General features: G+C 42.6%; 64 protein-coding genes (1 of these 64 cut by a window edge). 45 read left to right on the top strand and 19 right to left on the bottom strand.

Annotation, left to right across the window (positions count from 1 at the left end):
• Nucleotides 1-267 carry the end of an AAA family ATPase gene (locus K5R16_RS16755; protein ID WP_220738778.1) on the top strand. Its footprint begins 1,674 nt before the window's first position, so only the last 267 of its 1,941 coding nucleotides appear in the window; its start codon lies beyond the left edge, outside the window; its stop codon occupies nt 265-267.
• Nucleotides 268-523: 256 nt separating this feature from the next.
• Here K5R16_RS16755 and K5R16_RS16750 read toward each other — a convergent pair whose 3' ends face one another.
• The 6 genes from K5R16_RS16750 to K5R16_RS16725 form a co-directional block, all read right to left on the bottom strand.
• Nucleotides 524-772, bottom strand: a complete 249-nt coding sequence (locus K5R16_RS16750) for a hypothetical protein (RefSeq protein ID WP_202285111.1) — start codon at nt 770-772, stop codon at nt 524-526.
• A 214-nt stretch (nt 773-986) separates the two neighbouring features.
• Nucleotides 987-1,913, bottom strand: coding sequence for a phage N-6-adenine-methyltransferase (locus K5R16_RS16745; RefSeq protein WP_220738776.1), 927 nt, complete (start codon nt 1,911-1,913; stop codon nt 987-989).
• Nucleotides 1,914-1,924: 11 nt separating this feature from the next.
• Nucleotides 1,925-2,227, bottom strand: a complete 303-nt coding sequence (locus K5R16_RS16740) for a hypothetical protein (RefSeq protein WP_220738774.1) — start codon at nt 2,225-2,227, stop codon at nt 1,925-1,927.
• Nucleotides 2,224-3,225 carry a hypothetical protein gene (locus K5R16_RS16735; RefSeq protein WP_220738772.1) on the bottom strand — a complete coding sequence of 334 codons (1,002 nt, stop codon included), beginning with the start codon at nt 3,223-3,225 and terminating at the stop codon, nt 2,224-2,226. Before K5R16_RS16735 ends, K5R16_RS16740 begins: the two co-directional genes overlap by 4 nt.
• Before the next feature lie 46 nt (nt 3,226-3,271).
• Nucleotides 3,272-3,520: a hypothetical protein gene (locus K5R16_RS16730; protein WP_220738771.1), complete on the bottom strand. Its 249-nt coding sequence runs from the start codon at nt 3,518-3,520 to the stop codon at nt 3,272-3,274.
• 13 nt (nt 3,521-3,533) lie between these two features.
• The gene (locus K5R16_RS16725; RefSeq protein ID WP_220738769.1) at nt 3,534-3,872 is read right to left on the bottom strand and encodes a hypothetical protein; all 339 of its coding nucleotides are present in this window, start codon (nt 3,870-3,872) and stop codon (nt 3,534-3,536) included.
• Nucleotides 3,873-4,028: 156 nt separating this feature from the next.
• Here K5R16_RS16725 and K5R16_RS16720 point away from each other — a divergent pair, with 156 nt between their 5' ends.
• The gene (locus K5R16_RS16720; protein ID WP_220738767.1) at nt 4,029-4,604 is read left to right on the top strand and encodes a hypothetical protein; all 576 of its coding nucleotides are present in this window, start codon (nt 4,029-4,031) and stop codon (nt 4,602-4,604) included.
• An 88-nt stretch (nt 4,605-4,692) separates the two neighbouring features.
• On the opposite strand, the gene K5R16_RS16715 is transcribed toward K5R16_RS16720, so the two are convergent.
• Nucleotides 4,693-5,382, bottom strand: coding sequence for a S24 family peptidase (locus K5R16_RS16715; protein WP_220738765.1), 690 nt, complete (start codon nt 5,380-5,382; stop codon nt 4,693-4,695).
• 104 nt (nt 5,383-5,486) lie between these two features.
• On the opposite strand from K5R16_RS16715, the gene K5R16_RS16710 reads away from it, so the two are divergent.
• The 8 genes from K5R16_RS16710 (at nt 5,487) to K5R16_RS16675 (ending at nt 9,999) form a co-directional block, all read left to right on the top strand.
• Entirely contained in the window at nt 5,487-5,678 is a 192-nt protein-coding gene (locus K5R16_RS16710) for a Cro/CI family transcriptional regulator (RefSeq protein WP_220738763.1), read from the top strand.
• A 39-nt stretch (nt 5,679-5,717) separates the two neighbouring features.
• Nucleotides 5,718-6,302: a hypothetical protein gene (locus K5R16_RS16705; protein WP_220738761.1), complete on the top strand. Its 585-nt coding sequence runs from the start codon at nt 5,718-5,720 to the stop codon at nt 6,300-6,302.
• A gap of 189 nt (nt 6,303-6,491) precedes the next feature.
• Nucleotides 6,492-7,235, top strand: coding sequence for a helix-turn-helix domain-containing protein (locus K5R16_RS16700; RefSeq protein WP_220738759.1), 744 nt, complete (start codon nt 6,492-6,494; stop codon nt 7,233-7,235).
• Nucleotides 7,232-7,903: a replication protein P gene (locus tag K5R16_RS16695; protein WP_220738757.1), complete on the top strand. Its 672-nt coding sequence runs from the start codon at nt 7,232-7,234 to the stop codon at nt 7,901-7,903. Before K5R16_RS16700 ends, K5R16_RS16695 begins: the two co-directional genes overlap by 4 nt.
• Complete coding sequence (locus tag K5R16_RS16690) at nt 7,893-8,132, top strand: hypothetical protein (RefSeq protein WP_220738746.1); 240 nt, start codon at nt 7,893-7,895, stop codon at nt 8,130-8,132. Before K5R16_RS16695 ends, K5R16_RS16690 begins: the two co-directional genes overlap by 11 nt.
• Before the next feature lie 2 nt (nt 8,133-8,134).
• Nucleotides 8,135-9,385 (top strand): tyrosine-type recombinase/integrase, encoded by a 1,251-nt coding sequence (locus K5R16_RS16685; RefSeq protein ID WP_220738744.1) that lies wholly within the window; start codon nt 8,135-8,137, stop codon nt 9,383-9,385.
• Between the two features lie 55 nt (nt 9,386-9,440).
• Entirely contained in the window at nt 9,441-9,659 is a 219-nt protein-coding gene (locus K5R16_RS16680; protein ID WP_220738742.1) for a helix-turn-helix domain-containing protein, read from the top strand.
• Nucleotides 9,649-9,999, top strand: a complete 351-nt coding sequence (locus tag K5R16_RS16675; RefSeq protein WP_259649912.1) for a hypothetical protein — start codon at nt 9,649-9,651, stop codon at nt 9,997-9,999. The genes K5R16_RS16680 and K5R16_RS16675 overlap by 11 nt, the downstream gene beginning before the upstream one ends.
• Nucleotides 10,000-10,011: 12 nt before the next feature.
• Here the strand turns inward: K5R16_RS16675 and K5R16_RS16670 are convergent, their stop codons facing one another.
• Genes K5R16_RS16670 through K5R16_RS16660 form a run of 3 tightly spaced genes read right to left on the bottom strand, consistent with a single transcriptional unit; the run spans nt 10,012 to nt 11,991 of the window.
• A complete protein-coding gene (locus tag K5R16_RS16670; protein WP_220738740.1) occupies nt 10,012-10,545 on the bottom strand; it encodes a hypothetical protein in 534 nt (177 codons plus the stop codon).
• A gap of 1 nt (nt 10,546) precedes the next feature.
• Entirely contained in the window at nt 10,547-10,903 is a 357-nt protein-coding gene (locus K5R16_RS16665) for an STAS-like domain-containing protein (protein ID WP_220738738.1), read from the bottom strand.
• Entirely contained in the window at nt 10,900-11,991 is a 1,092-nt protein-coding gene (locus K5R16_RS16660) for a hypothetical protein (protein ID WP_220738737.1), read from the bottom strand. Before K5R16_RS16660 ends, K5R16_RS16665 begins: the two co-directional genes overlap by 4 nt.
• Before the next feature lie 397 nt (nt 11,992-12,388).
• Between K5R16_RS16660 and K5R16_RS16655 the strand changes: the two genes are divergently transcribed.
• From K5R16_RS16655 to K5R16_RS16535, 25 genes are all read left to right on the top strand, one after another.
• Nucleotides 12,389-12,802, top strand: a complete 414-nt coding sequence (locus K5R16_RS16655; protein ID WP_220738735.1) for a hypothetical protein — start codon at nt 12,389-12,391, stop codon at nt 12,800-12,802.
• 194 nt (nt 12,803-12,996) lie between these two features.
• The gene (locus K5R16_RS16650) at nt 12,997-13,497 is read left to right on the top strand and encodes a lysozyme (protein WP_220738733.1); all 501 of its coding nucleotides are present in this window, start codon (nt 12,997-12,999) and stop codon (nt 13,495-13,497) included.
• Nucleotides 13,475-14,002: a hypothetical protein gene (locus K5R16_RS16645; RefSeq protein WP_220738731.1), complete on the top strand. Its 528-nt coding sequence runs from the start codon at nt 13,475-13,477 to the stop codon at nt 14,000-14,002. The genes K5R16_RS16650 and K5R16_RS16645 overlap by 23 nt, the downstream gene beginning before the upstream one ends.
• A 78-nt stretch (nt 14,003-14,080) precedes the next feature.
• Nucleotides 14,081-14,344: an HP1 family phage holin gene (locus tag K5R16_RS16640; protein ID WP_220738729.1), complete on the top strand. Its 264-nt coding sequence runs from the start codon at nt 14,081-14,083 to the stop codon at nt 14,342-14,344.
• Nucleotides 14,345-14,351: 7 nt separating this feature from the next.
• The gene (locus K5R16_RS16635) at nt 14,352-14,879 is read left to right on the top strand and encodes a terminase small subunit (RefSeq protein WP_220738727.1); all 528 of its coding nucleotides are present in this window, start codon (nt 14,352-14,354) and stop codon (nt 14,877-14,879) included.
• Complete coding sequence (locus tag K5R16_RS16630; protein WP_220738725.1) at nt 14,854-16,863, top strand: phage terminase large subunit family protein; 2,010 nt, start codon at nt 14,854-14,856, stop codon at nt 16,861-16,863. The genes K5R16_RS16635 and K5R16_RS16630 overlap by 26 nt, the downstream gene beginning before the upstream one ends.
• Nucleotides 16,860-17,063, top strand: coding sequence for a hypothetical protein (locus tag K5R16_RS16625; RefSeq protein ID WP_220738723.1), 204 nt, complete (start codon nt 16,860-16,862; stop codon nt 17,061-17,063). Before K5R16_RS16630 ends, K5R16_RS16625 begins: the two co-directional genes overlap by 4 nt.
• 24 nt (nt 17,064-17,087) lie before the next feature.
• Complete coding sequence (locus tag K5R16_RS16620; RefSeq protein ID WP_220738721.1) at nt 17,088-18,623, top strand: phage portal protein; 1,536 nt, start codon at nt 17,088-17,090, stop codon at nt 18,621-18,623.
• Nucleotides 18,550-20,622, top strand: coding sequence for a ClpP-like prohead protease/major capsid protein fusion protein (locus K5R16_RS16615; protein WP_259649911.1), 2,073 nt, complete (start codon nt 18,550-18,552; stop codon nt 20,620-20,622). The genes K5R16_RS16620 and K5R16_RS16615 overlap by 74 nt, the downstream gene beginning before the upstream one ends.
• A 91-nt stretch (nt 20,623-20,713) precedes the next feature.
• Entirely contained in the window at nt 20,714-21,034 is a 321-nt protein-coding gene (locus K5R16_RS16610) for a DUF2190 family protein (RefSeq protein WP_220738719.1), read from the top strand.
• Nucleotides 21,027-21,347, top strand: coding sequence for a hypothetical protein (locus tag K5R16_RS16605; protein ID WP_220738717.1), 321 nt, complete (start codon nt 21,027-21,029; stop codon nt 21,345-21,347). The genes K5R16_RS16610 and K5R16_RS16605 overlap by 8 nt, the downstream gene beginning before the upstream one ends.
• 36 nt (nt 21,348-21,383) lie before the next feature.
• The gene (locus tag K5R16_RS16600) at nt 21,384-21,950 is read left to right on the top strand and encodes a phage tail protein (protein ID WP_220738715.1); all 567 of its coding nucleotides are present in this window, start codon (nt 21,384-21,386) and stop codon (nt 21,948-21,950) included.
• A gap of 32 nt (nt 21,951-21,982) precedes the next feature.
• The gene (locus K5R16_RS16595; RefSeq protein ID WP_220738713.1) at nt 21,983-22,414 is read left to right on the top strand and encodes a hypothetical protein; all 432 of its coding nucleotides are present in this window, start codon (nt 21,983-21,985) and stop codon (nt 22,412-22,414) included.
• On the top strand, nt 22,411-23,130 hold the full coding sequence (locus K5R16_RS16590; RefSeq protein ID WP_220738711.1) for a hypothetical protein: 720 nt from the start codon (nt 22,411-22,413) through the stop codon (nt 23,128-23,130). Before K5R16_RS16595 ends, K5R16_RS16590 begins: the two co-directional genes overlap by 4 nt.
• Before the next feature lie 97 nt (nt 23,131-23,227).
• Nucleotides 23,228-26,710, top strand: coding sequence for a tape measure protein (locus K5R16_RS16585; RefSeq protein ID WP_220738709.1), 3,483 nt, complete (start codon nt 23,228-23,230; stop codon nt 26,708-26,710).
• A 9-nt stretch (nt 26,711-26,719) separates the two neighbouring features.
• Nucleotides 26,720-27,097 (top strand): hypothetical protein, encoded by a 378-nt coding sequence (locus tag K5R16_RS16580; protein ID WP_220738707.1) that lies wholly within the window; start codon nt 26,720-26,722, stop codon nt 27,095-27,097.
• A gap of 7 nt (nt 27,098-27,104) precedes the next feature.
• Nucleotides 27,105-29,582, top strand: coding sequence for a hypothetical protein (locus K5R16_RS16575; protein ID WP_220738706.1), 2,478 nt, complete (start codon nt 27,105-27,107; stop codon nt 29,580-29,582).
• A 26-nt stretch (nt 29,583-29,608) separates the two neighbouring features.
• Nucleotides 29,609-30,586: a hypothetical protein gene (locus K5R16_RS16570; protein WP_220738704.1), complete on the top strand. Its 978-nt coding sequence runs from the start codon at nt 29,609-29,611 to the stop codon at nt 30,584-30,586.
• Nucleotides 30,583-30,882, top strand: a complete 300-nt coding sequence (locus tag K5R16_RS16565) for a hypothetical protein (protein WP_220738702.1) — start codon at nt 30,583-30,585, stop codon at nt 30,880-30,882. The genes K5R16_RS16570 and K5R16_RS16565 overlap by 4 nt, the downstream gene beginning before the upstream one ends.
• A gap of 8 nt (nt 30,883-30,890) precedes the next feature.
• Nucleotides 30,891-31,232, top strand: a complete 342-nt coding sequence (locus tag K5R16_RS16560; RefSeq protein ID WP_220738700.1) for a hypothetical protein — start codon at nt 30,891-30,893, stop codon at nt 31,230-31,232.
• Nucleotides 31,232-32,134, top strand: a complete 903-nt coding sequence (locus K5R16_RS16555) for a hypothetical protein (RefSeq protein WP_220738698.1) — start codon at nt 31,232-31,234, stop codon at nt 32,132-32,134. Before K5R16_RS16560 ends, K5R16_RS16555 begins: the two co-directional genes overlap by 1 nt.
• A complete protein-coding gene (locus tag K5R16_RS16550; protein ID WP_220738696.1) occupies nt 32,121-32,987 on the top strand; it encodes a hypothetical protein in 867 nt (288 codons plus the stop codon). The genes K5R16_RS16555 and K5R16_RS16550 overlap by 14 nt, the downstream gene beginning before the upstream one ends.
• Complete coding sequence (locus K5R16_RS16545) at nt 32,980-34,296, top strand: hypothetical protein (RefSeq protein ID WP_220738694.1); 1,317 nt, start codon at nt 32,980-32,982, stop codon at nt 34,294-34,296. The genes K5R16_RS16550 and K5R16_RS16545 overlap by 8 nt, the downstream gene beginning before the upstream one ends.
• Before the next feature lie 7 nt (nt 34,297-34,303).
• Entirely contained in the window at nt 34,304-34,516 is a 213-nt protein-coding gene (locus K5R16_RS16540) for a hypothetical protein (protein ID WP_220738692.1), read from the top strand.
• Between the two features lie 27 nt (nt 34,517-34,543).
• A complete protein-coding gene (locus K5R16_RS16535; protein ID WP_308440836.1) occupies nt 34,544-35,017 on the top strand; it encodes a hypothetical protein in 474 nt (157 codons plus the stop codon).
• A 117-nt stretch (nt 35,018-35,134) separates the two neighbouring features.
• Here K5R16_RS16535 and K5R16_RS16530 read toward each other — a convergent pair whose 3' ends face one another.
• The 3 genes from K5R16_RS16530 to K5R16_RS16520 form a co-directional block, all read right to left on the bottom strand.
• Nucleotides 35,135-35,644, bottom strand: coding sequence for a hypothetical protein (locus K5R16_RS16530; RefSeq protein ID WP_220738688.1), 510 nt, complete (start codon nt 35,642-35,644; stop codon nt 35,135-35,137).
• A gap of 119 nt (nt 35,645-35,763) precedes the next feature.
• Complete coding sequence (locus tag K5R16_RS16525) at nt 35,764-36,210, bottom strand: DUF1198 family protein (protein ID WP_220738686.1); 447 nt, start codon at nt 36,208-36,210, stop codon at nt 35,764-35,766.
• 217 nt (nt 36,211-36,427) lie between these two features.
• Nucleotides 36,428-37,201, bottom strand: a complete 774-nt coding sequence (locus K5R16_RS16520; RefSeq protein ID WP_259649910.1) for a nuclease-related domain-containing protein — start codon at nt 37,199-37,201, stop codon at nt 36,428-36,430.
• 424 nt (nt 37,202-37,625) lie between these two features.
• On the opposite strand from K5R16_RS16520, the gene K5R16_RS16515 reads away from it, so the two are divergent.
• The 3 genes from K5R16_RS16515 to K5R16_RS16505 all read left to right on the top strand — a co-directional run bounded on the left by K5R16_RS16515 (nt 37,626) and on the right by K5R16_RS16505 (nt 39,754).
• A complete protein-coding gene (locus K5R16_RS16515; RefSeq protein WP_220738684.1) occupies nt 37,626-38,441 on the top strand; it encodes a hypothetical protein in 816 nt (271 codons plus the stop codon).
• Nucleotides 38,438-39,244 carry a 23S rRNA (guanine(745)-N(1))-methyltransferase gene (gene rlmA / locus K5R16_RS16510; RefSeq protein WP_220738682.1) on the top strand — a complete coding sequence of 269 codons (807 nt, stop codon included), beginning with the start codon at nt 38,438-38,440 and terminating at the stop codon, nt 39,242-39,244. Before K5R16_RS16515 ends, rlmA begins: the two co-directional genes overlap by 4 nt.
• Nucleotides 39,245-39,547: 303 nt before the next feature.
• Nucleotides 39,548-39,754 carry a cold-shock protein gene (locus K5R16_RS16505; RefSeq protein WP_012155714.1) on the top strand — a complete coding sequence of 69 codons (207 nt, stop codon included), beginning with the start codon at nt 39,548-39,550 and terminating at the stop codon, nt 39,752-39,754.
• A 781-nt stretch (nt 39,755-40,535) separates the two neighbouring features.
• Here K5R16_RS16505 and K5R16_RS16500 read toward each other — a convergent pair.
• The 4 genes from K5R16_RS16500 to K5R16_RS16485 all read right to left on the bottom strand — a co-directional run bounded on the left by K5R16_RS16500 (nt 40,536) and on the right by K5R16_RS16485 (nt 43,981).
• Nucleotides 40,536-41,435, bottom strand: coding sequence for an ABC transporter ATP-binding protein (locus K5R16_RS16500; protein WP_220738681.1), 900 nt, complete (start codon nt 41,433-41,435; stop codon nt 40,536-40,538).
• Entirely contained in the window at nt 41,432-42,229 is a 798-nt protein-coding gene (locus K5R16_RS16495) for an ABC transporter permease (protein WP_220738782.1), read from the bottom strand. The genes K5R16_RS16500 and K5R16_RS16495 overlap by 4 nt, the downstream gene beginning before the upstream one ends.
• Before the next feature lie 149 nt (nt 42,230-42,378).
• Nucleotides 42,379-43,026, bottom strand: a complete 648-nt coding sequence (locus tag K5R16_RS16490; RefSeq protein ID WP_220738679.1) for a YceH family protein — start codon at nt 43,024-43,026, stop codon at nt 42,379-42,381.
• A 121-nt stretch (nt 43,027-43,147) separates the two neighbouring features.
• Nucleotides 43,148-43,981, bottom strand: a complete 834-nt coding sequence (locus K5R16_RS16485; RefSeq protein WP_220738677.1) for a S1 RNA-binding domain-containing protein — start codon at nt 43,979-43,981, stop codon at nt 43,148-43,150.
• A gap of 527 nt (nt 43,982-44,508) precedes the next feature.
• On the opposite strand from K5R16_RS16485, the gene speA reads away from it, so the two are divergent.
• From speA to K5R16_RS16450, 7 genes are all read left to right on the top strand, one after another.
• Nucleotides 44,509-46,422, top strand: a complete 1,914-nt coding sequence (gene speA / locus K5R16_RS16480; protein ID WP_220738675.1) for a biosynthetic arginine decarboxylase — start codon at nt 44,509-44,511, stop codon at nt 46,420-46,422.
• A gap of 84 nt (nt 46,423-46,506) precedes the next feature.
• On the top strand, nt 46,507-47,427 hold the full coding sequence (locus K5R16_RS16475; protein ID WP_220738673.1) for an adenosylmethionine decarboxylase: 921 nt from the start codon (nt 46,507-46,509) through the stop codon (nt 47,425-47,427).
• 23 nt (nt 47,428-47,450) lie between these two features.
• Nucleotides 47,451-48,380 (top strand): agmatinase, encoded by a 930-nt coding sequence (speB, locus tag K5R16_RS16470; RefSeq protein ID WP_220738672.1) that lies wholly within the window; start codon nt 47,451-47,453, stop codon nt 48,378-48,380.
• 97 nt (nt 48,381-48,477) lie between these two features.
• A complete protein-coding gene (gene pdxH / locus K5R16_RS16465; RefSeq protein WP_220738669.1) occupies nt 48,478-49,119 on the top strand; it encodes a pyridoxamine 5'-phosphate oxidase in 642 nt (213 codons plus the stop codon).
• 204 nt (nt 49,120-49,323) lie between these two features.
• Nucleotides 49,324-49,899, top strand: coding sequence for a YceI family protein (locus tag K5R16_RS16460; protein ID WP_220738667.1), 576 nt, complete (start codon nt 49,324-49,326; stop codon nt 49,897-49,899).
• A 112-nt stretch (nt 49,900-50,011) separates the two neighbouring features.
• On the top strand, nt 50,012-50,365 hold the full coding sequence (locus K5R16_RS16455; protein WP_044555923.1) for a DUF3802 family protein: 354 nt from the start codon (nt 50,012-50,014) through the stop codon (nt 50,363-50,365).
• A gap of 630 nt (nt 50,366-50,995) precedes the next feature.
• Nucleotides 50,996-51,871 carry a RimK/LysX family protein gene (locus K5R16_RS16450; RefSeq protein WP_220738665.1) on the top strand — a complete coding sequence of 292 codons (876 nt, stop codon included), beginning with the start codon at nt 50,996-50,998 and terminating at the stop codon, nt 51,869-51,871.
• 137 nt (nt 51,872-52,008) lie between these two features.
• Here K5R16_RS16450 and K5R16_RS16445 read toward each other — a convergent pair whose 3' ends face one another.
• Both K5R16_RS16445 and K5R16_RS16440 read right to left on the bottom strand, forming a co-directional pair.
• A complete protein-coding gene (locus K5R16_RS16445) occupies nt 52,009-54,609 on the bottom strand; it encodes a cache domain-containing protein (RefSeq protein WP_220738663.1) in 2,601 nt (866 codons plus the stop codon).
• A gap of 204 nt (nt 54,610-54,813) precedes the next feature.
• Nucleotides 54,814-56,307 carry a methyl-accepting chemotaxis protein gene (locus tag K5R16_RS16440; protein ID WP_220738661.1) on the bottom strand — a complete coding sequence of 498 codons (1,494 nt, stop codon included), beginning with the start codon at nt 56,305-56,307 and terminating at the stop codon, nt 54,814-54,816.
• Nucleotides 56,308-56,446 lie beyond the last annotated feature (139 nt).

The following is a 56,446-nucleotide window of genomic DNA, read 5'->3' as shown; positions in this document are numbered from 1 at the left end:
GGTCAAAATATTGGTCGTTATGCCCGTGCGCATGAGCAAGAACTGGAGCAAGAACAGGAGCAGGAAAACCTTTCTGATCCTTCTATATATGAAGAGATATATAATCAACTTATAAATATTGCAAGTTTAGCGAAGGGTAGGAAGTACCAAATAATTGTTGTTGATAATGATCTCCCTATGTGCCTAGGAACAGATGATTATCACCTAGTCAAACGATTTGATAAATCAGATGTGAATTATGAAAAAGGACTAATAAACGACGCTTAAATTCTAGTTCTGTTGTTAAGGTCTGTATAGCATCTAATTGTTATGGATATTGGGCTTAACCTTTGTATGCTAAATTATTTTCTTTAAAATATGAAAAGTGATTTTAGTTACTGATGTATACATCAAAACAGAAGGATAGCAGTGTCCTCGTGTCCAAATGTTATGCGATTTGGAGATAATAATGACATAGAGAACTGTCAGTTTTACTACATGGTGGCTTAAAACTGACAGATTGACCCAAGTGAGCTTTTGCCGATCAATGTACTTCTTGCTTTCTCTCAATGAATGCAATTATTTCGGTTTGCCTGTATTGCTTTAAGCCATTTTGGATTAAACACAGCGGTCTAACGATTTGGGTAAAGTCGGGGTCCTTAACCACTTTTGTGTAAAACTTTGCCCTACTAACGCTAAGTATTTTCATGGTTTGTGTGGCTGATAGTAATTTTTCATCTATCAAATAGTTTTTTATAGGTGCATCTTCAGATTGATGTTTAGTTGAATCCATTGCTTTGTCCTTAGGCTGCAGTTGCAGCGGCTGTTTTAATACTATTAATGTGAGTGATAAATTTTGTGTGACAGGCTCTACACGCCGTAGCTCCAAATTCCCCAACCGTTATAATTATTCGGTGTGTACTTAATCTCGATCTGCTTTTTGTCGTGGTCGATGGATGCAAACGGGGCCGACAGAACGACAGTGCCTTGTTGTGTTCTAAATTTGCTCATGCTGCGGCCTCATCAGTCATCTTTATATTGGCCGCTAATTCGATAATTCTCTGAGTGAGACTCAGCTTAACTTCCTGTTCAGTATCACCATTGAGTAAGCAGTGATTGGCAAAGGCTTCAAATTCACTCTCTACATCAAATGCAGTGTTTGCAGTGATGAAGTCTTTGCTCAAGCTATTTTCACTATCAAGGTAGTCATTCCAAGCTCTAGTCACGCAGAAAGTAATTGAAAATGCTGATGCGATAAGCTGCGTTCCGCTTTGGTGATCACCAGATGCTTTTACCTGTGCTGCAGCTTCGACCATACCAAGCATGGTTTGACCATCACGCAGTAGATCATCGCGGTTGATGTAACCCATGCGTTCGCCTTGCCATTCTTTATCGAATACGGCTATTGCACAGGCAAAGCCAGCGCTTGATGCTTCCTGTTTTTTATTCGCCGGTTTAAACCACTCTGGGAGGTCAAAGCTAATTCGGCCACGAATAAAGCAGACGTGATCGGCATCTTCTGGCCACCAAACCTCAGATGTAGCAGATTTAATGACGTAAACCATTTTGGCGCCTTGCTCACGTTCTAATAGTGTTTTTTTGATGATACTGCGCATGCCTGTTACTGCGTTGCCGTCTTCAATGCTGGCGCGAGAGTAGGGCGGATTTGCATAGGCTTTGCCGCCTTTAAGTTCGGCAGTCCAATCTTGGGTTAGGGCATTATCTTCTACTGTGTAGAAGTTAGGGCATTTGTTGTTACTGCCATCGGTGAATAAGTCAAGTACAAACGGACCGAACTTGGCGAATACGCCCCAAAACAATGCAGGCGGTGTTTGCCATTGATCGCCGACTTCTTTCAAATAGTGTTGTGTCTGCTGCTTTAGCTTGGCTAGTCTTTGGGCGTAGGTAGTTGGCGCTGTTGTTGTATTTGTCATAATGCTGTTCCTTAGCTTGCACTTGATGCTTTGTTGTCACTTAACTGATTAGGGTTACTAGTGTATCCAAACCGTGCCCAATCAAGTTCTTTGACTTGCTCGATATTGCTGGCGATCTCTTCAAGCCGTTCTTGGGCTCTGACTAGATTTGAAACTTCAATACCAAACCGAGCAGCGGCGCGTTCGACTGGTAGCGCGTTGACATAATGCTCAATGAGGGCTTTCTTTTGCGGCTCAGAGTTCATCTTGGTGAACTTTTGGATCAGCAGCTGCATTCGCTCAATAGGCTCATGGCCTGCTAATAGGTAGTTCATGCGGTCTCCTGCATTGTCAACTCGTTATCTTTTCTGCAAAGCCGTTCAGCTTCACCTATTTTGAACAAGCCAGCACAATTGATATTGGTGGTATAACCGGGTCCATTAATACACCACCAACCACCACCATGTTTAGCTGACCAAATACGGAACATTTTCTCTTTCATAATGATTTGTTTTAGCTGGTGCGCTCGCAGGTAGTCTGTATGTTTTAGCGCTCGCGATAATGCTGATTGCAATCGCCCATTGGCCGTTCGTTCGCTAAAAAAGCGTCCTTTCTTGACTTCTGGGTTAACAATAATTTCGCCAGGCTGTACATTGAAGTAAGCACCGTATTCACCGTATACAAAAATCCAGTTACCATTATCGTAATAAATAGTGCCTCTAATTAATCGGCCGTTATATCGCATATAAGCAGTTTTTTTGTGTTCCAGTAACTCACCATCTTGTGAGGACCTTTTGGTCCAAGGGCTGTATTCAGCACGATCCATACCTGGTTTGATGTGGGCTCTAGCTGAATTATTCCTTGCCTTTATTACATCGGTTGCGAGTTTCTTCTTAGGGAATCCAACATATGAATACTCGTCAGGAAATTCAAAGCCACAGTCAATCAGGCATTGTTTTATTAACTTAACGGTTTTAATTGAAAGCAATTTTAGCAAGTAAGGCATTTCGTTAAAGCGGTGGCTTTTATAAACACCGCCATTAGAGTTGTCGCAGGGCGACACATCTTCAAATAAATCAAAATCAAACCCATAATTCCAGCTGAAGTTATGTTTTTTATCGCAGTCTTTAGTAATGCGGATTTTCAAATGGCCATTATATGCAAAGGCCCAGTGGCCACTGATGTAACCTCTATCAGATTTTTTGTACTTACGTACTTTCCAGCCATTAGCGCGAAGGTTATTGATAATCAGTCGATACGCACCAGAAACAGCCTCAAAACCATCAGTGTGACTAATACCTATACGGTCACTATTACTTGTGAAAGCTCTCATATTGCCTCCTTATCTAGGTATTGCTTCTTGCCTGTTAGTAGATAGTTCATTGATTACCCTCTAGTTGCCTCATTGCTGCATGTTCGATTATTGTCTGGTGCTCACTAATCATTTTTTTCTTGGCTTGCTCACAGTCCTTAATCAATCGCTCAAATATGGCTTGCTCTTGAGGCCAGCATTTTATTGCTTGGTAGTAGCTTTCTACTTTCATATCAAACCAATCAATGAAGGGGGCAATGTCACTACTAGCCTTCAATTGGTCGTAATACTGCTTTCGCTGTGAGTCTAAAGTCATGGTCTACACCTGTTTACGCGATACTATTTTCTAGTTGATAAACATTGCTGGTTTGGTTGTTGCTAAAAATGCCTACTGTTCCAGCCTTGTCACCTTTGGATTCGATATAGCGCAGACTAAATTGATGCCCAAGCTCACCAGCATGATTAATGTGCTGTTGTCGAAATGCTTGGCTAGGGCTGTAGTAGTCCAAGTGCTTTATGAGTTTATGAACTCGTGATTGAACTCTCTGGCATTGCAATGGTTGCGTTATGCCTTGAGCTCTTGCCATTAAGCAAGCAAAACGAATAGCGACTAAAAGACGAAACTCAGTCCTTTGTTTTGGTGTTTTTTGAACTTTAGTTAGTATCATTTTAGTTTCTCGGATTAGTTAACTTGATTAAAGGTTAAGTTATCTTGACTGATGAGTCAAGGCGGTGTGTTTAGAAAACTTAACTTATTTGTGTTTGATGTATCAGAGGGGGTTTGATAATGTACCGCGTGAAGACTAAATCAAAGGAGTGAACCAATGTCTGTAGCTAAGAGCATACGCGCATCATTACGAACGGGGGAGGTGTTGACGATAATTTATAATGGAGGTAGTCAACCCGGTATTGTTAGAGAAATTGTCCCTATACAGCTGCTACACGGTGATGAAAAAGTAAGGGCTAGGTGTATGCTTTCGGGTGTAACAAAAGTTTTTATTGTGGATAAAATCGCTTTAATGGATAGTGATGGTGTAATAACTGAAGGGCATGATTTTGTTCCTGTAAAAAAATATGGCTGTATGGAAGAGTTATATGATGCCACCGTTTTATTATTAGGTGAGAAGCCATTTCATATTAATAAGTCCTCTGATGCCATTTCAGTGCATAAAATCTGGAAGAATGGCAATCCACACAAGGGAAGTCTGTTATCTATGTCTTTCTTCGAGTTTACTTCTGGAGAATGTTTTTTTGACGAGCTTGGGAATATGACTGAGTCGGAGCCGAAACTTAGTACTAGACCCTGGAGTATATCAGGTGGTAGTTATAGCAACTCATATAAGTATTTTGATAAAGCTGCTCACTATTTTCTAGAGGTTTTAGTCAAAATAGTTAAGTAAGAACTTGATTCTGTATAATCACTAGGTCTTTAATTTTCGACGTTAAAAGCTAGTGATTATCCAGTATTAGATTTGCAAGTCGCTGCGCCTATAGTAAAACAGAGTACCAAAATACTTTACCGATCACTTTGATGTGTTTTATTGAATCTGCTTCATACCGTTCATCAGGGTATTCGTCAATATTGTAACTACGCAAGCGAAGGCCATTGCCTGGAAGTTTGTAAAGCATTTTTACTCGCAACATACCGTCGTGGTTAATGGCATACATCTTACCGTCTATAATATCTATAGCTGCAGTATCAATACCTACGGTTGAGCCGTGAGGCAAAACTGGCTCCATGCTATTGCCGCTGACTTTAACGCAGGCTGCGTTGTCTGTATCTACGTTTTGTCGCTTTAGAGTCGATTTCGCAAATCGAAGTTTCGGCCCTTTATATTCGATCGCCTCTGAAATGCCTTGTCCCGCTGCAAGTTCAACTTCCATGTAAAAGGGAACCTCTACTTCATCAGCCCCTAAAAGACTGCCATTATCCCATGGTTCAAATTCACCGGCCCAATCAGCATTTTTTTCAACTCTAGGTGCTTTAACCCCATACAACAAATATTCAGGAGTGCATCCTAGTGCTTTGGCTAGCGCATGAAGATTCTCGCCTTTCGGGGATGTAGAACCTGATTCCCAAAGCGAAATGGTGGCTTTTGTAACGCCGATTATTTTGGCAATTGCTGGCTGAGTGAGCTTTCCAGCTTTGCGATATTCTTTAATTCGTTCATTCATCATAGTAAAGCAATCTTAACTTAATGCTTGTCAAGTTTCCTATTCTCTTGTTGACTTGGTGGTCAAGTTTTCTTAACCTTGGATTTGGTCATATATTGGAGTCTTAGATGAAGACAAAAGATGCAATTTCATTCTTTGGGAATAAGTGCTCGCTTGCTAGAGCGCTGAAGTTATCTAAATCAGCAATAAGCCAGTGGCCAGATACTGTACCTGAACTTCGTGCCTATCAAATTGAGCGCTTAACTAACGGCCAGTTAGCAGCTGTTCCACCAATCATTCATTCTGACGATGTTGCTTAGCCATTGATATTAACTTTAATAGATAAAAGGGAAGTTTGCATGAAAACACAATCACGGTTGGATTTTATGATGAAAGCCGTACATCGAGTATTGGAGTTACCAAGAATGACGCGTTTCGCCTTTGCGATGGATGTGATTGTTGCAGTTGAGCGTTTGGATATGGTCGATATGTTGGCTGCAGAGGGGATCTCTTTTGCTAGTACAGGCGATGTTCACAACGATGCGCGGGTAAATGCGCAGAAGTTGTTCAGATGGCTGGGGCAGTATGAAGGGCAGCATCCTATCGTGGACAGGTTGTTTTATGTTGAGCAAGCGATTGTATCTGCGATGCCAACTCATTTACGGGTTAATTACCTCAATGATGTATACAGCGCTGTAGGCGTGACAGTAGTTGCCGATCAACGGTCAGATAATATTGCGTTAAAGCCTGTTGATATGGCTGTAGCGTTGACTAAAGAAAATGCTGAGGCTCAGGTCGCGGTTATCCATCTAGGCGAAGCGCCATCAAATGAATTAGTTGCGAATGCTTATCGAGAACTAAAGGAGTCGGCAGCGACGACACAAGCTTCAATGGTGCTTTTAGAGCTGGAGTATCCATTTTTAACTAATAAGCGTGTGAAGTGAGTGTTGCAATGAACGCGTTAGGTGATATGCACTTTATCGAAAAAAGCTCTGGCGCACGTTTATTAGAGTTATAAGAAAGCCCGCAAAAGTTTGGCGACGAGTGCGGGCTTAATACCTATGAGAGGCAACAACTATGTTACGCATACAAGCATGTTTCGTCAATTTGGCGAGAGTGTGGGGGAGCCCCGCATGAGTATGGAACTGATGGTAAAGGCCATGAAGGCAAAAGTGGGTAATCCTTTACGTAAGTTAGTGCTCATTAAGCTGGCTGATAACGCCAGTGATACAGGCGAGTGTTGGCCCAGTTACCAACATATTGCTGAGCAATGTGAGATTAGCCGCAGAAGCGTGATGAGTCACGTAAAAAAGTTGGAAGATGAAGGCTTTTTAAAACGTGAATATCGTAAGGGAGAAAAAGGGAACTCAACGAATATTTTTCACCTGAACTTGGCTATGAATTGTAAAACCTTAGGTGGTGAAGCAGATTCACCCCCTAGTGAAAGAGATTCACTACCTAGTGCAGGAGATTCACCACCCCCTAGTGAATCTCCTGCACCCAGAACCAGTCACTCTTTTGAACCAGTCAATGAACCTTTAAAAGATCTACCCAAACCTCAAAAGTCGAAGTTTGATTTTTCTTGTTGGCCAGCGTTGCCTAGTGAACAAACTTTGGCTGACTGGATTGCTGTACGCAAACAGAAAAAAGCGCCGTTAAATCAGACCGCGATAAATCGACTTGGCAAACATTTGGATGATGCGATTGCTGCAGGTTTTTCGGTAGAGGATTGCATTGCCACATGTGCTACCCGTGGTTGGGTGGGCTTTGAGGTGAGTTGGTTGGTTAACGCTGGAGTAGGGCGTTCGCTCGGTTTGCAGGGGGAGCAAGTCAATTGGTCTGAACAGGTGTTTGACGCTGAGGATCCGCTGATATGACTACAAAAAGTATGCAAGCCATTTTGAATAGCTCGAAGATGATCGGTTGTGGTGAGTCAGTTCGTGAAGAACGCCGCCCGTCAGATATGGATATTGCAATCGTTGATAGCGTATTTGAAAAGCTACGAATTTTATTTCCTATTGGTGCACCCAAAGACACGGCAGTTGCTATTCACAAGGCTGAATGGTTGAAAACGCTTGCAGCACAAGGTATTCGGAGTCGTGAACAGGTGCAATACGGTTTGAACCGTGCGCGTCGAGAGGTGGGTGACCGTCAATTTTGGCCTACTCCTCGTCAGTTTAGTGCTTGGTGTGTACCCACTGCGAACGAGTCTGGTTTGCCTGCTACTGAATCTGCATTTCGCGAGGCGCTAAAGCATTATCGTGACGCGGCTCGGCATCAGTGGAGCCATGAGGTTGTGTGGCTAGCATATCGCGAAACGGGTTACTGGTTGTTTAACCGTGGTAGCCACAAGGAAGTGCTGGAAGTGTTCACTCGAAACTACGTTGCGTTAACGCGCCGATTTGTATCGGGTGAAATCTTTGATGTTGATTTGCCGAAAGCGTTACCGCAAGGCGGGAGTATTCCTACACCACCAGAACGCGCTAGGGCAAAAATTAGTGATTTACGTCGTTCATTTGGATTGAGAGGTTGCAATGAAAGCTAATACTAACAAGCAAGAAACGTTAACCCAGAAGCAAAGGCTAAAGCAGATCATTACCGGTTCTCGTTTTTGGTCGTTGTTCGAGATCCAGCAAGAGTGTTTAGCTCGGTTTAAGTGTCACGATAGTGAAACTGCATTGTCTGCTCGTTGGCGCGAGATGCCACTCGATAAGCGTGTTAAGCGGATCCGTTCTGGAACCTGTCATACCTATGAATACCGGTTAGTGGGGTAGGCATGGCTAGCGGTGTTGATATCGGTAAATTGAATGATGCGTCTATTAGGCGTTGGCTAAAGGGCGGGGTGACGCGTGATTATAGAGATCCGCGCTATCCAGAGCTCCGTTTACGTGCTGCAACTGGACGCGCTAAAGCGACGGTATTTTTAGTGTTGAATAGCAATGGCAAAACCTCTTGGGAGAAAATAGCATCATGGCCGAGTGTGTGTATTAGAACTTTGTCTAATGATCTGCCGGTGATGTTGGCCAAAAGGAGTGTGGGTAATATGGTTACAGGCCAGTTTGTAACTATTGGGTGTTTGCTTACCTGGTACCAATCACATATTAAAAATAACTCCACTTATAGCGCCAGCTGGCGCAGTAATGTGAGTTCGTTGATCAAGTGTCACTTATTACCAAGGCTGGGCTCACTTTCTTTGATCTCTGTATCCTTTGCTGAGATTGATGCCCGTTTGGTTAAAACCATGCTTAACGATGAGTTTGCACCTAACTACATTCGCGAAGCGGTCAACAAGTTAAAGGTGGTGTTTTCTGCAGCCGCTAAGCTGCGCTTAATTTCGATTAACCCGATAGCCGGTTATCAAGTGACGGATTCTATAAAACTCAATTCAGCTAAAGATACTCGCTTGTTTGAGAGTGATTTAGCTGAGCTTTTTAATCGCTTAAGTGGTGCAGCTATGCCAGTGACTATGTTGTTTGTGTTGATGATGATGTTCGGTACTCGAATTAACGAAACTCGACAAGCAAGATGGGAGTATTTTACTGATGAGACTTGGGTTATTCCTGCCAGCCATGCCAAGAACAAGCAAGAGCATCGCATGCCATTGACTGATTCTGCCAAGGCGTTGATTAAGCACTACCATGAATGGCAGCTTAAACAAGTTGGTAAGCGCTCTAATTTGTTTCCTGGTCTGAAAGGACCAATCTCTATCCGCACTGCGCATGATTGGAATACTCAAATCAGGTTCAAGCATTTTACTAGCCATGATCTGCGCATTCTATTTAGAACCATGTTGGCTGACCTTGGTATCGATACCATGATTGGTGAGCGTTTGGTTAATCATGCCTTGCCTGTGCTTTTACGTACCTATGTGAAATCAACGTTAGATAAGGGCATGAGCCAAGCATTAGAGCAATATCATGCTTATTTGATTGAGCGTGGTTTTTCTTCTGTTGCGCCTGAGATATTACCTAGATCGTCTTTAAATTCTGGGAAGGTGCAAACCCTTATGGCCAGTGGGTGGGTGTAACTATGACTGCATCATTACTAATAGAGTATGCAATTAGAGAGTTTTGGGGGATTTAATGGCTAAACGTGGTGCTGATTTACTCAAAATGGCTCGCATGCTGAGAGGGTTTACTCAAGATGAGGTCGCTCAGACATATGGTGTAAGTGCTAAGACTTATCGTAATTGGGAACGAGGCAATACATCGGTTTCATACGATGATCTGTCAGCGATATGTGAGCAGGTATTCCACATGCCATTAGCCCAAGTAACGGAGGTTGCCAGCCATGCAGTATGATTTATCTATTGAGCCCGTGATGAACATCAAACGGCTGCGGTCAGAGCTTAAGGCTTGGGGGCGTTACTGGGCTAGTCAGGAAAAAGGGCTGGGTTATGCAAGTCGCAATGCTTGTGACAGGTTGGGAGAACCTATCACTACTGGATATTTCAACGCTAGAGAATCAATAACGCCTAATCACATCATTCTTTATGATGTAAAAATAAATGGGTTGGCAGTCAAATGCCGCCAAGCGATAAGGGCTCAATACGTATGTAGAGGTAAGTGGGAGCTGATGGGATTCGAAAGTAAGAAAAATTTTTTATTTTGGTTAAATAGAGGAGAGATCAATTTGTTCTAGACAACTTACTATCTAAGTGAATAGAATCTTGACTAGGCTATATGACATATTCAATATAAGTAGCATACATATAATTCCTTTTAATTCAGGATTATACTCATTAAAAAGCATCTTGATGGAATTGTCTTTATGCATTCTTTTTGCATATGATATTTCAGTATTTTCAATTAAGTCACTTGTTATGTCGAATGCAATTCGTTCTATTCTAGATTTGTCTGACACAGATGTTAGGTGCTGTTTATTAATTTCTATACTTGCCAATTCAGCTAAGTCTGCTGTTGGAAATATTTGACATTTGCCATAACTATTAAGATTTTCAGATTGAAAATCTAGACGAGTTATTGCTGATGCAACATAATTTTCAACATCAGAGATACTAATTTTCTCTTTATTTAAAATTAGTATTAACCATGCAGGGTAGCTTGAAAGTGAGTCAACGATTTGTTCTTTTAACCTTGATATTTCAGCTCGTCTTAGAGTTCGAGAGTGAAGAATATATAAAAATATCCATGTAGCTACTTGTACACAAAACTGCAACGAATCCATCTTATTTTGGTGCTCCTTGTATCGCAGCTTCAATTCTATCTCTTATGATGTTGATTACAGATTTTAAGTGAAGATGCTTATATATCACTCTATTTTTTACTTGTTCGCCGGTAAATCCTGATTCTCTAATCAATCCTCCAAAAGCTTCATCAAGAAATGAGCGGCCGTATCTGTTGTAACCTGTTAAGTCAACAATCACCTGAGAATTATTTGAAATAGCCTCTTTTAAAGCAGGTGCTAGTTTCTCCTCGCGAAACTTTTTACCACACGTTAGCTCACAACCCGGGCTATCTTCAGGATCTCGCCCATAGGGACGAGGGTGGAAATCTTCAACAACATTTATTTCTATATTCGTCATGATAATTTGATATTCCATTGAATTAATGTGCCAGGAATAGTCTTTGGCAAAGCAACCAGATTAACAGGTTTGGAGTTTGATTCGTAGATTAGTAACCCTTTACTACTAAAAATCCAAAGTTTACCTTCTTCTGTTTCATTTACTAAAGCTTTGATGCTTTTACTGCCTTGTCCATGCTTATCTAATCTAGTTGCACTGACATCCCCAAGCATAGATAAATTGATCAAATCGTGATCGGGTAGTCGTAATAAAGGGATGAATTTGCTCTCGTTGACCGGAGTATTGAGCGCCTCATTATACTGTTTTGGATACATCTTTTGTACAGTTCTTGGATACCATTTGTGTTTAACGACTGTGTTAGGTATTCCTATGCCGATATCATATATGGCCAAGTATAATTGATTGAGAATCACTTCACACAGAATCCACCACTTCCTCTCAGTTGATGTATTATTTGGATATGCATGTCGTCCTACATTATTAACCGTTTCAGTGACAGCGTCTCCATATAAATGCTCTGTTTCAAAATCTAATTCACCACGGTACTTGCTTGCAATGTGGTCAATTATGTCGTCTACATATTCGTTTCCAATACCACTCATGACTGGTAGATGCTGCAAACTAGTAAAATTATTCACTTCAGCAACTTTCTTTTTTCTGACTAGTGAATAAAAACCAGATCTTTTTAACATTTTATTCACACCATAAGAGACTCTGGACCATCTAATTCTAATATCATACGCTTTCTGATCCATTTGGGAATCGACTGAAGCGTATAGAGTGACCATTGCTGCAGCTGTGATATGTTTTGTTTCAGAAAAGTCTATTAAAATTGGTGCTTTAGCTAAGTTTTTTGTTATCTCGTTGATAAAATCTATTGTCTGGGAAAACCTTTCTGTGTTTTGTTTATTTGTAGCGTATATAGAGACTGACTGGGGCGCTCTGATTGGTGTGTAATCACCTAAAAATTTGTTTTGCCCAGATTTATAACATCCGTATTTTTTTGTGGCTCGTCTTATTGCATTCCGGTGTTTTTTGTTCTCTAGATTGGCATTTCTTTTGAAGTGAATTTGTTGAGCCTTTCTCATTAAAACAGTTCCTTTGTTCGCCGGCTGTGCAAGATGATCTAAAAAACGATAGAGATTATACCCTTGTTTAGGAATGTTTTCAGTATATTAGTATTAAATATGGAAATGGGTCCTTCTGACTCGGGGAACTGCGGGGGCGGGGACTCGCAGAGCTTTACTACATATGAGAAATTTGGAGGGTTGGTTGTTGTTTTATTCGTTGCGATCTAAGCCTCACTAAACCCAGTTATTCAATTTATTTACTAGTAACTGATTTTGTTGCTTTTTTAACATCATTAACTATTAGTTTCTCATCTGCTGTTATTTTGATCCAACATGCCAACTTAACGATCATTTTCAGGTAGAACAGCTAAAAGCTACTAAAATGTAATTTATTGTTTTGTAAATGGCTAAATCTATGGACTGTTGGAATGAACGAGAGAAGAGATTGTTCAAGACTGTTAGCGAGTTGGTTTCAACCTCTATGCTAATGGCAAGTTCAATCGATGATATTCAATTCAGGTCATTGAGTATTGATTCTAAGATGAAGTACTTGTCATATGAATTAGGGGTGATTGAGTTCTTTTCACAGCTTTTTGACAAGACAAGCGGTTCTTGTGATTTTTCAAATTTTTTGATCTATTACTCAAGCTACAAGTATGGGCTGGATGATTTTCCGCTAAATTTTTTGCAACTTGAGCGGCGTCATCAAAAATTCTTACCTGTTCGAGAGCTGGGTTTTATGTCTGAGAGTAATAGTGGCTTGGCGGATGGCTCACCAACTCCAGGCCATAGTAGATTGGCTTACTTTAATGCGGCCAAAATCAGTTAACCGATAACTAGATGCAAAATCACCTAAATCGGTCGATTGTTACCGCTTTTCGGTCGAATAGTGCCTTTTTAACTCCCTTTAAAACGGTTAGATTTATATACGCTTAGTAACACCTTGTTTGTAGGGGCTACCTTCTATCGCCTTTTATGGCTCCTTAATCGGAGCCATTTTTTTGCCTGTTAATTGGTGGTTTGATGAATCTATCTCAAAAGTTAGCTGGCTTTGGTTTGGCTGCTGCAGTTGCCTTTGGTGGTGCAACTCTGGTCATTCCTCATGAGGGACGCGTTCTTGAAACCTATATTGATCCCGTTGGTGTGCTTACTGCTTGTTATGGCCACACGGGAACAGAATTAAAACCAAGACAGTTTTTTACTGAACAACAATGCTTAGAAATGCTGGCCTCCGATTTATCGAGGTTTGATCGGCAGCTGCTGCGCTTAACGCACCCTGTCGTATTGACCAAGAGCGAACACGCCGCATATTTGAGTTTTATCTATAACGTCGGTGCACAGGCTTTTAAAACATCAACCTTGCGTAAAAAGCTATTAGCGGCTGATCGGCATGGGGCTTGTAATGAGTTGAGCCGCTGGGTATATGCCAAGGGCAAAAAGTTACCAGGATTAATCAAGCGCCGAGAGGCTGAACGTAGAGTGTGCTTAAAGGAGTTAATTGATGTGGCAAAGACTCATTTCTAGTGGTGGTTCGTTCCACTTGTATTTGATTGGTTTTCTTATTCTGGCATTGGTTGGGTTAGGCGCTGCGCTTAAATTCAGTCGAGCAGAAGTTGCGATAAAAACACATGAGATTGAAACGCTGGCATTAGCCAAGGCGGTATTGCGTAGCGATCTTGATGCTGTATCTGCTGAAGTTGCAAAGGTAGAAGCTGAAAAGCTGAGTTTGATAATTGAAGCTCAACAAGTTTCAAAACTAAATCAGCAAAATGCTAAAGCAAAGGCGGTAATTGAGAGCGCCTTTCGCCATCAGAGCAAGTTGCTAAATGAAATTAGGGGATCACCAGATGAAACCGTTCAAGCATGGGCTAATAGTGTTATGCCTGCTGATGCTGTGCGCTTGCTCAAGCAAGCCGCCACTTGTGCGCACCCTGATCACTACTCAGACCCAATATGTATTAGCGCCAAGCGAAATGATCAGCCAGTGCTTACCGCCCCCATTGAGCGAAACCTCAAACCCACTTTCTAACCAATTGCATCTTGAATACAGCTTGTTACTGCTAAACGTCATAGCCAAGTGCGAGGCGGATTGGGTAAGGCTGCGCCAATGGCGGGAGTCGAAACAATGATTAGTGATCCAACTACACAAAAAGCGGTTTCAACAGCGGCCTATAGTGCCTCGTTCACTACCGCTGCAGGAGGAGCCGTTTCAGTGAATGAACTAGCCCTATGGATAGGCATACTGTTTGCGGCATTAACCTTTGTGATCAACTGGGTTTATCAAGCAAAGAAAAATCGTCGGGATACTGAGTTGAAAGATCTGCAAAAAGAATTGGTTCAAGCCAAGTTAGACAAAATAACCGATATATAGGTGTTGTATGGCTCAAATTAAAGCGCAAAAGACTGAGCCGCTATTACTCAATAAAACAGACCTTTGTCGCAGCCTTGGCATTAGTACCCAAGCATTCGATAAGTGGGCAGTGCCTATACACAGTAAAAAGGGCCGCGAATGTCTTTATACCATGAGCGATGTGGTGGCAAACCGTGTCGGTAATGAGCGTGGAAAGCATCAGCTAGAAGATAATGAACCCGACAAGCCCAATATTGATTATGAGCGTTGGCGACTGACTAAAGGGCAGGCCGATGGCCAAGAGCTAAAAAACGAAAAAGACCGTAAAGAAGTGGTTGATGTTGGTTTTAATATCTTTGTGCTGAATCGTATTGCTGCGCAAGTTGCCCCTGTTTTAGATCAGATCCATATCCGCATGAAACGTAAGTTTCCTGATATTTCAGACAAGCTTATCGAGGCGATGAAAACCGAGGTGATCAAAAGTCAAAATACTGTCTCAGAGTTAGCAGAAACCATTGAGGATTTACTAGATGAATATATCGGCAGCGCAGATTAAAAATCTGAAAGCCGCCGTAGCAATGGGTTTGCGTTCTTTCTATCGTCCTCCTATTTTAACTTGCGCTGAATACGCAGACACAAATTTTTATATGTCGTCAGAGTCCTCTTATACCGAGGGCAAGTGGGAAAGCCTACCGTTTCAAATTGGTATCTTAAATGCCATGGGTAATGACCAAATCAGTACGCTGAATTTAATGAAATCAGCGCGTGTCGGTTATACCAAAATGCTGATGGCCAACGGTGCTTACAAGGTTGAGCATAAAAAGCGAAATGTGTTGGTTTACCAACCTCGTGATAGTCAGGCTAAAACCTTTATGAAAAAGCACGTTGAAACGGCGATCCGCGATGTTCCCGTTTGGCGTAAGCTCGCCCCTTGGCTCGGGCGTAAACATAAAGACAGCACACTAGAAGATAAAATTTTTACTAACGGTAAAACCTTTATGGTGCGCGGTGGTACCGCTGCTGCTAATTACCGTGAAATATCAACCGATGATGTTATTTATGATGAATTAGCGGGTTTTGATGAATCCATTGAGCATGAGGGTAACGCGACCTCATTAGGTGACACTCGTGTTGAATTGTCGATGTTCCCTAAATCAATTAGGGGCTCAACGCCTAAAGTGCTTGGCACTTGCCAAATGGAAAAGGCATGCAGTGAAAGCCCACACCTTTTTAAATTCAATTTGCCTTGTCCACACTGCGGTGAGCTGCAAGAGCTACGCTGGGGCGGCGTTGACGATAGTTTTGGTATTAAGTGGTTGCGCGATAGCAACGGCAATCCAGACCCAAGCACAGCTTACTACTTGTGTGAGCATTGCGGTTGCTGCATCGAGAATAATCAACTCGATGATATGGAGCTTGATCCCCGCGCTATTTGGATTTGTGAAAATACCTGCATACGTACCACCGATTACTTAGATTTTTATGATGCTGACGGCAACGATGTTAGCACTCCCGCCAATGTGTCGATTCATATTTGGTCGGGCTACAACTCGCTTAATAGCTGGGCAAAGCTGGTCACTGAGTTTTATAAGGCCAAAGGCGATCGCGAGAAGATGCAAACCTTTGTTAATACCAAGCTGGGTTTACCTTGGGATAACGACAATGGCGAGCGTTTAGAGTGGGAAGATTTAGCCCGCCGCCGCGAAATGTACCCCGACAACAAACTGCCCGATTGGGTGGTTTACTTAACAGCCGGTATTGATACCCAAGATGATCGTTATGAAGGGCGTGTTTGGGGCTGGGGCGCAGGTAAAGAGTGTTGCTTAGTCTATAGGTTTATTCTCAATGGTGACCCCGCCAATCAAGTGCTGCTTGATAAAGTCGCGGAGCGATTACAGAAATCTTATATTCGCGCTGATGGCGTTCGTTTGGACTTAGGCATAGTCGCTTGGGATTCCGGCGGTCACTATGCTGATACTGTTTATTCAATGAGTAAAAAACTTGGGGTGATGAAAGTTATCCCCGTTAAAGGCGCCAATGTTTACGGCAAGCCTATTGCCAATTTCCCCAGAAAGAAAACTCGTAAAGGGGTGTACCTCACCGAGGTGGGTACCGATAACGCCAAAGAACTGATTATGTCGATGCTGCGCATTGCGCCCGATCAACACGTTCGTAAACCTGGTGCCATTCATCTGCCGCTTAACGAGTCTATTTGTGACGATGCCGAGCTGCAGCAGCTTACCTCTGAGCGCAAAATCCCAAAGCGTTTAAATGGTCGCCTTGTTTATCGCTGGGATGAACAAGGTCGCCGTAACGAGGCGCTTGATTGCTTAGTGTACGCCATGGCTGCGCTCTATATCGCTCAAGAACGGTTTGGTATCGATTTAGAAAAGCTAGCTAAAATCCCCGTTGCCGCCAATGACAACGATGAAAGTGAGCAAGACATGGCTCAAACCGAGCCCAATAAACCCCATTCAGAATCACGCAGCAACTCAACAAATAGTTGGCTTGGCAACACAGGCACAGGAGGTTGGTTATGAGCAAAGCTCAAGCACAGAAAATGGTAGAGGCTTATCTTGCCGCAGAACTGGACGTATTAGACGGCAAAATCGTCACCCTTAACGGTAAGACCATGGGCAGTGAAGATTTAGAGGCTATTCGTGCAGGCCGTTTGGAGTGGGAGCGCCGAGTGCGTGGATACTCTGCGCCAAATGCAGGTTTTGGCCAAGCGCAATTTTAATCACATTTGAGCTAAGGAATATTCATGGGTTGGTTAAATGACGCTATCGTCTCAGTTGCTCCCATCTGGGCGCTAAAGCGGGAAGCCGCAAGGCAGAGCTACGAGAACATCAAAGGATATGAGGCTGCAAGCCAAAGCCGAACTCATAAAGCGAAAAAAGAGACACGAGGCGCAAACCAAGCTGTATTTGCCGCGGGTAAAAGCCTACGCGAGCAAGCGCGTTGGCTCGATGAAAACCACGATTTAAGTATTGGCATACTCGATAGAATGGAGGAGCGAGTTGTTGGCTCGCAAGGGATCGTGGTTGAACCGCAGCCACGTGATCTAGATGGGAACATTCTTGACGACTTAGCCAATGAGTTACAACGCCGTTTTGGTAACTGGTCATTAAAGCCCGATGTTACTGGCCGCTATTCACGCCCCGAATTGGAGCGTTTAGCGCTGCGCACTGCATTACGTGATGGTGAAGTGTTTGGCCAACATATTTTAGGCCGAGTGCCTAAGCTTATTCATCCAAACGAGCAAGGTACCCCGTATTCAATTGAGGCATTAGAGCCGGATTTTGTGCCGTTTGAACTTAACGATGTGGCTAAGCGTATTCGCCAAGGTTTAGAGGTTAATGCTTGGGGGCAGGTGATTAACGTACATGTATTGCTTGATCACCCCGCCGACAAACTAGGCTTTCGTCATAAAACCAAACCGATAGCCAAAAGTAAAATGCTGCATTTGGGCTTGTTTAAACGTTTGCATCAACTGCGCGGTGTGAGCTTGTTTCACGGCATCATGACCCGTCTTGGCGACATTAAAGATTATGAAGAGTCAGAGCGAGTCGCAGCCAGAATATCAGCCGCGTTAGCTTTTGTGATCAAGCGTGGTTCTCCTGATGCATATAACCCAGATACCAAAACCCAAGATATTAAATTCAGCCCAGGCATGACAACTACGTTAGCGCCCGGTGAGGATATCGACACATTAGAATCTAATCGTCCTAATGTGCATTTAGTTGATTTTCGTAACGGCCAATTAAAAGCCGCTGCTGCGGGTACCCGTGGTAGCTACTCATCAATCTCACGCGACTATGATGGCAGCTACTCAAGTCAGCGCCAAGAGTTAGTCGAGCAAGATGAGTCAAACCGCATTATGCAGCAATGGTTTTGTGCGGGATGGTCGCGGCCTGTTTATCGCAATTGGCTCAAGATGGAGCAGCTCAACAAAGTTGATCCGCTAGTACTGCCTGCAAACCTTGACATAAACACCCTATTTGACGGCGTTTACTATGGTCCAACTATGCCATGGATTGACCCGCACAAAGAGGCCAAAGGTTGGCAAGCGATGATCGCCGGTAATGCAGCAACCGAGGCTGAGTGGGCTCGCGCTCGTGGCCGAAATCCTGCGGAAGTTAAACGCCAGCGTAAACGCGAGGTGGAATACAACCGCGAAAATCAAATGGTCACAGACAACGACCCCACGAATGGAGAATCCAACAGTGAAGAAAACAACGCTAGCACTAACAGCGCGAGCAGTCAGCGCCGCGCTAATCGCGCCGCAAGGAATGGCTAGTCCGAGTGACGAACGCCGTGGCACCTATAGCATGAAAGCCGCTGCTAATGGTGTGGCTGAGCTTATTTTATATGGTGATGTTGGCTGGGATTTTACCGCTAAACAAATTGCCGCTGATTTAAAAGCTATGGGTAAGGTGACTCACCTAAAAGCCTACATTCAATCGGGTGGTGGTGACGTGATGGATGGCATGGCTATCTATAACATTTTAGCCCGATGGCCGTGTCAAAAAACGATTTACATCGAATCTGTTGCTGCTTCAATGGCGAGTGTCATTTGCATGGCTTTTGACCAGGTAATTATGCCATCTAATGCGTTTTTGATGATCCACAGTAATTGGGGCGGCGCGGTCGGTACCGCAGAAGATTTACGTGAGTACGCAGATCTTCTAGATAAGTGGCGCTCGAGTATGGGTAAGGCTTATCAAGACAAGTCCAATGGCAAGCTTAGTGATGAGCAATTAACTGAGTTCTTTGCACAAGATACTTGGTTAATAGCTGATGAAGCGTTGGCGCTTGGTCTTGCTGATGAAGTAGTTGAACCGATGCAGATGGCTGCATCATCCGATTTAAAAAGGTTAAAGGAATTTACTGATATGCCTAAAGCACTCCAAGCACTATTTGCACCGCAAGGCAACATGCCAGCGGAAGCTAATCAACCTGCTGCGCCTGCGCCAGCCTCGGCACCTGCAGCGCTTAACGTGCCGTCACAGGCTGATATTGTCGCAGCAGCTGCAACCCTGAATAAAGAACGTATTGATGGCATTAATGCTGCTTTTAATGCATTCCCCCAACTGGGGGATCTGAAAAATAGCTGTATCGCTGATCCAAACGTTAACGCTGAATCGGCTAAAGATAAAATACTAGCATCATTAGGCCAAAGCACTGAGCCCGCTGGAGCGCAGCCGCAAAGCGCCATCATTCATGTGAGCAACGGTAATATTGTTGGTGACTCAATGAGTGCACACTTGATGGCAAAAGCAGGGCATGCTGAGCGCCAAGCGGATAACGGTTATTCCAGTTATAACCTTAAAGAGTTGGCTCGCGCTTCACTTATCGATCGCGGCATTGGCATTGCGGGGCTGAACCAGATGCAAATGGTGGGCTTAGCCTTTACTCATGATTCATCTGATTTCGGTAACATCTTACTTGATGTGGCTAATAAGTCTGTGCTTGCCGGCTGGGAAACGGCGACAGAAACTTTTGAACGCTGGACTAAGAAAGGTCAGCTCAGTGACTTTAAAGTGTCTAAGCGAGTTGGGCTTGATGAATTTGGCAGCTTGCGAGAAGTGCGTCCTGGTGCCGAGTATAAGTACGTCAGCTTAGGTGATCATGGAACCGATATTGCGCTAGCAACTTATGGTGAAATTTTCTCTATTACTCGCCAATGCATCATTAACGATGACATGGATATGCTGACCTCTATTCCGATGAAAATGGGCGCTGCAGCTAAAGCGACTATTGCGGATTTGGTGTATGCGATTCTGACTAAGAATCCAAATATGAATGATGGTAAGGCGCTGTTCCATGCAAGCCACGGCAACTTAGGAGCAGGTTTACCAAGTGTTGAATCGTTGGGGGCATTGGCCGAATTGATTGAGAGCCAAACAACAGGCGGTAAGAACCCACGAGCACTCAATATTATGCCTGAGTTCGCGCTTGTGCCGCCAAACCTTAAGCGTTCTATTACCCAGATCATAAAATCTAGCTCGGTTAAAGGTGCTGATGTGAACTCTGGGATTGCTAATCCAATTCAAGATTTTGCCGAAGTGATTTCTGAGGCGCGTCTCGGCCAAGCGAGCAAAGAAGAGTTTTACCTTGCAGCCGGTCAAGGCCGAGACACGATTGAAGTGGCTTATCTTGACGGTATAGACACGCCTTATATTGAACAGCAAGATGGTTTCAGTATCGATGGTGTCGCGACTAAGGTACGCATTGATGCTGGTGTTGCACCGCTTGATCACCGTGGTTTGGCTAAATCCACGGGTAAGCCTGCGTAACTACGTTTTTACTAAAGCCGCTCTGGTTGTGTCATGCAGCTTGAGCGGCTTTTTATTATCTAATTTTCAATATTGATTTAGGGATCTTGCAATGAAAAATCAAATTTGTGATGGCAACACCATTGACCATACCCCCACGACAGATGTTGCTAGTGGTGCAACAGCACTCATTGGCAAGCTGGTTGCTGTAGCGCTGGGTGATGTAGCGGCTAACACTGAGGGAACCTTTGTGGCGACCGGTGTGTTTGAACTGCCTAAAGTTGAGGCAGATGATATCGGCCAAGGCTCGCAAGTGTATTTAAAGCCTGATGGCAATATCACCTCTACGGCATCGGGTAACACCTTAGCGGGTAAAGCATGGGCTGCAGCGGGTAATCCATCGACTACCATTTGGATAAAAGTGAATGCCTAAGGTGGCAACTCACGACACTAAAGAAAGGTTCGCTCGTAAGCTCGGGCGCGCCTTTAATAAGCTGGCAGAACCTTGCCAGTTTATTAGCGCCTCGGGAGTCGATCCGTTTGAACGTGGGGTCAACCTGCATAAAGCAACCCTTGATATCAGTGTTGAATATATTCCTGAACCATCACACATGGCTGAGTTTCTGAAAGCCGATGGCTTAGTTAATTGTGATGACCGATTTGAATTAAATGGCAAGCAGTACCGTTTAACGCAGTTGCATGATGTAGATGAAATGACTGTGAGCTTTATTTACGTCGAGTTTTAGCACTCATCATATTTAATGCTGGGAAAGAGGGAAGGCATGCAGCTAAGTACGACAGGATTTGACGCTGTAACTCGGGAGCTGACACGTATTCGTAAGGCACAAGCCCCTGCTATTGCCAAGGCGGTTAATGATACGGCTAAATTTGCCAAGCAGCTCGCGATTGATGAAATTTACGCTAAATATGGCTTTAAGTCTAAGTCCTATGTGGAGCAACATTTTAGCTTAAGTATTAACCCGAGAACGCTTACGGCGAATATAAGTGCGCGTTACCGGCCAAGTTCATTAACCCGTTTTTCAACTCCAAAATTTAGAGTCGGCAAACGCTCACAGCGAGTAGCTAGCGGTCATGTTGTAAGTACCATTCGCAATCAACCTACTTGGTTTAAAGGGGCATTTACCTTTATTGGTAAAAACGGTAACCAGGTAATGTATTCGCGTCGCCAAGGTGATACCAGTTGGCGCACTTTCAAAGAAGCCAAAGCTCAAGGGGTTAAAGCTTTGTATGGTCCATCAGTGGGTCATAGCTTCGCTTATATGCGTGAAGATCTGGAAGCACCGATTATTACGCATTTGCGCAAAGCGTATGGCAAGCAAGCCAGATAGCTGCAGCAACTCACTCAAATCGAGAACATTGCATGATCAACAAAATTCTAGACCGTTTAAAAATGGTTGACGGCGCGACTGTACGTGAGGGGTTTTACGCCCAAGGCAGTGCAAAGGAGGCCTGTTTTATCTTCTTGCAGCCATACACTGATGCTTTTAGCTCAACTAACGGTCGTGACAAGTACCGTGACGATTTAGCCTTGCAAATCGTTGCTGGGGTTACGCTTACTCGCACCGAAACCCCTACCTCAGATTTAATTAACCTGGTACGACAAATCAGAAGCACTTTTTATAAAGAGCAGCGCGATACCACTAAACCTGATTGGCTTAAAGAGGTAGCGCTTGTCAGCTTTCAAGAGAGCGAACCCTGTAAATATATTATGCCCGAAGCCCATGAAAAACACGGCTTGGCGGTAATCACACTTTCAATAACGCAAACCGTGGAATTTGGAGAACAACTATGAGTGAAACAGTCACTGAGAGCTATATCGGCTCTGGTATCGTGTATGCCGGTGGGCGCGATGTCGGTAATGCCTCTGGCGTTAAAATTGATATTGAACAAGAAACTAAGTCTTTACCTAATAACCGTGGCGGTGGTGGTAATGCAGCCGAAATTACCAAAGTTAAGTCGGTTAAATTGTCGATGACATTGAACGATTTTAACAATGACAATATGGCACTGGCGCTGCGCGGTAAAGTTGATGTGATTACTGCCGAGGCGATTACCGATGAGTCGATTGTTGCTGTGCTTGATGGCTTGTGTGATACCAGCAAAATGATTGATTTAACCGTAGCGCCAGTGGTTAAAAGTGATGACGGTACAACAACTTTTGATGTGGATGTTGATTATGTGGTTAGCGCCGGCGGTATTCGTCCATTAAGTTCCGGCAGCATTACAGCAGCTCAAGCGTTAAAAGTGAGCTACACCTCAAAGGCAGGTAATGCCCTGCAAGCGCTGGTTGAATCAGGCAAAGAGCTTAAGGTGGTGATTGATGGTGTTAACGATGCTACTGGTAAGCCTTGGGTGCTTAAGTTTTACAAGTGGAAGCCAAGCCCAACATCGGGGCTTGATCTGATTGGTGATGATTTTGGTTCGTTCGACATCGAGGGCGGTGTGCTTGCGGATCCGTCTGTTGTTGCTACGGGTAAGTCCAAGTTCTTTGTTCGTACCGCTGCTTAATCGCTAATTAATAGCATTAGGTTGCCAAACTAGCCGTTACTGCTTTTGTAGTAACGGTTTTTTTTAAGTCTTTTTCCGATGTGTTGGAGTGTGTTAGATGAGTTTTAAAGATCAAGTCATTAACCTGATCATTAAGGGTAAAGACCTTTTTTCATCTGAGGCAAAAAAGTCAGAAAAGGCGCTAGCAGGATTAGCTGCGCAAAGTGAAACCCTCAATGAACGTCTGCAAGACATTAAAGATCTGCAGGGCTCAATTAACGCTATTGATGATTTAACTCGCTCAATCAGTAAAGGCGAGTCAGCTTATAGTGATAATAGCGTAGCGCTCGACAAGTTAGTCAAAGAACAAAAGCAGGCCATTGCAGCGGTTAAGCAGCTCGATGCTGCGCATAAGTCGGCATCAATACAAACAGATAAAACCGAGCAAGAATACAAGCAAGCGAAAGCTCAGCTTGCAGAGTATGAGCAACAATTACTTTCAGCTAAAGAGAATGTTGATAAATTATCTAACGAGCAGAAGAAAAGTAGCCAGGCCAGTAAAGAGCAAGCTGCAGCATTAAGTAAAGCCAGTGCAGACTTAAAACAACTAGAACTCGCACAATCACACACTGAACAAAGTGCTAAAGAGTTATCGACTGCCCTCGACAAACAACGGCGTGAATTGCTTGAGATGGGCGTAGCCTCTGATGATGCCGCCCGTAAGAAAGCTGATTACACCTTAAAGGTAAAAAATGCCCGTAGTGAGTTAAACAGGCTTGCCTCTACGCTTGGCAAGAGCAAAACGGAACTTGAGCAGCAAACCAGCAAGCTCACTAGGGCTGGCTATTCTATGAATAAGCTGGCCGATGCCAGCAAAGAATTAAAGCAGCAACAAACGGCAGCTGAAACGGCGCTATCTGGTGTCAATAAACAACTTGCTCGCCATGACAAGTTATTAGCAGAATCGAAAAAATCAGCCAAAGACTTTAGCGGATCAATAAGCGGAGTAACTCAAAGCCTACTTGCTATGGCTGGGGCGTATATTGGCGTTGATAGGCTATGGGAAAGCTTAAAAGATATTTTGAGTGCGGGTGATGATGCACAGTCATTTTCTGTGCAAATGACAGCGGTGATGGGCTCAATTGCTGCAGGTGAGCAAGCAACGGCTTGGATCAAGGATTTTGCTAACAATACCGGAACCAAGCTTGAAAGTGTGCAAAGTGCTTTTTCAGCGTTAAAGACTTTTGGCATTGATCCAATGAACGGCTCATTGCAGTCGATGGTAGATTACAATTCGCGACTAGGCGGTAGCCAAGAAAAGCTTGAGGGCATTATTCTTGCCGTTGGCCAAGCATGGGCTAAGCAAAAGCTGCAGGGGGAGGAGATCCTACAGTTGGTTGAGCGTGGGGTTCCAGTATGGGACTTGCTTGAAAAGGTCACCGGTAAAAATGTTACACAGCTGCAAAAGTTAAGTGCTAGTGGTGAGTTAGGGCGAGAGACAATAAAAGCACTGTTTGATGAAATGGGTAAACAGGCAAACGGCCAAGCGTCGAAAAGCCTCGATAGACTTAGCGGTCAAATTAACCTTATCTCGAATAAATTTGAAGAGTTTAAGCGCATTATTGCCGATTCTGGTGTTTACCAGGTAGCCGTCGATTTTCTAAAGGACCTAAACGCTACATTCGACCAGCTTAATCAAGATGGCAAGATAAAAGCCGCTGCTCAGGATATTAGTAACTTCTTTACCACTATAGTGCGCGATGGGGGGGAGAGCCTAAAAACAACGCTGGAAAATATCACTGCATTTACTAGCGGGCTAAATGTAATCTCAGGCGGTATTCGCCTATTTTGGAATGGCTTAAGTGCTGGCGTATCAGCACTCGCAGCTTCTGTTACCTTGCAACTCGCTAAGATGATGGAGGGGTTTACTAAGCTCTATGAGTTCGTTGGTGCAGATCAGCTTGCCTCTAGCGCACGTGATGCCGCTGCAGCCCTAAATGCTATTGGTGATGCGTATGTGTCGCAAGTTGAGCAAGATGGCAAAGATGTTCGTGCTGCTTGGTTGCAGATCACTGGTGAAGTTGAGCAAGCCGCGACCAAGGCTTATAGCAAGATAAGTTCAGAGGCAAAAAAATCAGCAAGTAAGCAGGTTGAATCTTCTGCAACTGTCGCTAGCGCACAAGATAAGCAAGCTGCAAGCGCTAAAGAACTGCAATTGGCAATGACAAAAGCTGGCATTGAAACTATTGCAACCTTGAAGCAACAAGAAGCCGCAGCGCTCAAAACATTTAAGCAGGTAGAGCAGGGGGCAAAAGACGGTATAGCCTCTACTTATGAGCTAAATCAAGCTTTCTTAAAATATGCAGAGGCCGCAGTTGAGGCTGCAGCTGCCAGTGATACTCAAGTTGATGCGAGTATTCGTCAGCAGGCTGCCGCTCTTGGTTTGACCGATGATCTTGCTAAAGTCATTGAACAGTATCAAAGGTTGAAAGAAAGCCAAGCTGATTTTGATTCTCAAACGCAGCAAAACCTCGATCAAACTCAGCAGGGGATTCAGAAATCAGCGGGTGTTGCAGTTGAATATGGCACAACAATCGAGAATACCGTTGGTCTTGTAAAAAAGAGCGCTCAACAAGCTGGTTATTCATTGGCAGGAGTTGCAGAGTTTTTCACTGCATACCTGAAAGGTGTTACCGATAGTGTTGCCAAGCTGAGTGAGGGCGCAACGGTCTACTTTAAAAACATGCTTTATCACCAAAACAATTTGGTTGATAGCTCAAGTGAATTAGATAAGGCGATTCAACAATATGGCAGGCTTACCAATGAAGTTCGAGATCTTGAAAATGTACTCGCTAAATCAATCGATTTCACCGGTATAAGCACGTTTGCTCGGGAAGCTGAAATAGCAGGAAAAAAAACTGAAGCAGCGTATCACGGCCAACGTATTGAGCTGTTAAAGCTTGTTGAGGCTTTAGAAGCCACAGGCGGTGCAAATCTCGACTTGGTTCGCAAAGCTGAAAGAGCAGCTAAATCGTTAGAGCTTGTGAATGACCAAGACATGGGGCGCCTTACCTCTGCTATCGATAGCGCCATCAATAAAATGGATGAGTTACGAAGCAGTGCACAAGATACGCTTTCCTCGCTGAAAGATGAGCTTGATGGTTTGCAGGGTAATGATAAAGCCATAGAGCAACGCGAATACCAGCGTCAGCTTTTAGAGCTTCAAGAACAGTTGAAAAAGGCTCAGCAAAGTGGCGATGATAGTGTGATTGCGGACTTGTTAGAGTCAGAGAAGATCTTAAACAGAGTACATCAATTGAAGATGGACGAGTTTAAAGCTCAAGAAAACGCTAATAAATCCAGTGAGCAAAAGATAGCTGCAGAGCAGAATGTTCAACAGCCCAAGCGCAGTCAATCGGACAATAAATCCTCATCAAATAATTCCCCAACTCTTGCTTTCGACTCGTCAGTTCAAGCTGCAAGTCATTCAGCACTGCTTGTGCTGCAGGTCGGTAGTAAGAAGTTTGATACGCAGTTAAAGAATCATGTTTTAAATGAATTGCTAGCTGAAATAGATCGACAAGATAGGCTCGGCGCCTAAGAGGTTTTCATGCAAATTATCGATACCATAAAACCAAAGCTGCAGCAGCTTCTTTGGCTCAATCGAAATAGCCAAAAGAAAGTGTTAGCGAATTCAAAGCGAGCGAGTAACGGTGCTCTGTTTGTGAACCAAATCGTTATTCCATCAGGCTTACCGATATTGATTGGCACTAAAAACAGTGATCTTGACCGTGATGATTTCACTGCACTTCAAATACACAATTACAGAACGTTAACTGAATTTACTCTTCAGCTTAGTGATACAGAGTCTTTGCAAGTTATTTGGGATAACACCAATGGTTCAGCGATAAGCGGTGATGATTTATTTGATCGAGTCGATGGCGATGATCTGATTACAAATGTGGTTTTAAAGTTTTTAACAGTGTGAGCAAACTATGACAATTACCCGCAATGATTTGAAAATATTTAAGCCTGAGCTACTCGGTTCAAGTGATGAAGCTGGCGGTTTGCGTACTAAAAATGCGATTGAATCAGGCAAGCTTAATGAGCTGTTTAGCGCGATTTCTGATATTGACCACGCGCAATCGTCTATCGACATTGCTAAGTGCTACCCAGCGCTAGATACCAGCAATACTAGCACCTTGCTAGATGGTCATATTTTCATTAGTGAGCCACCGAGTGATCCGTTAGTGTCGCTTATGCTGGTTGAATCTGATTCACTCACCGATGCCGACCGCATGAGCGATATGAAAGAGATCATCGAATCAGGTGTGACAAAGGGACAATTGATCCGCAGTGGCGCACCGGGCTTTTTACTCAATCAAAATTCATTTTCAGCCGATTACCTGCAATCAAGCAGCATGTATAACGGGCGTGAATATTGGAAAACAGTGAACTTAAGTCCTGGTGCTGTGATTGCGATAAGTGTTGAGTATGATGGCAATGAAGTCAGCGAGTGGCCGCGAAAAACACATTTTTGTAAGGTGGTATCTGCAACATCAAGCAGTGTCGGTTTCTCCGGAACGGTTAAGTTTGAGCCGGCTATTCCTTTTGCTACACCCGAGCCAAATCACAGCATTAACGGTGAAAGTAATTGTACTAAGTTACGTCACGTTAACTCTGTTAGCCCGTTAATTTTTCATGGTGTGGCTAAACTCACCGCTGCAGCCTCAGCTAAAAATGTGCCTGTTAGTCAAACTACAGCCTCTTTGCTACCCGCAATAATAACCGAAGTACCAAAGCCCGGTAATACCATTACTGCAGGCAGCGAAGATGGCGATCAAGCGGTTAGTCAAGTGTTTGACAAAACACTGACTCAGCCAAATGTAGAGGGAACTTATAGTTACACCTTTACTACGCCGGATATATTGCAAGATTCTGATGGTCTCATCGCCATTTCAATGCAACCAACGGCGTTGTTTTTAACCGAAAGCGCGGTGCAATCAATCTCTATCGGCACAGGCAATACCACGGTTACACTTGCGTCATGGGCGCGAACAGATCAATCCGCTAATGTCACGCTACGCTATAAGTCCTCTTATCGTTACGCCATATACCAAAGTAGTGAATCATTCCCAAGTGACAAGCAGTTAACAGTGGGGACCATTAAGGGCGCGGTGGTGTTTGATGATAATAACTACCCAAGCCAAGAGGTTTATGAGCGACCAGGTGAAACCACGGGCAAGCTCTATGATGGTGTTGAGCTGTTGGCCACCATTGATTATCTAACGGGTGATATCACTAAGCACAATGTTAGCCGTGGCACGTTCACGCTTAATTATACTGGGCTTGTTGAATCAAGCTCCGTGGTCGCAGCCGGTGACTCAAGTGTTTCATTTTTACTTGTGGCTACACAGCCAAAACTCAGTAGTTTTTACCTGCAAGTAGAACGGGTATCTGATAACGCCATTGTCAGTGCTAGCGCCGATAGCAGTGGTGTGGTGACGGGATCAGGCGTGAGCGGCACCATTACTAATGGCTTAGTTGAGTTGACCTTTACCAATGCCGTTAACCTTACCTCGCTGCGCTATGACATTACCGAGCAATTTAGGCAGTTACCACCTGCCGAAATCTATGGCCTAAACCCGCTGCGCATTCCGAATGAGGGGCTTGTTGATATTTTTAGGCAATGGGGAACGGTGGCACTGCAGCACACTCAATATCAACCTGTTCCAACACCTGCAGCGGGGCAAATTAAGAACATTCGCGCAGGGGCGCGTTTTGCTGACTTTACCGATGCTAATGGCGCAAGTTTGTGGACGGCAACGGATGAGCATTTCACGCTAGACAAAGCTGCAGGCACCGTGACTTTAAACAGTGACTTTAGCGGCTTTACTGCGCCATTTGTGCTCAGCGATACCATTGGCGAGTTAGCGCTAGTGTCGGTGGTTAATGACACTGAGTTAGTGTTATCAAGCGAGCTAACTCAAGAGTACCCAATCAATTCAACCGTAGCCAGTGTGCAGATTTTAGGTGACTTGCATGCGCGAGTTGGCAAGGTGCGTGATATGACAGCGTGGATTAATAATTGGGCGGTAGATGGCACCGCCGCAACTGGCAACTTAAACACCGTTGATAACCCCATAGAGCTAACCAATGACACCGCAGTGAATGAAGATTGGGTATTGATATTTACTTCCGCCACGGCTTTTCGCTGTGTGGGAAAACGCCTTGGCCAAATCGGTACAGGCGACACTTTAAACGACTTTGCCCCCATTAACCCGCTCACAAACAGCCCGTTCTTTATCATTCGAGCGGCAGCATTTGGCGGCGGTTGGAATGCAGGCGAAGCGATACGTTTTGAAACTATCGCCTCAGCAAAGCCTGTTATGGCACTGCGAACGGTGCAAGCAGGCCATAGCCAAATCACCACCGATAAAGCGGTACTGTCGTTCCGTGGTAATGAATCGTAACAACTAACAAATTAAGGATATTAATTATGGGATTACCCGTAACCGTTTATCGTTGGGATGATGAGGGCGCACCGCAAATAACTACCGGCTCAGTCAGTCAATGCCTCGATGTGCTGCAAAAATGCTTAGTTGATGGTTACGGCAACAAATCATCGCTTGGTTGGACGCTTGAATATTCAGATGACGACATTTTTGCCAAGGTATTTAAAAACTCGCCTGTTGAGGGGAACGGCATTTATGCCAAGTTTTGGTCTAAAGACCAACTTGACGGTAGTGAGCGCATTGTGAGAATGCAAACCTGCAAATCTATGACGGATATCGACACCATGATAATGCCTGGTATCTATCATGCTTTTAAAACTTTACGTAATAACTCGGTGACTAAGTGGGTGATAATTGGCACGAGCCGAGGTTTTTACCTTTTTTTGATGCCGCAGGAAGTTTCATGGGTTAACCATTATCAGATACAAAATAGCTGTGCATTTATTGGTGAAATACAGGGCAGTATTGCAGGTGATACAGCCCTTTATTGTGTGGTGAGTGAGTCTAACAATAGCAGCAACGACAGTTATGCTTGGCAGGACAATCTATCTGCGCTGAACATTAACATGACACTGAATATTGGAAAAATGTACGCCTCAAACGGCGATACAGGCGCATTGAATTACAGGCTAGAGACATATTTTGATGTGCCATCAAATGCGCAAGGCTTTGAGGGGGAATTGCCAGCCAGCGCAAATTTCAGTGAAGTGGTTGTCAGAGCTCAGTTTACAGTCACAAGTACGCAATATTTAGATTCTGAGGGTACGCCTTATTCAAGAAGTGATATCCAACCTTTCATTAAAGGCACCATGCCTGGGCTTATTCAATCGAGTACACCGGCATTTGAAAAATCACCATGGCCATGTATTAAGAATATCGGGAACGATGACTATTTTGTTGTTGGCAACCCTTATGGCACAGGTGGTAGTTCGTTATTTATCAACCTTAGAGAGTGGTCATGAAGCTGACTAATAGACGAGCGGTTAACAAGCCTGTACTCGCAGGTTTATTAACCGTTGAAATGGACGCCCAAGCAGAGATGTTATTTGCGCTTGATAGGCAGAGTGGCGAACGGTTAGCCCATGTTGTTAGGCCATCACAAGGCTTGATTAAGTTGATACTTCCTTTTCGTTACACACAATCTAATGAACTCATTATAGGGATTGTTGACGGTGATAGAGAGTTTAATGCCTCTGTACTCGATGGTGTAAAGCTTGAGTTAGTTGACCAAAATACCGCTGATACCGCGCAGCCATAGGAGAAACCATGACGCCAATTATTAATATCAATGCTAAAAACCTCATGCTTGATGCGCTCACTATTACCCGCGTGAGCTTGCACGTAGCATCACCAGGTGAAACGGGTCGAGATAATGAACTGTTGAGTGCTGATTATGCTCGACAAAGCTGTGATATTAGCGGTGCAGATAACGGCGAGAGAGTATTAGTGAGCGATGTTAATTTTCAAATGAAAAGCGGTGACGCAGTTAGTTTTGTTGGGTACTGGAGTGGCGATACCTTTTTGTTGGCACAAGCGTTTACTTCGGTTGAATTTAGCACTGATGGTCTTTTCATCTTAAAAGCGGGTTCAACGAGGGTGGTGATCTAATGGCTATTATGGACGTTAAGAAAAACAGAATAATGTGGCCTAATTTAAATCAAATTACCAATGATTATGACAGCCCCGAAGCGGCGTATTTGCAATGGCGTGATGAATTAAATTTACCAAATACTGATTTACCTGGAATGATTCAAGGGGACGATGGCGTCACCGAAATTGATTTAGGTTTTCCTGTGGCTTTAGATGGCGATTGTACTTTCATCAGTCAGTCAACAGAGGGTTCCATTGGTTTTTTCTTGGAAACACCAACAGGCTCAATGACAAAAGTCACAAGAGCGCTTAGTGCTGCTGTAGAGGGGCAAGCGACTGTTTCAAGGGACTTTGGTTCTAGAGGGGTAAGTCCATCCGTAGTGATTAGCTGCAAAGCGCCAAGCATCGATGCAAAAGCTTTTGAGTGTAAGTGGCAGAAAAATGATAATACTGCAATATTGCGGGTAAGTTGGACAAACTATAACAGCAGCTCCAACAAAACTGAATTAGCACTAAAAATTAGTCAAGGGCAAATAGAGGCCGTTGCAAGGGCAACGAATACAGCTGCCGCTAAATTTCAACTCTTTCTCTGTGACTCCCAAGCTAACTCAGCATCAACACTGGATGCTGAGGGCGCGATGGGACTATCTCTAGAGCAAGGGACGACTTACAAATTCACTTCATCGGCACTTCGTTACATACGAGGGAAAATAGTAGGAGCAGATGGCCAACCTGCGAGCACTGCAGTTAGAGCATATTTGAGGGATACGGGAAGAATGGTTGGCAGTGCGATCTCTGATGCGATAACGGGTGTCTATGAAATTATTGTTACCGATGAAGCTCACTATGTCGTGTGTTTGGATGATAGTGTCAGTCAATTAAACGCATTAGTTTTTGATCGGGTTTTTGGCGTTGATTAATTTCTCGTTTGATAATGCTGATTATCTCGTCCCCAGTGGTGGTAAAGTTGACTTTTCATTCAATACTGACCGCAGCTTATCACTCAATCTTAACGTCCCTTTTCAGTGTTTAGTTGAGATTGGCCAAGAGCAAACTGCAGCCGTTACAGCCCAAGTATTAATATCGGCAGATGTGCAGCACTATCGGCCGCATGTTGCTCGCTTTAGTCAGGTCTACCCCACAGCGCGTTCGCCAATCAAACTTGAATTTAACGGTGAGATAATTCGATTGCCGCCTATTCGTGATGGGGGCATTGGTATCGATATCGGTTTGCATGTCGCACCAGCGCAATCGGTAGAGGCGAGTATTGCGCTAATGGATTCATCTACAAGCCTTGATGTTATCGCGAGTGTTACAGGGGTTAGAAACCTAACATTGATATTAGCGTTAAATGCTCGATGGGCGACTGGTGAGTTGTTAGAGCAGCAGGTAAGCAGTTTAACTGAGAGTCATACTGGTACAGAAAGCGCGTGTGACGTTGGCTGGCAAGCAGTCAGTGAGTTTGAAGTACAAGTGAGCCAAACAACATTTAACTTAGCGGCTACTGATACGCTTTTAGTTATATCACTGTCAACTGCAGCGAGTATCGATGCCGAGCAGCACCTATCGTTGCTTGGTGGTTTTTATTTGCATCAAAATACTATTGTGGGATTTGATAGCTATAACTTGGTCAGTAATGCGAACGATGCTAAGTGGGGCGAGCATCTACCAAGTTGGATCTGTTCTACTCGTTATGTGCCGCCTGTAGTTGGTGCGATTTCGTTAACCTTTACAGAACCGTTTATGCGATTAGGGGGGTATCAACTTGATTGATTTTAGTTTTGTCGATACCGGCTACATGGCCCCAAATGGTGCAAATGTTGATTTTAGCTTTAACTCTAATCGCACAGGGTTTGCTTTATCTACAATCGCCCTAGTCGCCGATATCGATATTTATCAGGTGCAAGGCACTGAAAGCCATAGCTTGATAAAAGTGAGTAGCCAAGCTGAATACTATCAGCCATATAAAATACGCTTTAAAGCCTCGCCTAAGCATTGTTACTTTGATGATGGCGGTGGTTTAATTGATGCCAGCCCACCGTTACCAAACCTTGACTTTAAAGTCCCTATTGAACCTCAGATTAGACGAGCGTACTTAATGCAGCCAACCCTTACCTGTACCCGAGTTAGCGACTCCATAGCAATTGTACTCGATAGCGTGAGTATTAGTGATAGTCGCAGCCAGTTTACCCAATCAGTTAGCCTGCAGTTTAGTAGCGCGATTGACGCTAGCCGCGCTGAGAATGAATTGCTACTGATTGATATTAACGGTTATCAGTTTTTTGCTTTAGCAGAGCAGCCAGCAAGTAGCGCCAGTTTTGGTGTTTCCAGTTGTAGCAGTGCTGGCCGCAGTCGCTCAGCTTTACTCGCTACGCCGTGGCGGTCATTGATTAGTTACACTAACGATAATGCCCGTTCATTTGCTGGCATATTGGGTGATCTGTTGACTAACTCAGGTTGGACGATTGAGCTAGATGGAGTCACCGACTTTACTATACCGGCTGGCGCATTCTCGACTATGGGTAAATCGCCAATTGATGTCGTTAATGATGCTGCTGCCCAAATCGGCTGCATGGTGATCCCTGATGAGTTTGCCAGTAAGTTAACCATTGTTCCGCACTGGCCAACATCGCCGTGGTTGATGGATAGCGCTATTGCTGATGTGAATATTCATGACTCAGTGATTTTAAGCTTTAACCGCAAAAAACAAATTAACCCATTATGTAATGTGGCGTGGGTTCGCGGTGAGCAGCAAGGCGTGAGTGCTAAAGTCAAACGAGCAGGTACCGCTGGGGATATTCCTACCGCCGATATAAGTGGTCAGCTGATTGTAGATAACCAAGCTGCGCGGCTGGCGGGTACCAATGCTATTGCGGCCAGTGGTAACAAAGAGTTGATCAGCGTGTCATTGCCAATCATGGCCGACTTACCGCCACTCAAAAAGGGTATGTTGATTGGTGTTACGTATGAGGGCGAAGTATTCAAAGCGACTTGTGATAGCGTGAGTATTAGCGCCAGTATGGATCAAAGCAGTGGTTTAGATATTAGCCAAAGCGTGAATTTAATTAGGCATTTGGAGTAAAGCATTTATGTTTAAGCAATTAAAACAAGCGCTGTCATTACCCCGTATGATTATGACGGTGGAAGCTGATAACGGTAATGGAACGACTAAGCTACGCAGTGACTCAGGTTTATCGTTCACTGCTATTGGCAGCGGCTCGCCTGGTACTAAGGTTTACGTGCAAGATGGCCGAGTTTTGGGTATCGCAGCTGACTTGCCTCACTCTGAAATAGAGGTGTAAACTATAATTAAAGTCATGGAGGATTTTATGAGAGCATTAATTATTATTTCAGTATTTTTATTTACAGCACCAGTAATGAGTGAGGTATATCGTTGTGGGGATGGTGTTTATCAAGCAGATCCTTGTGATGAATCGAGTAAACCCATAGATTTAAGCAATGTCGGAAGCGTTGTAGCTAATGAGAATACGCTGCCTACTTTAAGTACCACCTCAGAATCTGCGACAGCAGCTAAAAAATCAGAGATCAGTAGCTACATTCGTAATCGGCAAATTGAACGTGAAATCAATAAGCTCGAGAGTAGACGAGAGAAGGTGTTAGTAAACCGAGACCAGCGAATGCGAGAGTTACGAGATCGCGGACGTTATGCTAATAACAATCTCGCTGGAGCAACCTGGCAGCAGAGTTTAGCGCAAGAAATGAGTGCGATTTCACAGCAGGCTGATAGTGAAGTATCAACTCTAGACCGTCAAATAGCGCAGCTTAGAACCAGGCTAAATTGACTCTTTGTTAATACAAAAAATTACATATGAGTTTGATAACTTCAAACTCATTTTTGGATAGAGGCTATTCTGGGTGGTTAGGGCAATTACACTTGAAATTGAAGCACTATAGCCTTGTTATGCTTTATACCCATGTGACTTCATTAAATTGGAACAAATTACTGCTAATTTAGCATCAGCGTTAACTATATGCTGCCTTGCATCTTCCCACATACAATAAAGTTCGCTTTCTTCTGTATGTTTTCCTTTTTCAAGATATTCGAGTACCTGCATGTTCCATAAGCGATAATCATTCGTATCATAACCTGAATCAGGGAAATATAAGCCGCATAACATTTCCATTTTACGAAGGATATTTTGTATTTCTCGTTGATGCTCTTTGTTCACTGTTGGATAATCAACTTTTTGATGCTGAACATCATCGAGAATTTGGGTACAAGTATGTGTATATGCGATAGAAGTCTTATATAACTCTTCAATTTTTGTTAGCAGCAAATCTCGTTTGTTTCTCTTCGTATTTATATATTGGTTTATCAGAAGAACTGCGATCGCAAGTAAAGCGGATAGCAAGAAGGAAATCAGCCTAACTTGGTCTTCTTTTTCTGAAAACAGCTCAATGATATACATCAAAACTTCCTTGTAATTTTGGGTCCTACTTAGCAGGAGCTGGTTGTTTACCTATATGCTGATATGATCGAGATTAACTAGGCTCTTATACATGGTACTCATTTGCTAAAGTTAGCTTTTTATATGAGCATTTCATTATACTTAGCTGCAAACTCTTTGAAACCAGAGTGCTCCACTTCAAAAAATATTTCAAAAGTTTGTCGTTCTGTAGCAGAGATTTCTACGTCAAACCCAGAATCTTTCATGCGACTAGCCCACCATTGGACATTTTGAACGTGTGGATTCTTCAATAATTGATAGATATAGAATACTTTAACTAAGCTGCTAAGCTCTTCTATATTACCGTGAGCTCGGATTACGGAAGAACAGTAATAGCGCTGCCTTGTGGCTTTTCCTAGCGCTGGACTTGAATCTTTCCTTATTGCGCCAATAAACTCAATAACAATCGGAAGCTTAATGTTTAGACTGTAGGCAATAATTTTGGACGCCTTTCTAATATCTCCCGATAAGAAGTAGTAAACCAAATAAGCAAAAATAATTGTAATTAAAATCCATATCCACATCATCTAAGTCACCATTTTCAGTGAGCTGTTACAGTTGATAGCTCATATAATACTGCGTAGGAAAAACATGTTTCCTAACTAGAAAAATCGACCTCACGCGAAGTCGCACCTCAGTTTATTTTTTAATTTAGTAACATTAATTACTCTGATGGTTTAATTGAATATTATCAATAGTAAACGTTCATACTTTGTATGGAAATGAGATATATAGTGTCGATTACTACGTGAATTTTTCTACTGTTCGACATTTTGGGTAACTTGAACAGCCCCAAAATTTAGAACCTGTGTGTTGTCCCTTTTTAGCTTCTCGTAACATCATTACAGAGCCACACTTAATGCAACGCTTTCCATCAGTTTTTTGCTTAATGATTTCTTTCACATGAGAGCGGTGAGCTTGGTTTGTACTAAAGCCACGTTCTAAACGACCAGATTCTATTTTCGAGATGATTTCTTTAACTTGCTTTAGACTTAATCGTTCAATAGAACAAGAACGTATATATGGTAAGCAGCCACTAGCATAGGTTACGTTCGCAGGCATACTTGTTTTAAATGTACTATCACCGATGAATACAACAACAGAGAAAAGAGAGGTGATGTTAATGTTGAGCAGTTCTTCTAGTGTTTTTAGGTGCTTATAGTTTTGATGGATTGGATTTTGGAATCTGGTTGAGTATTTATAGATTTTCTGCGTCCATTGCTTCTGATTTGAAGAACCAAAAATCCATCCTTTCATGTTTTTTGTTTCAACAACGAAAACTCCATACTTAGATACTATTATGTGATCAATTTGAGTTGTTCCATCATCCGTTGGCAAAGTAACATTTTTGATTAAATGATATTCGTTTTGCGGTAATTTCTTTAATATCAAATTTACGCTGAATTCACCTAACACGCCTTTAAACCACGGCGTGCGAACTACAAAGGTTAATAGAATTACGGGAAATATATACCAAATCTGTAAAGCTGCGTTAGCCAGCATCCCTATTAGAACCACTGAAACATCCTTATAGCTAAGATTTTTTGAGTTTTACATCAATCGTACTTAATAGCTTGAACTACTCAATTATGTTTTGAAAGCTAAAATTGTGAGCCCTCTAACTGCTGCTTTTTGATGAGGATAATTACAACTGTGCATCGCAGCGTGCATTACGTGGTTTTTTTTGGGGTTTAATTTGTTTTTATTTAGTGACTTAGGTTTACTGTCTCATAATCGTGCCAGAAGAGGGTGTTTTGTTTTTTCGAAGGCATAAAATAGTGGCTATCAACTTCTATTAAGTGGATTCATCATAGCACCGTGTTAGCGTGATTGTCTTAACTTCAGCATTAGAGTGCTTTACTTGCTTGAATTAACGTCAGTTTGATAACTAGCACCGAAAAGTTAAAGCAAGTACAATATGCGTTGGTCTATGAGGTGCTGTATGTTTGAACCGCTGTTAATCCAACCGCAAATTATCGAAATTAGTCATCACTCTAAATTAGTCTTTTCTCTTTCCAAACAATTTGGCGATTTTAGTGCGCTGCAATTGCAGTCGGGTCCGATAGTCGAAGTTGTGGTTGTGGCGGTTTCTGCTGCAAAAGCATCGTTGATGGTTAGGATTCATCCTTACTTGTCATTATCGGTTTGTGAGCTGGATGCTGCGGTTGAAGCTACAAATTGCCTTACTCGTTCTGTTGGCCAGGGCTGGAGACTGTTTTCAGCCCTAGGGACATCGCCAAAACTTTGCGCTGCGCAACTTGGAGCAGGGTTAACGGTAGCAGTTAGTTTTAGCGATATGTGCCAATTTAATATTGTTGAGGCAGTGAAATGGAACCTTGTGGCTTTGGAAGCGGACTTTAGAATTGGCCATATCGCTAAAGAGATTTTGTTAGCCAAGCATATCATTGCTCGCACTGTAGATGTTGAGCATAGCGCTGAGAGTTTGTTGGTTGAAATCAGCGAATTAGAAAGTGTTCGATTTGAGCTCACTCGGGCAAGTAAAGAGGGGCATCAACAAGAGTTCTGTAAGCTTGATGCCGAACTCGTTAGAAAAAGACAATTATTGACCCGTCAATATTCTCAGTTATCAGAACGACCAAGTTTAAGCCAGCCTGCTAATCAATCTATAGAGCAGGAACAATTAATTAGGCAGCTGGCGTATTATCAATTACTCGCCCCAATTGAACTGAATGAAATAGTAGAACAACTTATGGCAGACGGAACAAACGGTTCCTTTGCATTGGAGAATGAACAATGATTTACCGTTGCCCTATATGTGAACAAGCATTAACACTACAAGACAAAACGTGGTTTTGTGCATCGAATCATCGATTCGATAGAGCAAAAGAGGGTTATGTAAACTTATTGCCAGTGCAGAAGAAAAAATCCAACGATCCTGGTGATAATAAAGAGATGATGTTCGCTCGAAGAGAGTTTCTCAATAAAGGTTACTATCAGGCGCTTAGTGACAATGTTAATCAACTGGCTAAAACCTATCTAAAAGAAGCACTGTATGGACTCGATATTGGATGTGGAGAGGGCTATTACTCAAGTCGTTTAGCAAAAGAGTTGGGTGATGATTTTTCTTTGTTTGGGTTAGACATTAGTAAGTCTGCACTTAAATATGCTGCAAAACGCTATCCTGATATTGCGTTCAGTGTCGCGAGTTCTTTTGATATGCCGTACGCTGATGATAGCTTCGACTTTATGTTAAGGATCTACGCGCCGTCGTTAGAGACTGAGCTGAAGCGAGTGATAAAGCCTGGTGGAATACTCATTACCGTGTGTGCAGGCCCAAGACACCATTTCGCTTTAAAAGAGCTGATTTATGAAACACCAAAAGAACATACGCAAGACGCTTCCAGTATTGAAGGCTTTGAGCTCATTGACCAAAAGCGACTGGAAAGTACACTACATTTGTCAGACGAAAATGATATTCGCCATTTTTTGCAGATGACACCCTATAACTGGAAGCTAACCGATGAACAAAAACTAACGTTATCGACGACTGGCTTTGAGTGTGAACTCGATTTCAAAATAGAGGTCTTTAGGGCGAAATAGCCGAAGTGGTCATGCATGTGATGGTTTTTAAAGCCTTTGTTAAGTCGGTTTATTTGGGTTGTATAAATTATTTTATCACTAAATCTACAACCGACAGATATATAAGCAAAAATACTAAAAATAATGTCTAGAATGTGTGTTGACATCTCCTGAGAATGGTTTATAGTGTTTGCAGCTTGAAGGTTAGGGCTTATTTTTATGTGTTCAATACGACAATGTTCGTCCTGTTAACATTAAGTAAACCGGCATTTTCCAGCTTTACCGCCGTTAAGGCTTTAATTTATATTTACAGGATTCAATATTATGTCTCAAGTTACTGGCGTTGTTAAGTGGTTCAACTCTGATAAAGGTTTCGGATTTATCGAGCAAGAGTCTGGCCCAGATGTATTCGTACACTTCCGCGCTATCAACTCTGACGGTTTCAAAACTCTTGACGAAGGTCAAAAAGTTCAGTTTACTGTTACTCAAGGTCAAAAAGGCCCACAAGCTGAGAACGTAACTGTAGTTTAAGTTACCAGCTTGATTAGCATCTAGCTAATCGCAAAAAGATTTCGAAGAGCCGTAGTTTACTACGGCTCTTTTTTCTTTGTGTCTTTTTTATAGTTTGTAACTCTTCAAGTTTGCTCTACGCGGTTTATTTAACAACCTCTGCTAATGCTCTTCCACAGTCGTTTCTAACCTCTTTATTCGTCCTAGTTTCAGTTTCTTCCTTGCAGGGCTTATAACACCTTTAGCCAATAGGGCTACATAGCTGTTAAAACACCACTTATACCAATCAGCATAAGAACTTGATCTACTCAGAGTGTTTTTTGGCTAACTCGTTCAAGGCGAGTGATTGACATAATGGCTGCTCCCTTATGAATGCATACAACGCCCAAGTAAGAAGCCAAATCACTCCTTACCGGTGAGTTTTAGCGACCTTGATGCAGCGTTAACCAGCGTTAACCGGCTTGAACATAGAATAACTATGATCTTAAATCAGTTGGTTTACCGCTGAACTGCTAACCTCTTGCTGAGCGATAAAAGCTTTATATTGATTGGTATTCTTACACCGCGATAAACATCATCGCAGCCTCTATGAGGATGTAATACCAATCAATATAAGAAGTCGAACTACTTGGAGTGGCTAGATGATTACCGTGCTGCGCTAAGTGAAATAGGCGTTAAGGGTCTATTTGACTGCACTAGATTGAACAGCGTTTTGCAGGGGCTTCAAATGGATTAAAGCAAGAGGATTACCCGGGGAGAATACATCACTAGCTCAAAGAGCCAGTGATGTAATAGTGCCAATTTAAGAAAATAGCTTATCTTCTAAAGTACGACCTTTAAGTATGGCTTTGTATTGCCAGCTATTTTGTTTGAACAAGTCAAATAATGCACTTTCTATAGCATAATCTTCTTCACTATTGTGCTTGATTAAAAATTCGTTGTGCTGCTTTTTATCTATTGAGCTTATATCAGCAAGACCCATAACCGCATCAAGTAATTTTTCGGAATCGCACTGCTGCATCGTTAACGTTAGGTATTGGCTTTGTAGGCTGTCATCCATGGATACAGATTGTGTCAGTTGGCCGAGTTCTAAATAAAGCACCTGACCACAAAGCTTTTCAAGCTCATCTAAGTTATGAGAACTGATGATGAACGTCGTTTTGTCTGAAAGCTCTCTGACTAATTCGCGGATTTTTTTCGCATTTGCAGGGTCCAGCCCCGCAGTCGGTTCGTCGAGCAATACTATCTCTGGTGAACCGATAAGTGATTGAGCGATAGCGACGCGCTTTGCCATGCCATGGCTTAGCGACTTTGGTTTTTGGGATGCACTGTCCGTTAAATCCACTAATGATAAAACCCGTAGTGCTTCTGATTTAGCCTCTTTCTTGGAAAATCCCTGTAATGTGCCAAATAATACCAGCTGAGTGAGAATATCAAAGTTAGGGTCTAGCGTGGCATCTTGAGGTAACGAAGCCACACGACCAAGGAGGGCGGCGTCACCAGGCTTATGCCCAAGTAAGCTCACTTCTCCTGTAGTAGGTGCAATATAACCGCACAATAAGCTAAACAGCGTTGTCTTACCGGCACCGTTAGGCCCAACTAAAGCAATGGGGGCGCCTGCATCTAAGGATAAATCTACTTGCTTTAGTGCTTGCTTACTGCCGTAAGATTTAGATAAACCTTTACATTCAATGAGTCTCATATCGCGCTCCGTTTAATATACATACGTCCAAGTAACAGAAGCACTAATGTTTGTAATAAGGCGACTGGCGCATAAGCAAAGCTACCTAAGCCTTGGGTATTAATCATCAGTGAAATTTGTGAACCAGGTAAGATCCATTTCAGTTCACTAATAATGGGTAGGTAATTGTTAATTATTGCGATAGTTATCGACATCGCCGCCCAGATGAGAATGGCATAGATGGTTGCTTGTCTTGCAGAGTTGGCATAGAGCGATAGTATTGCCATTAACGCTGTATAAGGCAGTAGCACAATGACTAGGTTCACTATAACCAAAGCACCACTGCCGATAGCTGGCATTAACAGAGTCCCCTCTCGACTAACTGCTAGCACAATTGTGGCTAAGACAGTTAGGGATACTAAAATGGTTTGGATGGTCATATGACCGATGAAACGGCCGAAGAAAATACTCTCTCTACTTGCCCTTAGGGTTAGAAAGCGAAAGGTTCCACGCGCTTTATCTGATGAAAATTGATCTGCGGCAATAAAGATACTGAATAACGGAAATAGGTAAAGCGCAGCAATCCAGTAGATGGCGAGTTCAGCTACTGACCACTTAAATAATTCACTGACAACCTCTGGTCCAAATAAACCTTCTATCAGGGCCTTGTAGTCAGGGCTGATTAGAAACTCAGAGGCTCCGCGGATCGGATATAGTAGTATAAGTAACCATACTAGGGAGAAGGCGACGAGTGCGATTATCCCTCGAGGGTTGAAAAGCATTTTTTTTACTTCGAACTGGGCGAGTAACAGCATATTTCGCAAACTACTACTTTGCTTACTATTTTCCAAACTAATCCCTTAATCAATGGATTTTACAATGGCTAACAGGTTAACACCTCAATGGGCGGGCGTTAACCATTAGTTAGTGCTGATGGATTAAATATTATTAAGATTTTTATTGGCTATTTATTAAGAAGCTGTTGAATGAGAGCCTTTAGTTCACCGACTTCAACTTCGAGCTTAGACACCCTATCTTCGAGTTCTGTTCGAGAAGTAGTCTGCGGCGCTGCATCCTTGTGCAGTATTGGATTAGCGTTGCGCTCTAACTCTTCGGTTGTGAATAATTGACAGTAACGTGCTTCTCGCTTACCGGGTTCTTTTGCTAAAAGTGCGACGAGAGGAGAGTCCCTGCGGGCCAGTTCAACAAGTGCATGCTCAACTTCACTGACATCGTTAAACTCATGCAGTCGATTACTGCGCGTTCTTAGTTCGCCTGGTGTTTGTGGACCGCGTAATAACAGTAGGCAAATGATGGCAAGTTGGGCTGGATTTAGTTGCAGGTCGCTAAATTCAGTATTACAGAAACGGTGTTTATATTTAACGACTCGGCTACCAAAACCAGATTGTTCTGAAATGAGACGTTTTTTGGCAAGACTATCTAGAGTATTTTGTACATCCGATTCGCTTAAACTGAGCACCGGGTCTCTGCTGGATTTTTGGTTGCAGCCAGAGGTTAGACTATTGAGAGATAAAGGGTATTGTTCGGGGGTAGTGAGTTCTTTTTCCAACAAAACACCAATAATACGTGCTTCATGTTGTGTGAGTTCCATATTGATCCCTTAATAAAAAAGCATGACTTTGTTATAACAGAGCCATGCTTTAATGCAAAGAGCGTTTAGCTTTCAGCGGGCTTTAACTGCCGTATTTATCGCCGCTTATGCATGCAATACGTTATTCGACAAGGCGGATCCCATCTGGAGCGATAGTGATCTGCTCTTTCTTATATAAACCGCCAATACTCTTTTTAAATGCTTTTTTACTCATTGAAAGTTTTGCGTAGATAACTTCAGCATCGGTTTTATCGTTGAGAGGTAAAAATCCGCCAGCTTGTTTTAGTTTAAACATGATGGTCATAGAGTGTTTATCTAACTCTTCTTTAACCCCTTTTTGTAGCGAAAGGTCAATTTTCCCATCGCTTCTTACTCGTTTGATAAAGCCTTTAATCTTTTGCCCAAAGCTCAAGCGAGTAAACACTTCATTCTTGTACAGTACGCCCCAATGACTATTGTTAACAATTGCTTTGTAGCCCAGGTCGGTCGTACCACCAATAATAAGGCTGACTTCTTCGCCCTCGGTGTATTTAGGTTCTTCTAAATCTAAAAATCTATCTATCTTAGAAGAGGCTACTATGCGGTCATCGACGTGACTGGTATAGATATGAACTAAGTAAGACTTTCCTTCCTCAATCTCTCTATGCTGCTCTCCGAATGGAAGGAGCAGATCTTTGTCTAATCCCCAATCTAAAAATGCACCGTAGGGTCCATTAACTTTAGCTTCTAAAAAGGCAAATTGGCCAACTTGGCCAAGAGGTCGGCGAGTAGTGGCAATAATCATGTCTTGTGAATCTAGATAGAGAAATACACTGACCATGTCACCTACATGACACTCTTTTGGCACGACTTTGCTCGGTAGCAATACTTGGCCTAATTCTTGTGCATCTAAATAAACGCCAAATTCTACTTGTTTGACGACTTCAAGCCTGCAGCTTTTTCCTATCTCAATCATGTTTATCTCTACTTTTTACTGGGACGACTAACTTCTGCAGCGATTATAGTGGAATTAACTTAAATATGCTTTAGCCACATTGCGATAATAAAGAGAAGATTTGAATTTGGTTAAATGAAAGTGACACTTAAAGGTGGTGTTTTGAAGTATTGGCGATAGTTTGATGCGATAGCAATTACATCGCTAATATTCTCAATGTTAAGCTTGATTTATTGTGCATCTCAAGGTTTAATTGCGCGCCCTAAAACATGATGCTAATAGACTGATATTCAGTAAGGTTTGTAGGGTGTTTGTAAGCACAAACTATAGATCAAAAGCTAGGGTGAATTTTAATCATTAGCTGATACATGCTATGTTTATTTGTTAACAAGCGAAGCCAAGATGTGTATAGCTAGAGATCGCACAGTGGTCGGCTAATATAAGAGGGTCATTTGTTTAATCGAATGACACTGGATCGGAAGATGGTTAAATGGAGCTGTAAGCTCTGTTTAGAATTTCATAGGTTAGATAGGCAGGTTAGGAAAAATATGAGCAATTGGTCTATTGATGATGCACGAGCAAGTTACAACGTAAACTACTGGAGTCAGGGACTTTATGGGATAAGCGATGAGGGTGAAGTTACCGTCTCGCCAGATCCTAACCGTCCTGACTGCAAGATCGGTCTCAATGAACTTGCTAAAGATATGGTTAAAGCCGGCGTTGCTCTGCCTGTTTTAGTGCGATTCCCGCAAATACTGCATCACAGAGTCAATAGCCTGTGTCAGGCATTTAATCAGGCGATTCAGAAGTATCAATATGAAGCTGATTACCTGTTGGTTTATCCAATCAAAGTGAATCAACAGCAAACCGTGGTCGAAGAGATATTAGCCAGCCAGGTCGAAAAAGAGGTGCCGCAATTAGGATTAGAAGCGGGCAGTAAACCTGAATTACTGGCAGTGCTTGCTATGGCACAAAAAGCCAGTTCGGTCATTATTTGTAATGGCTACAAAGATAAAGAGTACATTCGCTTAGCATTGATTGGTGAGAAGCTTGGGCACAAGGTCTATATCGTACTTGAGAAAATGTCAGAGCTTAAAGTGGTATTGGAACAAGCTAAAGAGCTTGGCGTAACACCAAGGCTTGGCTTACGCGTTCGGCTGGCATTTCAAGGTAAAGGAAAATGGCAAGCAAGTGGCGGTGAAAAGTCCAAGTTTGGACTCTCTGCTGCGCAGGTGCTCAAAGTTATCGAGCAGTTACAGCATGAAGAAATGTTGGACTCGTTAGAATTACTGCATTTTCATTTAGGCTCTCAAATTGCCAACATCCGAGATATTCGTCAAGGCGTGAGTGAAGCTGGACGTTTTTACTGTGAACTGATGAAGCTTGGCGCACAAGTCAAATGTTTCGATGTGGGTGGGGGACTGGCGGTTGATTACGATGGTACACGTAGCCAAAGTAATAACTCAATGAACTATGGCCTAACTGAATATGCGAATAACATCGTTAGCGTGCTTACTGATATGTGCAAAGAGTATGAACAGCCGATGCCGAGAATTATTTCAGAATCGGGCCGCTATTTAACAGCGCATCATGCCGTGTTACTTACCGATGTTATTGGCACCGAGTCATATAAGCCCGAAACCATTTTACCGCCAAGCGAAGATGCGCCACTATTACTGCAGAATATGTGGCAATCTTGGACTGAAGTGAGTGGAAAGGCTGACCAAAGGGCGCTGATTGAAATATTTCATGACTGTCAAAGTGACTTAACTGAGGCGCACTCTCTTTTCGCTCTTGGGCAATTAAGCTTGGCTGATAGAGCGTGGGCAGAACAGATTAATTTACGAGTATGTCATGAGCTGCAAGGTAGCATGAGCTCAAAGTATCGTTACCACAGACCCATTATCGATGAACTTAATGAAAAGTTAGCCGACAAGTTCTTTGTTAACTTTTCGCTGTTTCAATCGCTACCCGATGCTTGGGGTATTGACCAGGTATTCCCTGTAATGCCTTTATCTGGGTTAGACAAAGCACCTGAACGCCGCGCGGTGATGCTTGATATTACTTGTGATTCAGACGGTATTGTTGATCAATATGTTGATGGACAAGGCATTGAAACTACTCTACCTGTTCCAGCGTGGACCCAAGAAAGTCCTTATCTTATTGGATTTTTCCTCGTGGGGGCATATCAAGAGATTTTGGGCGATATGCATAATCTATTTGGTGATACTAACTCTGCAGTGGTTCGAGTTGACGAGAATGGCAGGCGAAACATTGATTCGGTACTGGAAGGTGACACTGTTGCTGATGTTCTCAGGTATGTGAACTTAGAAGCGGTTTCTTTTATGCGAACCTATGAAGAGCTAGTTAATAAGCATATCGTTGAAGATGAACGCAGTAATATACTTGAAGAGCTTCAGCTAGGCCTAAAAGGCTATACCTATCTAGAAGATTTCTCCTAACATACAATATTATTGAGTGTTGCTAGACCAGTGTTGAGCATACTCAGCGCTGGTCTTGTTTTTTATCCTGAGCAGAGTGGTTAGATGTTTTTTGAAGGTTCAGAAAAGAAAATAGAACTTCGAGTCAAGCAAGGCAACGCTTCGCTTCGCCGTTTTAGTCGTGACTTTTGGGAGCAAGGCTTGGCACTTGCGGGCGCAGACATTCTGTCGGTCTTATCGAATAACGACTGTGACGCTTATGTGCTGAGTGAGTCTAGCCTTTTCGTTTGGGATAACAAAATACTGCTAATTACCTGTGGCAATACTAACCTCGTCGAGGCGGCAGTGTTCTTGATTGACGAGGTTAACGTCGACAGCATCGCTTCTTTTACTTACCAACGAAAAAGTGAATTTCTGTCTCACCTGCAGACAACCCGATTTGAAGATGATTGTCAGCAGTTAAGAACGAGATTGAGTGGCACAGCGTATCGTGTTGGTCATTTAGACGGGCATCATCACTACCTTTTTTGCAGTGATGCCACAGATACATTAAGTCGTAGCACGAGCTTGCTGATGTACCATATTAAAGGTGATGTTGCAGATTACTTACGACAACCGATTCAAACTAAGTCTAAGATTTTAGCACTGCTGCAATTACAGCAATTACTGCCAGACTTTGTGTTTGATGATCATCTATTTGACCCGTGTGGCTACTCCATAAACGGTTTACTGGGTGAGCAATTTTTGACGATGCATATAACCCCTCAAGAGCATAGTGCGTATGTCAGCATTGAAACAAACTTGAATTTTGAACAATACCCGTTCAATATATTCGCCAGTATGTTAAATATGTTAAACCCCAACAGTTGGGACGTCATTAGCGTCAATCAACAACTATTAACCGATAGTTACCCTTTACACGTTGAGGTGGCGGGTTGTGAACTGGCGCTAAATACAACGAATTATTTTAAATATAAGCATTATATTCAGCCTGTTAGCGATGTACTAACGGCTACAGTATTGTGAGTTTGACCTTTTATGGAGCTTTTATGACCACTATTGCAGATAAACCTGATTACTCGCTTTATTCAAATGCATTCGGCTACTTAAGATTGCCGTTAAACTTCCGCCCATTAGAAAGTGATGCAGATGTTGTAGTATTAGGTCTACCTTTTGACATGGCGACCACTGGACGTTCTGGTGGCCGTATGGGACCAGGGGCGATCCGCCAAGCATCAGTAAACCTTGCTTGGGAAGAGTCTCGTTGGCCTTGGCAGTTCAAATTGAGTGACCACATTAAAGTCGTCGATGCGGGAGATCTCGTTTATGACTGCGGTGATTCCGCTGATTTCACTCAACGAGTTGAAGACTTTGCTACTGCAATCGTCGAATCAGGCAAAGCGATGCTCAGTTTTGGTGGTGATCATTTCGTTACCTTACCCTTGCTACGAGCTCACTATAAGAAGCATGGCAAAATGGCATTGCTGCATTTTGATGCCCATACAGATACTTATAGCCAAGGTAGCAAATATGACCACGGTACAATGTTTTATCATGCGCCAAAGGAAGGCATTATTGCTGCAGAACACTCTATTCAAGTTGGAATTAGAACGGAATATGACCAGTCAAGTCATCTGTTTAAAGTGATTGACGCCGCCGCTGCTAATGAGCAAAGTGCAGATCAGATAGTCGCTCAAATTAAAGAGCGAGTCGGTGATATGCCTTTGTATGTCACTTTTGATATTGATTGTTTAGATCCCGCTTTTGCACCTGGAACTGGCACACCCGTTTGTGGTGGACTCAGCAGCGATAAAGCGATGAAAATTATTAGAGGCTTAAACGGCATGAACATTGTCGGTATGGATGTGGTTGAAGTCGCTCCAGCATATGATAGCGCTGAAATCACAGCGTTAGCAGGTGCCACATTAGGATTAGAATTATTGCATGTTTGGGCTGATTCTAACGGCAAAGTTAAGTAAACTGACCCTAGATAACTTAGTCTAGAAAACTTAATCTAGGAAACTTAATCTAGAAAACGGAACAGCTTTTTATCATGCACTATTTAAGGACCGGTAAATGTCAGAGTTAAGCGATATCAGGCGAGAGTACTCGTTAGGCGAGATGCATAGCGAGAATGTTCCTGATGATCCAATGGAGCTTTTTAATTGCTGGCTTGAAGTGGTAAAGGATTCGGAAATCAAAGATCCTACTGCGATGTCGCTGGCCACAGTGGATGACAATGGTCAACCTTTTCAACGTATTGTATTGTTGAAAAGGTTTGGTGATGATGGGTTTGTTTTTTTCACAAACCTAGAAAGCCGAAAGGCTCAGCATATTGCTATTAACTCTCAAGTCAGTTTATTGTTCCCTTGGCATACTTTAGAAAAGCAAGTTGCGATAACTGGTGTAGCAGAGCCACTATCAAAAACAGAAGTGCTAAAGTATTTTATGTCTCGACCTAAAGACAGCCAAATAGCGGCATGGGTTTCTAAGCAATCTAGCCCTATCTCTGCTAGAAAAGCGCTAGAGACAAAATTTTCCGAGATGAAAGCGAAGTTTGCTAAAGGCGATGTTCCGCTACCCAAATTTTGGGGGGGATACATTGTTAAGCCTACAAGCATTGAGTTTTGGCAAGGTGGTGAGAATCGATTGCATGATCGATTTATCTATGAAAAGTCAGCTGGTGAGCAATGGGCTAGAAGCCGCTTAGCGCCATAAAATCATTTATTTTGTTAAAAATGCCACTTTAAATAAGTGGCATTTTTATTTTAATTTAGGCAAAGCTAACCTTTGTACTAGAATAATTTCATGTCATAAGAAATAGATATTGCTGCTACTGGATAGTAGCTTGTGCTAAATTAGCGTTAATTGCTATTTTTGCACCTTGATATCTATCACTATTTTGTCTAGAGGGAGCTACACATGAAAAGTATCATTGCTGGATTACTGCTTATTCCGTTATCGTTTGTAACGTCAGCCGCTGACTGGAACGTCGCCAATGATGAGTCAAAGGTAAACTTTGTATCAATTAAAAAGGGCGATATTGCCGAGGTACATCATTTTAAATCGATTTCAGGCATGCTCAATGAGAGGGGAGAGTTTAAATTAATGGTATCGCTAGCAAGTGTTGATACCAATGTTGAGATAAGAGATGAGCGCATGGGCTCGCTATTGTTTGAGGTCGATAAGTTTCCAAAGCTAACTTTGACGGCTCAAGTTGACATTAAACTGCTTGATAGTCTGAGTGTTGGTGATTCTACTATTACCACAGTAGAAGGGCAGGTGGATTTACATGGTAAGAAAGTGAAGCTCCCTTTTACTGTGAGTATTGCTAAGCTATCTGATAGTAACCTATTAGTTGCTAGCGCTATGCCTGTTATTGTTAACTCAGACAGTTTTGGGTTGACCCAAGGTATTGAAAAACTGCGTGAGATAGCTGGGTTGTCGGCAATCAGTAAAGCTGTGCCTGTTTCATTCATTTTGAAGCTTAAGAAATAGAGGTAGTCGATATCATTTCGCTTTAAACTCAGATAATATTCTTATTCAAAGAATTTTGCGGCTCCTTTGAGCCGCTCTGTCATTTATGCTAATTGCATATTTCGGATGTGATATGGTTACCGACAAAGACGGGTATATGCACCTCGTTCAGTATTTAACTGAGCATTTAGGTATATTTGAAAACTCGCAACAACAAGCTGTATCAGAAGATACGGTGATGGAACTATTTGAAGAGCAACTCGCGGCTCAAATTATTATGGTTTGTGGTCAGAATCCTTCGTTAAGTTTTGCTCAACGGAATTTAGTTATCAGGGAGGTTGACTCAATTGTGTATGATCTTGAAGAGATCTTGGCACGAATTGCTGATCATAAGGCGACAGCTGAGCAAACACTGTTTATTACAGAGTTTTCATGTTTAATTAAAAACTTGTTTGATCAAGAGATCGCCAAGCTAATGGCGGCGTGATAAAAGTTGTTTTTATATTTCGTTACAGAATTATCCCCATTGGTTCTTGTTGCTGCTAGCAATAAGGCCTAGTGTTCAATAATGAATATGGGGAATTCGATGTTTTCAAACGTTAAGAGCTCAATTAACAAGCAACACTTAGTGGCTTACATTTGTCTGTTTGTTTTTTGGTTTTTCCTGCGTTTATTTAGTCAAAATGCTTTCGACTTAGGCTGGGGGTTTTTCCCGCTCGTCATCTCATTGCCTTTTGTGCCATTTATCCTTGTATGGTTAGGGGTACAGTTTTTCCGAAATTTGAACCTCTATAAGCAGAGTTACCATAAACGATGGTATGTTGGTCACTGTGCTTGTACGGCAATATTATTTGCTCTTTTTGTCCTTCATTTCTTTTAATCCCCGCTAAATTAATAACAACTTAACGGGTATTGATATCATTCTCTGTTCAGGTAACTGTCAGTGTTGAACTGCTAAGTTTAATTCGCTAACCGTTCTACTGTAAAAATCTAGTCGCCAGAGCGGGTTAGGCTGTTTTATTTCTCAAAAGAAAGAGTGTCGCTTCAAAGACTGATGTTTCTTGCTATGATAACTCTAACCAGCTAAATATTGACGTAACTATACTTAGGAATTGTAATGCTAAAAAAAATGGGATGGTGCCTGTTGACCCTGATGACTTCATTATCTGTACAAGCAAATGATAAAGCGGTTATTGGATCTACTGCCGATATGTATGTCGGGCATGCTGAATTGCCCTATGTGGCAAGGATAGACACTGGTGCGGTTAACACTTCTTTGCACGCAATTGATCTTAAAGTTGAAGGTGGCAGTGCTAAAAACATGAAAGATAACATTGGTAAAATGTTGTCATTTACCACTGAAAACGGTCAAGGTCAGACTAAACGTTTGCAGGCCAAGATCGTTAAAACATCGACTGTCAGTAACTCTCAGGGCACCGAGACACGTTATATGGTTGACCTTGATGTCGGTTTTAAAGGCAAAGAGCGCAAGGTACGAGTAAACCTTCGTGATAGAAGTCATATGGACTATAAATTGTTGATTGGACGTAACTGGCTAAAAGGGCGTTACGTAGTTGATGTTTCCGATAAAAAATACATTGGCCCAGTCGCTCCTATTAGCATTGTTGAAAGCGGCATGATGTTTAAGACCCGCATTGACACCGGTGCGGTAGAGAACTCATTACATGCAGTGGACTTTAAAATTGACAATGAAGACACCGATATGGAGAAAAATGTCGGTAAGGTGATTCATTTTACAACAGAGAATGAGAAAGGTGAGTCTAAAGTCGTCAAATCTCGCATTGTCGAAACATCACTTATACGCAATGCCCAAGGTAGTGAGATCCGCTATATGGTTGAACTCAATATTGGCGAGGCTGGCGAAGAGTATAAAGTAAAAGTTAACTTACGAGATAGAAGTAAGATGACTTATAAACTGCTAATTGGTCGCAACTGGCTGCAAGGGCACTATATTGTCGATGTATCAATGTAGCCTAATGAAAATACATTTATAGTCACTAAAGGCACTCACGAGGGGTGCCTTTTTTGTTACTGAAAGCCATTCCCAACCGTGTTCATATTATGTTTATACGGCGAACTGCAGCGACGACGAAAAGCTGTATTGGCCCCCTAAACAAGAGATAAAGAATAGCTTATCTGGGTTTTGTATTGAGCCTCTGGTTGTAAGCTTCTGATCTGAACTTTACCGTTGAATTCACTTTGTAACCATACTGACAATGTTGTTATAGCACCGTTGATTTCACTTTGGTTTATCTGCTGTTGCAATATATCTAACTGATTGGTCGTAAAACCCTTGCCATTATCATAAACGGTTATGATCAGCTGCTTTTGCTGTTTAGCCAAAATCAGTTTTATGCTTTTATTCGTTTGATGGTGCTCAAAAGCGTCCGCCAAGGTGTTGTTGATAATTCTATAAAACAGAACTAAATAGTGCCAATGGATCCCATCCACTATAAGGCGGTCGTCACTTTGGATCATGATGTCGATATCTGAGTCGACAAACTTTGGGCGTAAAAGCGCAATAATATGCTCTAACAACTGTACTAGATCAATGGGTTTTGCCCCGTAATCTTGCGCTGATAGTAGATACTCTAGATGTCTTAATCGTTCAGTTTGTGCGGTTAGTTCTACACCAAAATCAGCGGCATTAAGGCTGCCATTCGATAGACGATAAGCTTTGGCTGCAAGCTCGTCTTGTTGTCTAAATATAGGCCGAACCAAATTGGCCACCAGTGTGGGGTAAAGCGCTTGATTATCTAATTTTACTTTTTCGTAGTTGTACTCTTTGTTGATTTGAACTCGGGCCTGTAAAGACTCAAACTCCAATCGCTTATTTGTCTCTTCAAGTTTTTCGATGAATCGAATATTCTTCGATTTTTCTTGTCTAAGGATCTCAAACTGGGCTTTCTTCTTCAGCTCTAAGCTCTTAGTCTTACTGATATCGAATGCTATGGTGCCAACTGATACCACTTGCTGTTCGTTATCCAAAATAGGGAATTTGGTAACTAAGTAAGTATGCAATTTCCCTTCACTTGGAAATGTTTGCTCATAACTAAGTTCTAGTTTTTTCTCTATTACGATCCGGTCGTTGTCGCTATTTACTTTCGCAACATCTCTGGCAAGCACCAAATGATCTCTTACACCGATTATATTTTCACGTTCTAAGGCAACGGTCTTACAAAACTGGTCGTTAACGAGTGTAAGTTCACCCGATATGCTTTTGATGAAAATCAAGTTATGTGCAGAGTTAAGAATAAGATTAAGGTGCTCCTTACTCTCCCTTAAATCAGCTTGGGCAATTTGTTGTACTTCTAACTGCTTTTCTAATGCTAGATTTGTGGCATCTAAGCTGGCGAGTGCGATCTCTAATTGATGTGTACGGCTGCTAAATGCTTTCGCCAACATGCCTATCTCATCTTTTCTGTTATTACTCTCAAGTTCAATCATTGCCGAATTGCTGTTATTTAACGCATTAACCATTCGACTAATTGGAGAAATAAATAGTTTGTTTTGGATAATAAATAGCAGCATGAGCGCGGCTATTTGGATACTCACTAAATAAAGGCCTACCGTGCTGGCTATTGATTTTGCACTGCTTTCTATTGCCGTTAATGGAGTCACTAAAATTACTTTCCAGTAAGTTCCTGGCATTAAAAAGACGCTGACGATGACAGGCTCTTCAAATTGTGGATCGCTTATCAATTCGAGACTGCTAAGCAGTTGTACATCTTTTAATTTGTTTTTGGCATTTTGGTTGATTAACGCCGTTAGCTTAGCGCGCTCCTGCTGAGGTACATTTGCGGTAACACTGCTAAGTTGCTCTGGGGTATAGGCACTATCAATATTGGCTTGTTTAATAAACTCTGCATCGATTGTTTCAATGACTTGTTGTAGCGGTTTAAAGGCAGCATGTTGCTGGCTAAAGTCGGAGAAGGGCTGAAATAACTCTTTTCTAGCTTCATCAGCAGAAATGTTTTGCGGGAGTTTAGGATAGGAAAGCATTCTGTTTTGCTGATCAAGTGCAAAAACATAGCCTCTTTGGCCAGAAAGAGCAGTTCTAAAAAAACTATCAATGCTAGACAGTGCAATATCAACCGTTGCAACACCGATGAACTCATGATGTGACCACATAGGGACTGAGGCGGTAATCATCGGGTCTTGTGTGATTGGGTCAATATAGGACTTTGACCAATAACTAGTATCAGCGGGGTAATATTTAGTTGGGATATACCAGCTTTCTTGGGAGTAGCCTTGAACATTGTCCTGATTGTAGCCATTCACTTTGTGCAACTTGCCACTAGCATTACGAGCCCAGAAATGGCTGTCTTTTTTGTCAGTGAGCTTAGGTTCTGGCCAAACTCCTCCGCCGAGAATAACCTCCTCTTGACCCAACTGGTCAAGTAGCGCGGGTATGCTTCCATTAAGAAGAGAAGGTGAGTGCTGATACAACTCTCCAAGGGAACTAATGGATACTGCTAGGTTTTCTATTTTATTGGTTTTTTGCTGCAAGCTTGCGGTGATCGCTTTGCCAACATTGACGTTTAATGTTTGCTGGTTGTCTATTAGTCGATTAATTTCGATAGACTTAATAAACCAAACACTCGTTAGAATGATGATTGTGGCCACGGCAAGTTGGATGAACATGAATTTCATCGGTAAACTTTTGCGCCAGTCGGTCAGCTTTGGTGGACGGTTCTTGCCTTTCATCATGCTAAAATTATGCTCAAATAGTGAGTAGCTACCCTAATTAGCATCCATACTGTTTAAGGATAAAATTGAAACAATAGCGTAAGTATACAAGCCTAGTTAAATTTTTGTAAAACAATACGCTACTGGTATTGTAACAATTAAAATACTGACATAAAAAAGGGTAGCACTAAAGTGCTACCCTTTGTATAGCGCATCGCTAGAACACTATATTTTTAGACCAATAAGTAGCGTATCAAGTTGCTCTGCAGTTGCATGCAGTTCGTCACAACCTGAAACCGATTGATTGGCTGACTGCTCTACATCATGAGATTGATTACGGATCTCCATGAGATTAGTCGCGATTTCATTGGCTACAGCAGATTGTTCATCTGCAGAAGTTGCAATCAGCACGCTCATCTCATAGACCTTGGCACTATGATGAGCAATACCTTTTAGATCGTTACCAGTATCGAGTACATGCTTTTTGCCTTCCTCAGCCTTTTCGACAGTGCGGCTCATAACGTGTTTTAGATTTCTTGAACCTGCTTGGAGCGCTTCGATCATTGATTTTATTTCAACAGTAGCGGCTTGTGTTCGTCCAGCAAGCGTTCTGACTTCGTCTGCTACGACAGCGAAACCACGGCCTTGTTCGCCAGCTCTTGCTGCTTCGATGGCAGCGTTAAGCGCAAGCAAATTGGTTTGCTCAGAAATTGCATTAATAGTTGTTACGACTTCGTCAATTTTTGCTGCATTTTCATTGAGGTTATTCACAGCGTCAGAGGCGTCAGCAATCTCATTGCTCAAACCGCCAATCGCTTCCACAGTGACAGCAATGTCTCGAGAGCCAGCGTCAACTTGATTGTTAGCTTCTTGAGTTTCAGTAGAGGACTGCTCGGCATTGCGCGCAACCTCTTTTACAGCAGCGGTCATCTCTTCCATTGCGGTAGCCAATGAATCCAAATGTTGTCTTTGGTTCATCGCCAAAGATTGACCTTCTTGAGCGGTATCTCTAAATGATTGCACTACGTTACGGATCTGCTCATTAGCACTGGTCATTTGGCTGACAAGTTTATGCTGCCTATCAACCAAAGTATCGATGCTAATAGCCAAAATACTAAACTCATCTTTAACTTCAAAAAAGTTGAGTCGACCAGTGAGGTCGCCATCTGCTGCTTTCTTTAAAGCCATGACATTGGTGTAAAGCGCACCACCTACAAAGCTTGAAATATAGTAACTGGTGATGACAATTAGCATTATCAGGCCGAGTAATGTGCCGTAGACAAAGTATTCGTTATTACTTTCTGTATTTAGTCGGATATTAGAAACGGTGATTAAACCATTTTGACTTCGGCTAACACTCTCGATGTGACTTCCTTGAAGATAGGACTCGCCGCCAGCAATCGCAGAGCTTTGGATATCTCGACTGGCGCTGTTTTCTTCATGTAGCACGACATCACCAGTCAAAGAGCTGATGAACTCTTGTTTATTTTCATCGGGGATGAAGCGATAGGCAGTCGCCAGCGTCTCATTCATTTTTTGATTGTATTGCTCAGCTTGATTGAGCTGTGATAGCTGTAAGTTTTTATCGAAATGATTGGTTAATACCAGTGTTAACCCAATTAGGGTTAATATGGGAATTATTGCCATAACAGCAAATTTTGACTTTAGTGTCATATGGATAAGGTATTTATCGACCCAGCGAAACTTAACTTCTTTCATAATTTTCTCTCAATCCTAGAACTGCGACCCTATTATTTATCGGTAAAAAATCATTTTTCTTAACCAATTAGTTACAGATTTTTATCTGTTTGTGTTTTTTTTGTTCGTAATGTCGGTTAAGTGCTTGAAACCCTTATGT

Origin of the sequence: Shewanella sp. c952, from assembly GCF_019654975.1 — a bacterium.
GTDB lineage: Bacteria > Pseudomonadota > Gammaproteobacteria > Enterobacterales > Shewanellaceae > Shewanella.
The sequence above is the reverse complement of the archived record's forward strand: the minus strand, read 5'-3'. Positions and strand labels throughout refer to the sequence as shown.

Coding starts and splice junctions, on each gene's coding strand:
- K5R16_RS16750 (WP_202285111.1), bottom strand. CDS start 772: ATGGATTCAACTAAACATCAATCTGAAGATGCACCTATAAAAAACTAT.
- K5R16_RS16745 (WP_220738776.1), bottom strand. CDS start 1,913: ATGACAAATACAACAACAGCGCCAACTACCTACGCCCAAAGACTAGCC.
- K5R16_RS16740 (WP_220738774.1), bottom strand. CDS start 2,227: ATGAACTACCTATTAGCAGGCCATGAGCCTATTGAGCGAATGCAGCTG.
- K5R16_RS16735 (WP_220738772.1), bottom strand. CDS start 3,225: ATGAGAGCTTTCACAAGTAATAGTGACCGTATAGGTATTAGTCACACT.
- K5R16_RS16730 (WP_220738771.1), bottom strand. CDS start 3,520: ATGACTTTAGACTCACAGCGAAAGCAGTATTACGACCAATTGAAGGCT.
- K5R16_RS16725 (WP_220738769.1), bottom strand. CDS start 3,872: ATGATACTAACTAAAGTTCAAAAAACACCAAAACAAAGGACTGAGTTT.
- K5R16_RS16720 (WP_220738767.1), top strand. CDS start 4,029: ATGTCTGTAGCTAAGAGCATACGCGCATCATTACGAACGGGGGAGGTG.
- K5R16_RS16715 (WP_220738765.1), bottom strand. CDS start 5,382: ATGATGAATGAACGAATTAAAGAATATCGCAAAGCTGGAAAGCTCACT.
- K5R16_RS16710 (WP_220738763.1), top strand. CDS start 5,487: ATGAAGACAAAAGATGCAATTTCATTCTTTGGGAATAAGTGCTCGCTT.
- K5R16_RS16705 (WP_220738761.1), top strand. CDS start 5,718: ATGAAAACACAATCACGGTTGGATTTTATGATGAAAGCCGTACATCGA.
- K5R16_RS16700 (WP_220738759.1), top strand. CDS start 6,492: ATGAGTATGGAACTGATGGTAAAGGCCATGAAGGCAAAAGTGGGTAAT.
- K5R16_RS16695 (WP_220738757.1), top strand. CDS start 7,232: ATGACTACAAAAAGTATGCAAGCCATTTTGAATAGCTCGAAGATGATC.
- K5R16_RS16690 (WP_220738746.1), top strand. CDS start 7,893: ATGAAAGCTAATACTAACAAGCAAGAAACGTTAACCCAGAAGCAAAGG.
- K5R16_RS16685 (WP_220738744.1), top strand. CDS start 8,135: ATGGCTAGCGGTGTTGATATCGGTAAATTGAATGATGCGTCTATTAGG.
- K5R16_RS16680 (WP_220738742.1), top strand. CDS start 9,441: ATGGCTAAACGTGGTGCTGATTTACTCAAAATGGCTCGCATGCTGAGA.
- K5R16_RS16675 (WP_259649912.1), top strand. CDS start 9,649: ATGCAGTATGATTTATCTATTGAGCCCGTGATGAACATCAAACGGCTG.
- K5R16_RS16670 (WP_220738740.1), bottom strand. CDS start 10,545: ATGGATTCGTTGCAGTTTTGTGTACAAGTAGCTACATGGATATTTTTA.
- K5R16_RS16665 (WP_220738738.1), bottom strand. CDS start 10,903: ATGACGAATATAGAAATAAATGTTGTTGAAGATTTCCACCCTCGTCCC.
- K5R16_RS16660 (WP_220738737.1), bottom strand. CDS start 11,991: ATGAGAAAGGCTCAACAAATTCACTTCAAAAGAAATGCCAATCTAGAG.
- K5R16_RS16655 (WP_220738735.1), top strand. CDS start 12,389: ATGGACTGTTGGAATGAACGAGAGAAGAGATTGTTCAAGACTGTTAGC.
- K5R16_RS16650 (WP_220738733.1), top strand. CDS start 12,997: ATGAATCTATCTCAAAAGTTAGCTGGCTTTGGTTTGGCTGCTGCAGTT.
- K5R16_RS16645 (WP_220738731.1), top strand. CDS start 13,475: ATGTGGCAAAGACTCATTTCTAGTGGTGGTTCGTTCCACTTGTATTTG.
- K5R16_RS16640 (WP_220738729.1), top strand. CDS start 14,081: ATGGCGGGAGTCGAAACAATGATTAGTGATCCAACTACACAAAAAGCG.
- K5R16_RS16635 (WP_220738727.1), top strand. CDS start 14,352: ATGGCTCAAATTAAAGCGCAAAAGACTGAGCCGCTATTACTCAATAAA.
- K5R16_RS16630 (WP_220738725.1), top strand. CDS start 14,854: ATGAATATATCGGCAGCGCAGATTAAAAATCTGAAAGCCGCCGTAGCA.
- K5R16_RS16625 (WP_220738723.1), top strand. CDS start 16,860: ATGAGCAAAGCTCAAGCACAGAAAATGGTAGAGGCTTATCTTGCCGCA.
- K5R16_RS16620 (WP_220738721.1), top strand. CDS start 17,088: ATGGGTTGGTTAAATGACGCTATCGTCTCAGTTGCTCCCATCTGGGCG.
- K5R16_RS16610 (WP_220738719.1), top strand. CDS start 20,714: ATGAAAAATCAAATTTGTGATGGCAACACCATTGACCATACCCCCACG.
- K5R16_RS16605 (WP_220738717.1), top strand. CDS start 21,027: ATGCCTAAGGTGGCAACTCACGACACTAAAGAAAGGTTCGCTCGTAAG.
- K5R16_RS16600 (WP_220738715.1), top strand. CDS start 21,384: ATGCAGCTAAGTACGACAGGATTTGACGCTGTAACTCGGGAGCTGACA.
- K5R16_RS16595 (WP_220738713.1), top strand. CDS start 21,983: ATGATCAACAAAATTCTAGACCGTTTAAAAATGGTTGACGGCGCGACT.
- K5R16_RS16590 (WP_220738711.1), top strand. CDS start 22,411: ATGAGTGAAACAGTCACTGAGAGCTATATCGGCTCTGGTATCGTGTAT.
- K5R16_RS16585 (WP_220738709.1), top strand. CDS start 23,228: ATGAGTTTTAAAGATCAAGTCATTAACCTGATCATTAAGGGTAAAGAC.
- K5R16_RS16580 (WP_220738707.1), top strand. CDS start 26,720: ATGCAAATTATCGATACCATAAAACCAAAGCTGCAGCAGCTTCTTTGG.
- K5R16_RS16575 (WP_220738706.1), top strand. CDS start 27,105: ATGACAATTACCCGCAATGATTTGAAAATATTTAAGCCTGAGCTACTC.
- K5R16_RS16570 (WP_220738704.1), top strand. CDS start 29,609: ATGGGATTACCCGTAACCGTTTATCGTTGGGATGATGAGGGCGCACCG.
- K5R16_RS16565 (WP_220738702.1), top strand. CDS start 30,583: ATGAAGCTGACTAATAGACGAGCGGTTAACAAGCCTGTACTCGCAGGT.
- K5R16_RS16560 (WP_220738700.1), top strand. CDS start 30,891: ATGACGCCAATTATTAATATCAATGCTAAAAACCTCATGCTTGATGCG.
- K5R16_RS16555 (WP_220738698.1), top strand. CDS start 31,232: ATGGCTATTATGGACGTTAAGAAAAACAGAATAATGTGGCCTAATTTA.
- K5R16_RS16540 (WP_220738692.1), top strand. CDS start 34,304: ATGTTTAAGCAATTAAAACAAGCGCTGTCATTACCCCGTATGATTATG.
- K5R16_RS16535 (WP_308440836.1), top strand. CDS start 34,544: ATGAGAGCATTAATTATTATTTCAGTATTTTTATTTACAGCACCAGTA.
- K5R16_RS16530 (WP_220738688.1), bottom strand. CDS start 35,644: ATGTATATCATTGAGCTGTTTTCAGAAAAAGAAGACCAAGTTAGGCTG.
- K5R16_RS16525 (WP_220738686.1), bottom strand. CDS start 36,210: ATGATGTGGATATGGATTTTAATTACAATTATTTTTGCTTATTTGGTT.
- K5R16_RS16515 (WP_220738684.1), top strand. CDS start 37,626: ATGTTTGAACCGCTGTTAATCCAACCGCAAATTATCGAAATTAGTCAT.
- rlmA (WP_220738682.1), top strand. CDS start 38,438: ATGATTTACCGTTGCCCTATATGTGAACAAGCATTAACACTACAAGAC.
- K5R16_RS16505 (WP_012155714.1), top strand. CDS start 39,548: ATGTCTCAAGTTACTGGCGTTGTTAAGTGGTTCAACTCTGATAAAGGT.
- K5R16_RS16500 (WP_220738681.1), bottom strand. CDS start 41,435: ATGAGACTCATTGAATGTAAAGGTTTATCTAAATCTTACGGCAGTAAG.
- K5R16_RS16495 (WP_220738782.1), bottom strand. CDS start 42,229: ATGCTGTTACTCGCCCAGTTCGAAGTAAAAAAAATGCTTTTCAACCCT.
- K5R16_RS16490 (WP_220738679.1), bottom strand. CDS start 43,026: ATGGAACTCACACAACATGAAGCACGTATTATTGGTGTTTTGTTGGAA.
- K5R16_RS16485 (WP_220738677.1), bottom strand. CDS start 43,981: ATGATTGAGATAGGAAAAAGCTGCAGGCTTGAAGTCGTCAAACAAGTA.
- speA (WP_220738675.1), top strand. CDS start 44,509: ATGAGCAATTGGTCTATTGATGATGCACGAGCAAGTTACAACGTAAAC.
- K5R16_RS16475 (WP_220738673.1), top strand. CDS start 46,507: ATGTTTTTTGAAGGTTCAGAAAAGAAAATAGAACTTCGAGTCAAGCAA.
- speB (WP_220738672.1), top strand. CDS start 47,451: ATGACCACTATTGCAGATAAACCTGATTACTCGCTTTATTCAAATGCA.
- pdxH (WP_220738669.1), top strand. CDS start 48,478: ATGTCAGAGTTAAGCGATATCAGGCGAGAGTACTCGTTAGGCGAGATG.
- K5R16_RS16460 (WP_220738667.1), top strand. CDS start 49,324: ATGAAAAGTATCATTGCTGGATTACTGCTTATTCCGTTATCGTTTGTA.
- K5R16_RS16455 (WP_044555923.1), top strand. CDS start 50,012: ATGGTTACCGACAAAGACGGGTATATGCACCTCGTTCAGTATTTAACT.
- K5R16_RS16450 (WP_220738665.1), top strand. CDS start 50,996: ATGCTAAAAAAAATGGGATGGTGCCTGTTGACCCTGATGACTTCATTA.
- K5R16_RS16445 (WP_220738663.1), bottom strand. CDS start 54,609: ATGATGAAAGGCAAGAACCGTCCACCAAAGCTGACCGACTGGCGCAAA.
- K5R16_RS16440 (WP_220738661.1), bottom strand. CDS start 56,307: ATGAAAGAAGTTAAGTTTCGCTGGGTCGATAAATACCTTATCCATATG.